General features: G+C 72.6%; 51 protein-coding genes, 1 pseudogene and 1 riboswitch (1 of these 53 running past the window's edge). Of the genes and pseudogenes, 24 read left to right on the top strand and 28 right to left on the bottom strand.

Annotation, left to right across the window (positions count from 1 at the left end; translation table 11 throughout):
• Positions 1 to 386, top strand: the end of a protein-coding gene (locus F6W97_RS16150) for an SDR family oxidoreductase (RefSeq protein WP_155371162.1). It extends 1066 nt beyond the left edge of the window; the window shows 386 of its 1452 coding nt (coding positions 1067-1452); its start codon lies off the left edge, out of view; it ends in the stop codon at positions 384 to 386.
• Here the strand turns inward: F6W97_RS16150 and F6W97_RS16145 are convergent.
• Both F6W97_RS16145 and F6W97_RS16140 read right to left on the bottom strand, forming a co-directional pair.
• Positions 365 to 1081, bottom strand: coding sequence for a 4'-phosphopantetheinyl transferase family protein (locus F6W97_RS16145; RefSeq protein WP_196279180.1), 717 nt, complete (start codon positions 1079 to 1081; stop codon positions 365 to 367). The genes F6W97_RS16150 and F6W97_RS16145 overlap by 22 nt on opposite strands.
• Positions 1078 to 2079 (bottom strand): alpha/beta hydrolase family protein, encoded by a 1002-nt coding sequence (locus F6W97_RS16140; protein WP_230686720.1) that lies wholly within the window; start codon positions 2077 to 2079, stop codon positions 1078 to 1080. The genes F6W97_RS16145 and F6W97_RS16140 overlap by 4 nt, the downstream gene beginning before the upstream one ends.
• A 114-nt stretch (positions 2080 to 2193) precedes the next feature.
• Between F6W97_RS16140 and F6W97_RS16135 the strand changes: the two genes are divergently transcribed.
• Positions 2194 to 2586 (top strand): ATP-binding protein, encoded by a 393-nt coding sequence (locus F6W97_RS16135; RefSeq protein WP_155371160.1) that lies wholly within the window; start codon positions 2194 to 2196, stop codon positions 2584 to 2586.
• A 7-nt stretch (positions 2587 to 2593) separates the two neighbouring features.
• On the opposite strand, the gene F6W97_RS16130 is transcribed toward F6W97_RS16135, so the two are convergent.
• From F6W97_RS16130 to F6W97_RS16110, 4 genes are all read right to left on the bottom strand, one after another.
• Positions 2594 to 2992 (bottom strand): PPOX class F420-dependent oxidoreductase, encoded by a 399-nt coding sequence (locus tag F6W97_RS16130; protein WP_155371159.1) that lies wholly within the window; start codon positions 2990 to 2992, stop codon positions 2594 to 2596.
• A gap of 69 nt (positions 2993 to 3061) precedes the next feature.
• Positions 3062 to 4120 carry an N-acetylmuramoyl-L-alanine amidase gene (locus tag F6W97_RS40730; RefSeq protein ID WP_230686719.1) on the bottom strand — a complete coding sequence of 353 codons (1059 nt, stop codon included), beginning with the start codon at positions 4118 to 4120 and terminating at the stop codon, positions 3062 to 3064.
• A 113-nt stretch (positions 4121 to 4233) separates the two neighbouring features.
• Positions 4234 to 6312: a PQQ-dependent sugar dehydrogenase gene (locus F6W97_RS16115; RefSeq protein ID WP_155371158.1), complete on the bottom strand. Its 2079-nt coding sequence runs from the start codon at positions 6310 to 6312 to the stop codon at positions 4234 to 4236.
• 132 nt (positions 6313 to 6444) lie between these two features.
• Entirely contained in the window at positions 6445 to 6741 is a 297-nt protein-coding gene (locus F6W97_RS16110) for a hypothetical protein (protein ID WP_155371157.1), read from the bottom strand.
• Positions 6742 to 7021: 280 nt separating this feature from the next.
• Between F6W97_RS16110 and F6W97_RS16105 the strand changes: the two genes are divergently transcribed.
• The 6 genes from F6W97_RS16105 (at position 7022) to F6W97_RS16080 (ending at position 12073) form a co-directional block, all read left to right on the top strand.
• Positions 7022 to 7237, top strand: coding sequence for a winged helix-turn-helix domain-containing protein (locus F6W97_RS16105; RefSeq protein WP_155371156.1), 216 nt, complete (start codon positions 7022 to 7024; stop codon positions 7235 to 7237).
• A 114-nt stretch (positions 7238 to 7351) separates the two neighbouring features.
• Positions 7352 to 8143, top strand: coding sequence for a class I SAM-dependent methyltransferase (locus F6W97_RS16100; RefSeq protein WP_155371155.1), 792 nt, complete (start codon positions 7352 to 7354; stop codon positions 8141 to 8143).
• Positions 8144 to 8381: 238 nt separating this feature from the next.
• Positions 8382 to 8720, top strand: a complete 339-nt coding sequence (locus F6W97_RS16095) for an Imm51 family immunity protein (protein ID WP_155371154.1) — start codon at positions 8382 to 8384, stop codon at positions 8718 to 8720.
• Between the two features lie 198 nt (positions 8721 to 8918).
• Complete coding sequence (locus F6W97_RS16090; protein ID WP_155371153.1) at positions 8919 to 10280, top strand: type I glutamate--ammonia ligase; 1362 nt, start codon at positions 8919 to 8921, stop codon at positions 10278 to 10280.
• A 28-nt stretch (positions 10281 to 10308) separates the two neighbouring features.
• Positions 10309 to 11415 (top strand): amidohydrolase family protein, encoded by a 1107-nt coding sequence (locus F6W97_RS16085; protein WP_155371152.1) that lies wholly within the window; start codon positions 10309 to 10311, stop codon positions 11413 to 11415.
• Between the two features lie 193 nt (positions 11416 to 11608).
• A complete protein-coding gene (locus tag F6W97_RS16080; protein WP_196279179.1) occupies positions 11609 to 12073 on the top strand; it encodes an ATP-binding protein in 465 nt (154 codons plus the stop codon).
• 1 nt (position 12074) lies between these two features.
• On the opposite strand, the gene F6W97_RS16075 is transcribed toward F6W97_RS16080, so the two are convergent.
• Both F6W97_RS16075 and F6W97_RS16070 read right to left on the bottom strand, forming a co-directional pair.
• On the bottom strand, positions 12075 to 13310 hold the full coding sequence (locus F6W97_RS16075; RefSeq protein WP_155371150.1) for an SAM-dependent methyltransferase: 1236 nt from the start codon (positions 13308 to 13310) through the stop codon (positions 12075 to 12077).
• A 7-nt stretch (positions 13311 to 13317) separates the two neighbouring features.
• Entirely contained in the window at positions 13318 to 14679 is a 1362-nt protein-coding gene (locus F6W97_RS16070; protein ID WP_196279178.1) for an FAD-binding oxidoreductase, read from the bottom strand.
• 80 nt (positions 14680 to 14759) lie between these two features.
• Between F6W97_RS16070 and F6W97_RS16065 the strand changes: the two genes are divergently transcribed.
• The 3 genes from F6W97_RS16065 (at position 14760) to F6W97_RS16055 (ending at position 17490) form a co-directional block, all read left to right on the top strand.
• The gene (locus F6W97_RS16065) at positions 14760 to 15428 is read left to right on the top strand and encodes an adenylate kinase family protein (protein ID WP_155371149.1); all 669 of its coding nucleotides are present in this window, start codon (positions 14760 to 14762) and stop codon (positions 15426 to 15428) included.
• Between the two features lie 47 nt (positions 15429 to 15475).
• Positions 15476 to 15955 (top strand): MarR family winged helix-turn-helix transcriptional regulator, encoded by a 480-nt coding sequence (locus F6W97_RS16060; protein ID WP_155371148.1) that lies wholly within the window; start codon positions 15476 to 15478, stop codon positions 15953 to 15955.
• 83 nt (positions 15956 to 16038) lie between these two features.
• Positions 16039 to 17490, top strand: a complete 1452-nt coding sequence (locus F6W97_RS16055) for an MFS transporter (protein ID WP_155371147.1) — start codon at positions 16039 to 16041, stop codon at positions 17488 to 17490.
• A 95-nt stretch (positions 17491 to 17585) separates the two neighbouring features.
• Here F6W97_RS16055 and F6W97_RS16050 read toward each other — a convergent pair whose 3' ends face one another.
• Entirely contained in the window at positions 17586 to 18950 is a 1365-nt protein-coding gene (locus tag F6W97_RS16050; protein WP_155371146.1) for an NAD(P)/FAD-dependent oxidoreductase, read from the bottom strand.
• A gap of 212 nt (positions 18951 to 19162) precedes the next feature.
• On the opposite strand from F6W97_RS16050, the gene F6W97_RS16045 reads away from it, so the two are divergent.
• Positions 19163 to 19696: an EF-hand domain-containing protein gene (locus F6W97_RS16045; RefSeq protein ID WP_155371145.1), complete on the top strand. Its 534-nt coding sequence runs from the start codon at positions 19163 to 19165 to the stop codon at positions 19694 to 19696.
• Between the two features lie 121 nt (positions 19697 to 19817).
• Here F6W97_RS16045 and ligD read toward each other — a convergent pair whose 3' ends face one another.
• A complete protein-coding gene (gene ligD, locus F6W97_RS16040) occupies positions 19818 to 21257 on the bottom strand; it encodes a non-homologous end-joining DNA ligase (RefSeq protein WP_155371144.1) in 1440 nt (479 codons plus the stop codon).
• A gap of 124 nt (positions 21258 to 21381) precedes the next feature.
• Complete coding sequence (locus F6W97_RS16035; RefSeq protein ID WP_330164975.1) at positions 21382 to 21663, bottom strand: winged helix-turn-helix domain-containing protein; 282 nt, start codon at positions 21661 to 21663, stop codon at positions 21382 to 21384.
• A gap of 497 nt (positions 21664 to 22160) precedes the next feature.
• Here F6W97_RS16035 and F6W97_RS16030 point away from each other — a divergent pair, with 497 nt between their 5' ends.
• A complete protein-coding gene (locus tag F6W97_RS16030) occupies positions 22161 to 22742 on the top strand; it encodes a DinB family protein (protein WP_155371143.1) in 582 nt (193 codons plus the stop codon).
• A gap of 165 nt (positions 22743 to 22907) precedes the next feature.
• Entirely contained in the window at positions 22908 to 23852 is a 945-nt protein-coding gene (locus F6W97_RS16025) for a zinc metalloprotease (protein WP_155371142.1), read from the top strand.
• A 147-nt stretch (positions 23853 to 23999) separates the two neighbouring features.
• Here F6W97_RS16025 and F6W97_RS16020 read toward each other — a convergent pair whose 3' ends face one another.
• On the bottom strand, positions 24000 to 26132 hold the full coding sequence (locus F6W97_RS16020; RefSeq protein WP_155371141.1) for a bifunctional polysaccharide deacetylase/glycosyltransferase family 2 protein: 2133 nt from the start codon (positions 26130 to 26132) through the stop codon (positions 24000 to 24002).
• Positions 26133 to 26134: 2 nt separating this feature from the next.
• On the bottom strand, positions 26135 to 26518 hold the full coding sequence (locus F6W97_RS16015; protein WP_155371140.1) for a hypothetical protein: 384 nt from the start codon (positions 26516 to 26518) through the stop codon (positions 26135 to 26137).
• 200 nt (positions 26519 to 26718) lie between these two features.
• Here F6W97_RS16015 and F6W97_RS16010 point away from each other — a divergent pair, with 200 nt between their 5' ends.
• The 3 genes from F6W97_RS16010 (at position 26719) to F6W97_RS16000 (ending at position 31080) form a co-directional block, all read left to right on the top strand.
• Positions 26719 to 27333, top strand: a complete 615-nt coding sequence (locus tag F6W97_RS16010) for an RNA polymerase sigma factor (protein ID WP_230686718.1) — start codon at positions 26719 to 26721, stop codon at positions 27331 to 27333.
• Positions 27330 to 28019: a hypothetical protein gene (locus tag F6W97_RS16005; RefSeq protein WP_155371139.1), complete on the top strand. Its 690-nt coding sequence runs from the start codon at positions 27330 to 27332 to the stop codon at positions 28017 to 28019. The genes F6W97_RS16010 and F6W97_RS16005 overlap by 4 nt, the downstream gene beginning before the upstream one ends.
• 286 nt (positions 28020 to 28305) lie before the next feature.
• Positions 28306 to 31080, top strand: coding sequence for a PQQ-dependent sugar dehydrogenase (locus F6W97_RS16000; protein ID WP_155371138.1), 2775 nt, complete (start codon positions 28306 to 28308; stop codon positions 31078 to 31080).
• A 63-nt stretch (positions 31081 to 31143) separates the two neighbouring features.
• On the opposite strand, the gene F6W97_RS15995 is transcribed toward F6W97_RS16000, so the two are convergent.
• From F6W97_RS15995 to F6W97_RS15970, 6 genes are all read right to left on the bottom strand, one after another.
• Positions 31144 to 31536, bottom strand: coding sequence for a hypothetical protein (locus F6W97_RS15995; protein WP_155371137.1), 393 nt, complete (start codon positions 31534 to 31536; stop codon positions 31144 to 31146).
• Between the two features lie 105 nt (positions 31537 to 31641).
• On the bottom strand, positions 31642 to 33084 hold the full coding sequence (locus F6W97_RS15990) for a glycine hydroxymethyltransferase (RefSeq protein WP_155371136.1): 1443 nt from the start codon (positions 33082 to 33084) through the stop codon (positions 31642 to 31644).
• Positions 33085 to 33104: 20 nt separating this feature from the next.
• A riboswitch (ZMP/ZTP riboswitch) is annotated at positions 33105 to 33195 on the bottom strand.
• Positions 33196 to 33256: 61 nt separating this feature from the next.
• Entirely contained in the window at positions 33257 to 35071 is a 1815-nt protein-coding gene (locus F6W97_RS15985) for a glycoside hydrolase family 15 protein (protein WP_269059695.1), read from the bottom strand.
• Positions 35072 to 35115: 44 nt separating this feature from the next.
• A complete protein-coding gene (locus F6W97_RS15980) occupies positions 35116 to 35457 on the bottom strand; it encodes a YciI family protein (RefSeq protein WP_155371135.1) in 342 nt (113 codons plus the stop codon).
• Between the two features lie 22 nt (positions 35458 to 35479).
• The gene (locus tag F6W97_RS15975) at positions 35480 to 35878 is read right to left on the bottom strand and encodes a GntR family transcriptional regulator (protein ID WP_155371134.1); all 399 of its coding nucleotides are present in this window, start codon (positions 35876 to 35878) and stop codon (positions 35480 to 35482) included.
• Between the two features lie 13 nt (positions 35879 to 35891).
• The gene (locus tag F6W97_RS15970) at positions 35892 to 36530 is read right to left on the bottom strand and encodes a maleylpyruvate isomerase N-terminal domain-containing protein (protein WP_155371133.1); all 639 of its coding nucleotides are present in this window, start codon (positions 36528 to 36530) and stop codon (positions 35892 to 35894) included.
• 210 nt (positions 36531 to 36740) lie between these two features.
• On the opposite strand from F6W97_RS15970, the gene F6W97_RS15965 reads away from it, so the two are divergent.
• Positions 36741 to 38156: a hypothetical protein gene (locus F6W97_RS15965; RefSeq protein WP_155371132.1), complete on the top strand. Its 1416-nt coding sequence runs from the start codon at positions 36741 to 36743 to the stop codon at positions 38154 to 38156.
• Positions 38157 to 38205: 49 nt separating this feature from the next.
• Here F6W97_RS15965 and F6W97_RS15960 read toward each other — a convergent pair whose 3' ends face one another.
• Entirely contained in the window at positions 38206 to 39639 is a 1434-nt protein-coding gene (locus F6W97_RS15960; RefSeq protein ID WP_155371131.1) for an outer membrane protein assembly factor BamB family protein, read from the bottom strand.
• The gene (locus F6W97_RS15955; RefSeq protein ID WP_407924580.1) at positions 39629 to 40102 is read right to left on the bottom strand and encodes a sigma-70 family RNA polymerase sigma factor; all 474 of its coding nucleotides are present in this window, start codon (positions 40100 to 40102) and stop codon (positions 39629 to 39631) included. The genes F6W97_RS15960 and F6W97_RS15955 overlap by 11 nt, the downstream gene beginning before the upstream one ends.
• A gap of 86 nt (positions 40103 to 40188) precedes the next feature.
• Between F6W97_RS15955 and hrpB the strand changes: the two genes are divergently transcribed.
• Positions 40189 to 42771, top strand: a complete 2583-nt coding sequence (gene hrpB, locus F6W97_RS15950; protein WP_155371129.1) for an ATP-dependent helicase HrpB — start codon at positions 40189 to 40191, stop codon at positions 42769 to 42771.
• Between the two features lie 6 nt (positions 42772 to 42777).
• On the opposite strand, the gene F6W97_RS15945 is transcribed toward hrpB, so the two are convergent.
• Positions 42778 to 44259, bottom strand: coding sequence for a DUF4153 domain-containing protein (locus F6W97_RS15945; protein ID WP_155371128.1), 1482 nt, complete (start codon positions 44257 to 44259; stop codon positions 42778 to 42780).
• A gap of 108 nt (positions 44260 to 44367) precedes the next feature.
• On the opposite strand from F6W97_RS15945, the gene F6W97_RS15940 reads away from it, so the two are divergent.
• The 4 genes from F6W97_RS15940 to F6W97_RS15925 all read left to right on the top strand — a co-directional run bounded on the left by F6W97_RS15940 (position 44368) and on the right by F6W97_RS15925 (position 48418).
• On the top strand, positions 44368 to 44712 hold the full coding sequence (locus F6W97_RS15940; protein ID WP_155371127.1) for a PadR family transcriptional regulator: 345 nt from the start codon (positions 44368 to 44370) through the stop codon (positions 44710 to 44712).
• On the top strand, positions 44709 to 46184 hold the full coding sequence (locus tag F6W97_RS15935; RefSeq protein ID WP_155371126.1) for a hypothetical protein: 1476 nt from the start codon (positions 44709 to 44711) through the stop codon (positions 46182 to 46184). Before F6W97_RS15940 ends, F6W97_RS15935 begins: the two co-directional genes overlap by 4 nt.
• 9 nt (positions 46185 to 46193) lie before the next feature.
• Complete coding sequence (locus F6W97_RS15930) at positions 46194 to 47093, top strand: NAD(+)/NADH kinase (protein ID WP_230686717.1); 900 nt, start codon at positions 46194 to 46196, stop codon at positions 47091 to 47093.
• A 200-nt stretch (positions 47094 to 47293) separates the two neighbouring features.
• The gene (locus tag F6W97_RS15925) at positions 47294 to 48418 is read left to right on the top strand and encodes a magnesium and cobalt transport protein CorA (RefSeq protein WP_230686716.1); all 1125 of its coding nucleotides are present in this window, start codon (positions 47294 to 47296) and stop codon (positions 48416 to 48418) included.
• A gap of 38 nt (positions 48419 to 48456) precedes the next feature.
• Here the strand turns inward: F6W97_RS15925 and F6W97_RS15920 are convergent, their stop codons facing one another.
• The 4 genes from F6W97_RS15920 to F6W97_RS15905 all read right to left on the bottom strand — a co-directional run bounded on the left by F6W97_RS15920 (position 48457) and on the right by F6W97_RS15905 (position 54261).
• The gene (locus F6W97_RS15920) at positions 48457 to 50361 is read right to left on the bottom strand and encodes a multicopper oxidase family protein (RefSeq protein WP_155371124.1); all 1905 of its coding nucleotides are present in this window, start codon (positions 50359 to 50361) and stop codon (positions 48457 to 48459) included.
• 170 nt (positions 50362 to 50531) lie between these two features.
• Positions 50532 to 52046 (bottom strand): alkaline phosphatase family protein, encoded by a 1515-nt coding sequence (locus F6W97_RS15915; protein ID WP_155371123.1) that lies wholly within the window; start codon positions 52044 to 52046, stop codon positions 50532 to 50534.
• A 125-nt stretch (positions 52047 to 52171) separates the two neighbouring features.
• The gene (locus F6W97_RS15910; protein WP_155371122.1) at positions 52172 to 52819 is read right to left on the bottom strand and encodes an HAD family hydrolase; all 648 of its coding nucleotides are present in this window, start codon (positions 52817 to 52819) and stop codon (positions 52172 to 52174) included.
• A 74-nt stretch (positions 52820 to 52893) separates the two neighbouring features.
• Positions 52894 to 54261, bottom strand: a complete 1368-nt coding sequence (locus F6W97_RS15905; protein WP_155371121.1) for a mannosyltransferase family protein — start codon at positions 54259 to 54261, stop codon at positions 52894 to 52896.
• Between the two features lie 87 nt (positions 54262 to 54348).
• Here F6W97_RS15905 and F6W97_RS15900 point away from each other — a divergent pair, with 87 nt between their 5' ends.
• A complete protein-coding gene (locus tag F6W97_RS15900) occupies positions 54349 to 55809 on the top strand; it encodes a serine/threonine-protein kinase (RefSeq protein ID WP_155371120.1) in 1461 nt (486 codons plus the stop codon).
• A gap of 62 nt (positions 55810 to 55871) precedes the next feature.
• On the opposite strand, the gene F6W97_RS15895 is transcribed toward F6W97_RS15900, so the two are convergent.
• Both F6W97_RS15895 and F6W97_RS40130 read right to left on the bottom strand, forming a co-directional pair.
• Entirely contained in the window at positions 55872 to 56300 is a 429-nt protein-coding gene (locus F6W97_RS15895; RefSeq protein ID WP_155371119.1) for a roadblock/LC7 domain-containing protein, read from the bottom strand.
• Positions 56297 to 56567, bottom strand: a pseudogene (locus F6W97_RS40130) (hypothetical protein); the annotation flags it as partial. The pseudogene F6W97_RS40130 and the gene F6W97_RS15895, both read right to left, overlap by 4 nt.

The following is a 56567-nucleotide window of genomic DNA, read 5'->3' as shown; positions in this document are numbered from 1 at the left end:
CCCGGCTGCGTGCGGCGATGGCCGCGTCACCGGCGCGGCGCAAGTACGTGGTGAACGTGTCGGCGATGGAGGGGCAGTTCAGCCGCAAGTACAAGGGGCCGGGCCACCCGCACACGAACATGGCCAAGGCCGCGCTGAACATGCTGACCCGCACCAGCGCCGGGGAGATGCTCGACGACGGCATCCTGATGACCGCGGTGGACACCGGCTGGATCACCGACGAGCGCCCGCACCCGACCAAGATCCGCCTGGCGGACGCGGGTTTCCACGCCCCGCTGGACCTGGTCGACGGCGCGGCCCGGGTGTACGACCCGATCGTGCGCGGCGAGCTGGGCGAGGACCTGTTCGGCTGCTTCCTGAAGGACTACAAGCCCTCGCCCTGGTGACGTAGCAGCTCGGACGCGTCGTGCTCGGTGACCGCCGACGGCGTGCCGAGCACCGTCAGCGCCCCCTGGTAGCCCGCGCCCGGCGCCAGGGTGAACATGCGGGCGACCTCGACCACGTCGGGCCGCCCGTCGAAGCGGTGCAGGCGCGGGGCCTGCCCCGGAGTCGACACCTCGATCTTGGTCATGGCCACCCGCAGGCCGTCGCCGGTGGCCTTGAGCACCGACTCCTTGCGCGTCCAGTACGTGTAGAAGCCGTCCTGGTCGAGCGGGGCTGACGCGGCCAGCTCGGTCTCGGAGAGCGCCAGCCGGGCCACGCCGAGGATGTCGCGCTGCGGCTGGGCCTGCTCCACGTCGACGCCGACCGGCCCGGCCAGGCTCAGCACGACGGCGATCCGGTCGCCCGAGTGCGACACCGACACCTCCGGTCCCCCGGCAACGGTGGGCCGCCCGTGCGGGACGGCACAGGTGGTGCACGAGCGCTCCACGCGTACCGCCGCGGCTTTCTGCCCGAGGTGGCGGCCGGTCAGCAGGCGCAGCAGCGCCGCGGCCACGGTCTGCCGGGCGCGGTCCTCGGGCCTGCGCAGCGCCTCGCGCCGCGCCCGCTCGCCCTCGCTCAGCAGCCGCTGGTGCCAGGGCTGCTCGTCGGCCGGATCGGCCCAGTAGACGCGGCATTGCCCGGGGTGCAGCGGGTTCACAGTTTCGCCTCGAACTTGGCCACGCCCGCGCGGGTGCCGTCGGCGGACAGTCGGCCCTTGGCGGCGGCGTCGCCCCACAGCGCCCAGCGCAGGAAGTCGGTCATCGTCTTGATGGTCTGGTCGAAGCCCGTCTTGCCGGGTCCGAGGAACGTGCCGTGGTCGCCGCCGAGCAGCGTCAGGAAGGCTCGCGGCCAGGACGTCGCGTTGTACGCGTCCCGCCCGAGCTTGTAGCCGACCACGCCGTCGGCGTCACCGTGCACGAACAGCACGGGGGTACGCGAGCCGCGGAACGCGCCCATCGAGCCGCCCGAGATCACGATCGCCGCGTCGACGCGGGTGTCGCGGCTGTTGGCGAGCATGCCCGCCGAGGTGAACCCGCCCGCGGAGTGGCCCGCGACGCCGATGTGCGCCCCGTCGAGGTGCCCGGCGAGCCGGTCCCCGGCCTTGCCGTCGAGCTTCAGCAGCGACGTCAGCACCGCGGACCCGTCGGCGGGCTGGTTGGCCATGTCGGTCTGCTTGAACGGGTTCGCGTCGTGATTGGTGAACGGGTACGCCGGGGCGGCCACCACGAAGCCCGCGGCGGCCAGCCGGGTGGTGATCTGCTGGTAGTACGCGGGCAGCCCGTGCAGGCCGTGGCTGAACAGCACCACCGGGAACCGCCCGGCGGCGGCCTGGGCGTCCTTGCGGGGTGAGCCGCCGGCCTTGCCCGTCGCCGGATACCAGACGGTCGTCGGCAGCGGGCGGTCGCCGCGGGTGAACTTCAGCGTGCGTACCCCCACCGCGAGCGCGTTCTTCGGCGCGGCCCGCACGACCGGCGACGCGGACGGGCTCGCCACCGCGCTCGCCGACGGGGTCGCCGACGGCGCGCCCGAGGCTGCGGCGGTGCCACTGGGCTGGGCGAACACGGGTGGCGGGGCGGTCGTCGGCGAGGAGCACGCGGCGACGCTCAGCACCAGGGCGAGGGCGAGCAGGCGGGGGGAGGCGCGACGGTCCGGCACGCCGCCGACTCTACCGGCGTACCGTGCCGTTGACGGGCCCCCACCGGCACCCGGGATCCACCCATCCGGATGCCGCCCCGTTCCGAATCCCCACCGAGGACGAGGAGGCGGATCATGGAATCAGGCAAGCGGGGCCACGGGGTGACGGCCGCGTCCATCCGGCTTCCGGGCGGCCGGGCCAGCGGCATCCTCGCCCGGCACTTCGTCAGCACGCAGCTGGGCGCGTGGAACCTGCGCGACCCGTCCGGCGACGCCCTCATCCTCGCCTCCGAGCTGGTCAGCAATGCGGTGCTGCACGGCGGCGGGGCGGTGGCGATCCGGCTGGCGCGCATCGGCGAGGGGCTGCGCATCGAGGTGACCGACCGCAGCCCGCAGCCGCCGGAGCAGCGTCCGGCGGGCGTCGACGGCGGCGTGGGACTGGGCCTCATCGATGGCCTGTCGGCCCGCTGGGGCGTGGTGCCCGGCCGCACCGGCAAGGTCGTCTGGCTGGAGTGCCGCCTGAGCTGACCGGCGCTCAAGCCAGCAGCGTGGAGTCCCCGAGCAGGCGGGTCACCGTGATCTCGATCGCGACCCGGTTCGGATTGACGCGGGGCTCGCGGTAGCGGGCGGTGTAGCGGGCGACGGCGTCGGCGACCCGGTCCGGGTCGGCGGTGACCGTCGCCTCGCCCTGCAGGGTCAGCCAGTACCGGCCTTCGAACTGGCACAGCGCCACGGCCGGGTTACGGCGCGCGTTGGCCGCCTTGCGGCTGGCCCCGTCGCAGATGACCCGGGCCAGGCCGGTCGCCGGGTCGTAGGTGAAGCCGACCGGGGTCACGTGCGGGCTGCCGTCGGGCCGCAGCGTGGTGAACGTGGCCAGCCCGCGCTCGGTCAGGAACGTCAGACCTTCCCCGGTGAGGTTCCTTGTTCCGCCCATCGCCGCCCCCCGCGTCCCCGAAGCTCCGTCCACACCGATCCAACAGCATGGACGGAGCTTCGAGCACCGCTACACGCGGGTGACGCGTACGGCGTCGGCGATGACGTAGCCGGTCGCGCTGGTCCAGCGGCTCACGCCGACCAGGTTGCGGTCGCCCGCGGCGAGGTTGAACGTGCCCAGCGAGCGCCAGCCGCCGCCACCGGTGCGCTGGTCGAGGTTGACGGTCTGGTTGCCGCCCGAGGTGACCACGATGTGCGGCGCGGAGCTGCTGTAGCCGGGGTCGGCGGCGTGCCAGACGTCGACCCGGTAGTTGGCCGTGGCCGGGATGTTCACCTTGAACCAGGCGGCGTCGCTGGCCAGCACCGGGTTCGCGAAGCGGTAGTCGGCGCCGTGCTTCTGGCCGGAGAACGTCGAGGTGCCCCAGTTGGCGCTGGCCGTGAACCGGCCCGCGGTGGTGTTGTCCACGATGGTGCTGAAGCTCGGCGGCGGGGCCGTCAGGCCCAGGTACGCCGCGATGCCGGCGGCGTGGCCCTGCGCGTCGGCGGTGAGGAAGTCGGCCCGCTTGAGCAGGTTGGCGTCGGCGAGCGTGTCGATGAACAGGTTCTCGGTGAGCACGGCGGGCATGTTCGACTCGCGCAGCACGTGGAAGTTCGCCGTCTTCAGGCCGCGGTCGGTGACCGAGCCGACGGTGCGCATGCTCGACAGCGCCCGCGAGTGCAGGGCGTTGTGCAGGTTGACGGTGGCCGCGTCGGCGGTCGGGTAGCGGTAGCTCTCGAAGCCGGTGCCGCCGCCGGAGTTGATGTGGACGCTGACGAAGATGGTCGCGCCCCACGCGTTGGCGTCGCTGGTGCGCTGGGCGAGGCTGACGGTCGCGTCGGTGGTGCGCGACATGCGGATGTCGACCGCGTAGTTTGCCTGCAGGATGTTGCGGATCTGCAGCGCGATGTTGAGGGTGAGCGCCTTCTCCTGCAGTCCGTTGGCGACCGCGCCGGGGTCGGTGCCGCCGTGACCGGGGTCGAGGTAGACCTTGGGGTTGGCGGCGAAGGCCGGGCCGGCGGCGAACGGGGCGGCCGCGATTCCGGCCGCGGCCGCCAGCAGGGTACGGCGGCGCACGGGGTTACCGAGCATGAGCACCTCGCATAAGGGGTGGAGGGGATGCGTCGGCGCACTATAACGACTATCTATAGGTCAATGAAAGATGCCTACCGAATTTTAGGGAAGATTGAAGGTTTCCTACCGCGTCAGTTGAGTTTCACCTTGACGGGGACGCTGCGGTCGGTGCCGACGCGGGCGAACAGCTGGTAGGAGCCCGCCGCCGGCACCGGGCCGGTCGGCACCCGCACCTGGTCCTTGGCACAGGAGCTGCTGGACTTGCCGTTCCAGGGCACGGTGAACACCATCTCCCGGCCCGCGGCCAGGGCGCTGACCTGCTTGCCCTTGGGCGCGCCGCAGTGGTCCGAGGACCAGACCTTGTCCGTGCCGTGCATCAGGAACAGCTCCTGCGCGTCGGCGCCGATGTCACGGTTGCAGCTGTGCTTCGACAGGTTCTTGATCACCAGGGTGAAGGTGATCGGGGTGCCGGCCTTCACATCGGTCTTCGACGCGCGGGCGATCACCTGCATGTCGCCGTCGGTGCAGGACTCCTTCGCCGCCACCGGCTTGGGCTTGGCCCCGGCCGCCTGCGGGGCGTACCGCACGCGGTAGATCTTCGCGGTGGGCAGGATCGGGTTGTAGCCCTGGTCGGGGTACAACCCGGAGAAGTAGAGCCCGTCCGGGCCGGCCGCGATCCCGGCGACCGTCGTCTTGCCGTACCCGTTGTACTCGACCAGGGTCTTCGGCTTGGAGACCGAGCCATCCGCGGCGAAGCCGAACTCGACGATGCGCTTGCCCCGCACCTGCGGGCCGGTGCCGTAGGTAGGGCCGCTCTCCGACACGAACGCCTTGCCGAGCTTGTCCGCCGGGAAACCCGCCGTCTGGTTGCCCTCCTTCTGGATGAAGGTGATGCCCACCGGTGCGTGCGTCGGCGCCCAGTTGTAGAGCGCCTTCTTCTTCAGACTGGAGGTGTTGGAGTTCCAGCCGTAGTCGGCGCCCTTCACGACCCGGGCCAGCCGGTCGTTGTTGGTCGAGCCGTTCTCCACCGAGTAGTGCTGGCCGTCCGCGGCCCGCCACGCCCCGCCGAACGGGTTGCGGAACCCCGACGCCCAGACCAGGTCCTTGACCTTGCTCTTGTCGGCCGGGTCGTAGTACGGGTTGTCCTCCGGGGCGGTGCCGTCCAGATTCACCCGCAGCACCTTGCCCCGGGAGTCGGTGAGATCCCGGGCGCTGGTCGGGACGAACCCGTCACCGATGTGGATGTACAACTTGCCGTCCGGCCCGATGGTCAGGTTCGAGATCTGGTGCGAGGCGACCAGCGGATCGTCCTTCAGGTCCACGACGGTGGTGACCGTCTTGCCGGTCAGGCCGCCGTCCTCGCTGTGGATGCGCACCACCTTGGGGAAGAACTCCGCCCCGGCCTGGTACAGCATGCTGGCGAAGACGTCCCCGCTGGTCGGGTCGACCACGACACCGGTCAGGCCGATCTCCCCGGTGCCGGGGAAGTCGGCATACGGATCCCAGTTGAGCAGGTTCTTGGCGTACACCCCGACCTTCAGGTCGCCGCGCACCACCTTGATCGTGCCGTACAGCTCGGTGACGTAGAACATCGGCTTGTCCGGCGCGATCGCGTGCGAGGGCACCATGGCGAGGTTCACCGGCAGCTCGAACCCGCTCGCCACCTCCTCGACCTTGTACCCGGGCTGGGCCACCACCCACTGCGGCGCGCCGGGCAGCGGCTTGCGCTCCTTGTCGGTCCGGAACGGCCGCGAGGTGTACGGGCTCCACTCCGTGGCCGGGTTGCCGCTGCTGTCCTTGTGCCGCACCCGCAGCTCGTAATCGCGGTCCCCGGGCAGGTCGCGGCGCTGCGCGAAGGCGTTCTCGAAGACGCCGTCACCGAAGTGGGTGTGCGTCTTCTGCACGCCGCCGATGCAGGCGGCGAACCATACCCGCTCGTGCGGCTTGGCCGTCCAGATCTCCCAGTCGGTGCAGACGTGCTCGCTGCCGGCGTCGACGTCCTGCATGGGGCTGGTCTCCATGTGCACGTCCGCACCGCTGAGCAGCTGGCCGTCGACCTCCGGCTCGGTGATGACCGGGCCGAGCGGGGCCGACGAGGCGGGCAGGACCGGCCCGCCGGTGTGCTGGCACGCGGCGACCACCCCCATGACGGCGAGCAGGATCGCGACCAGGATGGACTCGCCGGCGAGCGCGATCTTGCGAGCGTTCATGCGGGCAGTCCCCCGGGTCGTCGTCGTCACCTCACGCAACTCGGGCGAGGCTACAGAGACTTTTGGGGGCTGTTGTGGATTACACGCCCATTATTACAAATTACGACCCATTTGTCCGTTTGTGCAGGTTGCTCAATCCGATCCTTCGCGCAGGACGTCGAGGATGTGCCACAGCTCGGCGTCCGCGATGGGGCCCAGGACGCGTATCCGTTGTAACTCGCGCGCCTCAGCCATCGTCGCGAAGACCTGGACCGCCGCGGCGAACCGCCGTAGCGCCTCCAGGCCGGCGAGTCCCGAACCCTCGTCGAACGACACGGCGAGCCGCACGCCTGACACCCCGACCGCGAGCACGAGCGCAGCGTCGCGACCAGCCTCGACCGACGCGCGGAAGCCCTCCGCGACCCGCAGGTTCACCTGAACGTCAGACATAGCAGGTCCTCGCCTCACGGCAGCCCCTCCCCGGCACACCCCGATCACCGCAGCCAGGCCGGCTGGTGAACCCGCCAGCCGGCCTGGCTGGTCGCTGCGGAAACGGGGTGCGAGCCAGGGAACCGCAGCTGTCTGCCCCTCGGTTGCGGACCAGGGAGGCTTCATCAACCTAGGCCAACCTTATGCATAAGGCAACCTGAGGTAGCCCGAGGGCACCTCATGATGTTGGCAGACGCGCCATGCCCGTGGTCAACTAATGGCTGCGGACCAGGGAGCACAGATGCCGAAGTCAAAAACACAGACGCTGATCGACGACATCAGCGGTCAGATCACCTCGGGCAAACTCAAGCCCGGCGACCAGTTGCCCAGCACCGCCGAGCTGCGTCAGCAGTACGGCGTGTCGATCACCGTCGTTCGCAACGCCATTCAGTGGCTCAAGGCCGTCGGGCTGGTCGAAGGACTCGCGGGAGTCGGCGTCTTCGTCACCGAGAAGTAGGCGTGGGCGCACGGGCCCGTCCCACCCCGACGGGCGGTCTGGCCGGCACACTGCCTCGCGGAACTTGTCGCCTTGCCGGTGGAGGCGGGATCGGCGGTGTCATAGCGTGTCCGGATGACACACGCGACCTTCGCCGACGGTGACGCCTACGAGGCTTACGTGGGCCGGTGGAGCCGTCCCGTCGCACGGGCCTTCGTCCGGCGGCTGGGCGTGCCCGCCGGACGCGAGTGGCTCGACGTGGGCTGCGGCACCGGCGCGCTCAGCGAGACCGTGCTGGCCATGGCCGAACCCGCCTGGATAACCGGGGTGGACAAGTCGGAGGCCTTCGTCGGCCTGGCGCGAGACCGGATCGCCGACGCGCGGGCGACCTTCCAGGTCGGCGACGCCAAGGCGCTGTCACTGCCCGACCACAGCGTCGACGTGGCCGTCAGCGGCCTGGTGCTGAACTTCGTGCCCGATCCGCCGGAGGCCGTCGCCGAGATCGTGCGGGTGCTGCGGCCCGGCGGCCTCGCCGCCGCCTACGTCTGGGACTACGCCGAGGGTATGGCCATGATGCGGCACTTCTGGGACGCCGCCGCCGAACTCGACCCCGCTTCGGCCGCCTGGGACGAGGGCCGCCGCCCGTCGGTGTGCAGCCCGGACGCACTGCGGGCGCTGTGGGCCGAAGCCGGGCTGCAGTCGGTGGCCGTCGAGTCGGTCCAGGTCCCGACGGTGTTCGCCGATCTCGCCGACTACTGGGACCCGTTTCTGGGCGGGCAGGGCTCGGCCCCCGGGTACCTGCGCGGGCTGACCGACGAACACCGCGCTGAGCTGCACGGGCTGCTGCGCTCCCGGCTCCCGGCCGGACCCGACGGCGCCATCCCGCTGACCGCCCGCGCCTGGACCGTCCGGGGCCGAACAACCTGACCGCCCGACCGCGGTGCGCCCGCGCCCTGCCGCATGATCCGTTTTTGTGGACGCTGGACGCCGCTATAGGGACGTCCAGCGTCCACAAAAACGGATCACGGTCGGCACCGCGCCCGTTTTGGGCGGTTCGTGGCGCGCCGGTACGTGCTGGATGCGGGCGCGTCGCCGCTCGGCGTTCCGAAGCCTCGGGTGCCGACCGCCAGCCGGAGATCCACAACGGATGTGCGACGCTTCGCCGATGACGCCGCTGAAGCTCGTCGAAACCGACCCCGGCAAGTTCTCCCTGTTGCTCGGCACGGGCGGCCTGGTGGTCGACGACCTCGTCCAGGAGCTCGGGCACGAACCCAACGGGTACTTCTGGGAGGGCGTCGCCGAGCTGCTCGTCACCCACGAGGCCCCCGCGCTGGCAGGGCGTTTCTCCTACGACCCGGAGGCAGGCATGTTCTGCGCCTACGGCCGGGACCGCGCCGCGCTGGAGGACCTGGGCACGCGGATGAGCGCGGTGGCGACCGACGGGGACCGCGTGCGCCAGCTGGTGGCGCTGGCGGCGGCGACCGGCTTCGAGTTCGACGACTGAAGATCGCCGGTCCACGTTGAAGCCGGTCCACGTTGAAGATCGCTGTTTCAGGTCCAGAACTGCGGTCGGACCCCACTTTCTGACCCGAAACAGCGATCATGCCCCCGAAGCGGCTGTCGGCGGAACGAGCTGGGCGGCGGCGGGTCTGATTCGGCCGTCCACGGCGCGAGGTCCGGGCTGGGCAGCGAGAATTCAGGCATGTGGGAGCCGGTGCTGGACCGCGACGCGCGCGGCGCCGCGGCACGGGCTGCCGCTGCCCGGCTCGCCTCCGCGGGCGTGCACGCCGTAGCCCTCACCTGGGTCGACAACGCGGGCGTGACCCGGGTCAAGGGGGTCCCCACCGAGCGCCTGGACCACGCCGCCGCCTGGGGCGTGGGCATGTCCCCGGTGCACGACGTGTTCTGCGTCGACGACACCGTCACCGCGGGCGACCTGATCGGCGGCCCGGTCGGCGACCTGCGCCTGCACCCGGACCTGGACGCGCTGACAGTGCTGGCCGCGATGCCCGGCTGGGCCTGGGCGCCGGTGGACCGCTGGACCCAGGACGGCGAGCCGTACCCGGTGGACCAGCGGCTGTTCGCCAAGCGCATGGTCGAGCGCGCCCGCGCGGCGGGCCTGCACCTGCGGATGGCCTTCGAGATCGAGTGGTATCTGGCCCGGCCTGACGGCACGCCCGCGGGCGACGGTCCGGCGTACGGCATGGCGCGGCTGGCGGAGCTGTCGGACTTCGGCGGGGAGCTGCTGGCCGCGCTGGCCGCGCAGGGGGTGGCGGTGGAGCAGTTCCATCCCGAGTACGGCCCGGGGCAGCTGGAGGTGTCGGTCGCGCACGCGGACCCGGTGGCCGCCGCCGACCGGGCGGTGCTGGTCCGCGAGACGATCCGGGCGCTGGCGCACCGGCACGGGTACCGTGCCTCGTTCGCCCCGGTGGCCGTCGTGGAGCAGGTCGGCAACGGCATGCATCTGCACTTCTCGGCCTGGGCCGGCGGAGTCAACCTGCTGGCCGGCGGCGAGGGCCCGTACGGCATGACCCGCCGCGGGGAGTCGGTGCTGGCCGGGGTGCTGCAGCGGCTGCCCGCGCTGGCCGGGCTGGGCGCGCCGAGCCCGGCCAGCGCGCTGCGCCAGGCCCCGCAGGGCTGGGCCGGGGCCTACCAGTGCTGGGGTCACGAGAACCGGGAGGCGGCGCTGCGGTTCGTCACCGGGGCGACCGGCCACCGGGACACCGCCGCCAACGCCGAGATCAAGTGCGTGGACGGCTCGGCGAACCCGTACCTGGTGGTGGGGGCGGTCTGCGCGCTGGTCACGGACGCCGCCGGGGCCGGCATGCGGCTGCCCGACGAGGTGCGGGTCGACCCGTTCACGCTGGCCGAGGCGCGCCGCCCGCCCCGCCTGCCGGACTCCCCCGCGCTGGCCGCCGAGCGGCTGCGGGCCGACGCGGGCCTGGTCGCGATGCTGGGCGAGCCGCTGCTCGACGCGTTCGGCGCGGTGCACCGCGCCGAGGCCGACACCCTGGGCCGCCTGACCGCCGCCCAGCTCGTGGAGGCGGTCCGATGGCGCTACTGACCTTGATGCGGCCGACGGTGGCGGTCCGATGGCCGGGTTGACCGAAGACCTGGCGCTGATCGACGGGCACTGCCATGCGGTGACCGTGGCTCCGCTGGACGACGCGGGGTTCGAGATGTGGTGCACCGAGGCGGACGAGCCGCCGCCCGTAGGCACGTCCTACCTGGACAGCCGGTTGGGGCTGGCGCTGCGCCGCTGGTGTGCGCCGGTGCTGGAGCTGCCCGCGCACGCCCCGGTGGAGGAGTACCTGCGGCGGCGGCGCAGGCTCGGGCCGGACGAGGTCACCGGGCGGCTGCTGCGGGCGGCGAACCTGTCCGCGCTGCTGGTCGACACGGGCCCGATCACGGGCGGCCTGGTGGACCGCGGCGTGCTGGGCACGCTGGCCGGGGCGCCGGCCCATGAGGTGGTACGCCTGGAGCTGCTGGCCGAGCAGGTCGCGCCGGGAACCGACGCCGCGGGGTTCGCGGCCGCGTTCGCCGAGGCGCTGGACGAGGCCCTGGCCGGGGCGGTGGCGACGAAGTCGATCGCGGCGTACCGGCACGGTCTGGACCTGGACCCGGCCCGGCCGGACCCGCACGAGGTGAGCGCGGCGGCGGCCCGCTGGTTACGTGACGGCGGGCGCCTGGCCGACCCGGTGCTGCTGCGCCACCTGCTGTGGAGTGCGGTCGACGCCGGGCTGCCGATCCAGCTGCACACCGGTTTCGGCGACCGGGACGTGGCGCTGGCCCGTGCCGACCCGGCGCTGCTGCAGCCGTTCTGCGCGGCCACGCTGCCGTTCGGGGTGCCCCTGGTGCTGCTGCACTGCTACCCGTACCACCGCCAGGCGGGCTGGCTGGCCCAGGTGTATCCGCACGTGCACGCCGACCTCGGGCTGACCGTCGCGCACCTGGGCGCGCGGGCCACGGCGGTGCTCGGCGAGTTTCTGGAGCTGGCCCCGTTCGGCAAGGTGCTCTACTCTTCCGACGCGTACGGCCTGCCGGAGCTGTACCTGATCGCCGCCGCGCAGTTCCGGCACAGCCTGGGCCTGGTGCTGGCCGAGATGGTCGACGACGGGGCGGCGACGGCGGCCGACGCGCGGCGCATCGCCGAGCAGGTCGGTGCGGGCAACGCCGCCCGCGTCTACCGGCTGAGCTGATCACGCCCGGCACACCGGTCGCCGGGTAGACGATCAAAACGTGAGGGAATGGGGTATGGGCCAGAGGTCAGCCGGACCCGACGGATCGAGGTGACGCATGAACCCCGCCGCCAGAACGCGCTACGGCACCCCCGCTGGTACCGCTCCGTACCGTAGGCCCCGGCGGAATCTGCTGCCGCCGCCCGCGCCCCCGGTGCCGGAGCATGAGGAGGCGACCGGGCACGAGCAGGCGACCGGCCCGACCCCGATGACCCGGCATGACCAGGTCCTGGTCGAAGGCCCGTTCACCCGCGCCGACCTGCGCGGGGTCCGGCGGCGCATCAACGAGCTGAGCGAGTCGTGGCGGCTGCCGGAGCCGGTCGCCTCGGCGCTGGAGCTGGTGACGACCGAGCTGGTCGTCAACGTCGTGATGCACGCCGACGGGGCCGGCAGGCTGCGGCTGTCCCGCTACCCGGGATGGGTGTTCTGCCAGGTCAGCGACGTCGGCCCCGGGGTGGCCCGGCCCTACACGGCGGGATGGCAGCCGCCGTCGGGCACGCAGACCTCCGGGCGGGGCCTGTGGATCGCGCGGTGCTTCTCGGATCGGCTGACCATCGACTCCAGCGCGCTGGGCACCACGGTCACCGCGAAGATCTGGGCGCCGTCCGGGCCCCGGTAGGTCAGGGCCAGCTCGGGCGCAGCGGCATGCCGCTGCCGCCGTGCCCGTCGAGGCGTACGCCCAGCACCTGGTGCAGCTGGACCTGGTCGCGTTCGAAGCCGAGCCGGCAGCCGGCCAGGTAGAGCCGCCACACCCGGGACCGGCCGGCGCCGATCTCCTCGACCGCCTCCGCCCAGTGCCGCTCCAGATTCGCCGCCCACTGGGCCAGCGTCAGCGCGTAGTGCTCGCGGAGGTTCTCCTCGTGGCGGATCTCGAACCCGTTGGAGTTCATGACGCCGATCAGGTGGCCGATGCCCTCCAGCTCGCCGTCCGGGAACACGTACTGGTTGATGAACGTGCGCCGGTAGCGGCCGGGATCGCGGTTGTCGGGCCGGGTGATGCAGTGGTTGAGCAGCCGCCCGCCGTAGCGCAGCCGCTGCTGCAGGAACCGGAAGTAGCCAGGGAGCTGGGCCCGCCCGATGTGCTCGGTCAGGCCGATCGAACTGATCGCGTCGTAGTGGTTGACCGGCACGTCGCGGTAGTCCATGTGCCGCACCTCGGCCAGGTCGGACAGGCCAGCCTCGGCGATCGCCTTGGCCGCCCACTCGGCCTGCCGCCGGGACAGGGTCACCCCCAGCGCCTTCACGCCGTACTCGCGGGCGGCGTGCATGACCATCCCGCCCCAGCCGCAGCCGACGTCGAGCAGGCGTTTGCCCGGTTGCAGGTCGAGCTTGCGGGCGACCAGGTCGTGCTTGGCGAACTGCGCCTGCTCCAGGGACGCGGCCGCGTCGGGGAAGACCGCGCAGGTGTACGCCATGGACGGGCCGAGCAGCCACTCGTAGAACCTGTTCGACACGTCGTAGTGGTGCGAGATCGCGGCCTGGTCGCGTTCCTTGGAGTGGCGGCGGCCGCGCAGCCGCGCCTCCATCGGCGGCCGGGGCGGCGGGTTCAGCAGCCGCAGCCCGCCCAGGTCGCGCAGCGCGTGGTAGCGGCCGGACCAGGACTGGTCCAGGCGCAGCCCGTTGACGGCGACGAGCGCGTCGTACATGTCGCCGTGCACCTCCAGGTCGCCGGAGACGTACGCGCGGGCCAGGCCCAGCTCGTTGCGTCCGGTGGCCAGGTAGGACAGCGCGCGCTCGCTGCGCACCTCGAACCCGACGGCGGCGTCGGACGGGCCCGCGACGCTGCCGTCGTAGGCGGAGAACCGCACCGGGACCGGGCCCGTGACGAGCCCTTGGACTACTTTCGCGATAGCCATCTCACCCTCACCGAACGCATTTGTCGTATAGGTCGGGCAGCCGGCCGTCCGGGTCGTACTCGCCCTTCACCGCTGCGTACGCGGGGCCGTTGTAGAGCTCCCAGAACTCCTCGCGCGGGTAGTGCACCGTGGAGTAGAGGGACTTGTGCCCGCCGAGCGCGGCGACGCGGTCCTCGATGAGCCGGTTGTGGAAGTCCTCGGACTGGCCCGGCCGCCGCGCGACGCTGGACCAGAAGCCGAAGTTGACGTAGAGGTCGTCGGGTTTGAGCGGGTAGAGGGGCCACGGCACGGGGTCGCGCAGCCGCAGCGGGCACAGCCAGACCGGGGTGATGCCGACCTCGTCGAGGAAGAAGTCCAGGAACTCCGGGCCCTGGCGCACCGGCACCTCGACGTCCTGCACCACCGCCTCCTGGGACGGGCGGCCGCGCACCCGGTCCAGCCGGGCGCTGAGCCGGTGCCTGCGGTCGAAGCCGACGAGGCGGTGGTAGACGTCCGAGCGCCGGTAGCGGCTCGGCCACAGCCTGCGGACCAGGGGATGCTGCGCGCCGAAGGCCCGTGAGCACCAGAACCAGTCGGTGTCCCAGCGCCACAGGTAGTCGCGCACCCGCAGGTAGTCGATGGGCCGCCGGGCCGGCGACCGGTAGTAGATCTCCTGGCCGGTGTAGTCGCTGGTCCACGGCGCAGTGTCGGTGAACGTGCCGATGGTCAGGTACATCTGCCGGCCGTGGAACACGGTGCCGTCGAGGAAGTCGACCCGGGCGTCGCCGTCGCGGCCGCTGGTGCACAGCTCGTCGAGCGCGGCGAAGCAGGCGGCGGCATTGTCGAAGCGCCGGTGCCGCAGCCGCACATACGGTTGCACCGGCTCCAGCTCGATGGTCAGCCGCAGCGCGTAGCCGAGGGTGCCGTACGAATTGGGGAACGAGCGGAACAGCTCGGCGTGCTCATTGTCGGGCCGGGCGGTGACCACCCGGCCGTCGCCGGTGAGGATCTCCATCTCCAGCACGGACTCGTGCGGCAGCCCGTTGCGGAACGACGACGACTCGATGCCCAGCCCGGCCACCGCCCCGCCGATGGTGATGGTCTTGAGCTGCGGCACGACCAGCGGCATCAGCCCGAAGCGCAGGGTCTCGTCGACCAGCCGCTCGTAGGTGACCATGCCCTGCACCTGGGCGGTGCGCTCGGTCTCGTCCACGTAGATCACCGAGTCGAAGGCGCTGACGTCCAGGCCCGGCCCGGCGTCCGGGCGGCCGAAGCGGAACAGGTTGGACGTGCGCTTGGCCAGCCGTACCGGTTCCGTGCGGGGCAGGGCCTGGTACTGCGCCCGTAAAGCGCGTACCGCACCGGCATGGTCCTCAACGGATGGCCCCACGCTCGCAACGTACCGCCGCGCGGGGTGCCCGGCGTCATAAATCACTCATCACCGATGCCCGCACGTGGTTGGATTCAGGTGTGCGCAAGTACGTGATCATGGGCGTTCAGGGCAGCGGCAAGGGCACCCAGGCCAAGCAGCTGGCCGCCGACTTCGACCTGGTGCACATCAGCGTCGGCGACATCTACCGCTGGCACGTGCAGTACCACACCAAGCTCGGCGCGCAGGTGCGCCGGGCGATGAACGCCGGCGACCTGGTCGACGACGCCACCACCGAGTCCGTGGTGCGCGACCGGCTCGCGGTGCACGACTGGAACTACGGCTTCATCCTCGACGGCTTCCCCCGCAACCGCCGCCAGGCCCAGTTCTTCCTGGAGAGCTACGACGTCGACGCGGTGATCCACCTCGACCTGCCCGACAGCGAGGTGCGCCGCCGCGTGCTGGCCCGGCGGCTGTGCTCGAACTGCGGCATGGACTACAACCTCATCGAGCACCGCCCGGCCCGCGACGGCCGCTGCGACGCCTGCGGCGGCGAGCTGGTCAGCCGCGCCGACGACACCGAGGAGGCGCTCGCCTCCCGGCTGGCCGACTACCACGCCAAGACCGACCCGGCCCTCGACCTGTTCCGCGGCAAGGAGCTGGTGATCAGCGTGGACGCCCGGCCCGCCAAGGGCGCCGTCCAGCGGGCCATCCGCGAGCAGCTCGGGCTGCCCGTGCCCGCCCGCAAGCCGTCGCGCACCGCAGGCTGACCAGCGCAGATAATCTGCTACGGATCGATTTTGCGTACACTGGTGGCATGACCTCTATGGCGCCCACCCGCACCGGCCCCGATCTGTCGTTCCTGCTGGACCACACCAGCCATGTGCTGCGGACCAGGATGGCCGCGGCGCTGGCCGAGATCGGGCTGACCGCGCGCATGCACTGCGTGCTGGTGCACGCGCTGGAGCAGGAGCGGACCCAGATCCAGCTGGCCGCGCTCGGGGACATGGACAAGACCACGATGGTGGTCACCGTCGACGCCCTGGAGAAGGCGGGCCTGGCCGAGCGCCGCCCGTCGAGCACCGACCGGCGGGCCCGGATCATCGCGGTGACCCCGGAGGGCGCGAAGGTCGCCGCCCGCAGCCAGGAGATCGCCGACCGGGTACACGAAGAGGCCCTGTCCTCGCTGCCCGCAGCACAGCGCGAGGCCCTGCTGCGCGCCCTGGAAGGCCTGGTCACTGGACATCTGGCCACCGCCGCGGAGTCCCCCCAGCCGGTGCGGCGCGCGCGCCGGTAGGCAATCTGGTTCCGTAAAATATTGTCTGTAACGGAACTATCCGCTACGGTCTCTCCTAACGGCAACGTCCCCAGGAGGACCGCATGTCCACGCAAGCTCCGTCCCGCTCCCGCTGGATCGCCCTCGGGGTGATCGCGACCGGGCTGCTGATGACCGTCCTCGACGGCAGCATCGTCACCGTCGCGATGCCCGCCATCCAGCAGGACCTGGGCTTCTCCCCCGCCGGCCTGAGCTGGGTGGTCAACGCCTACCTGATCGCCTTCGGCAGCCTGCTGCTGCTGGCCGGGCGGCTCGGCGACCTCATCGGCCGCCGCCGCCTGTTCCTCGCCGGGACCGCGGTGTTCACCGCCGCCTCGCTGCTGGCCGGTCTCGCCGACACTCCGGCACTGCTCATCGCCGCCCGTTTCGGCCAGGGCGTCGGCAGCGCCATGGCCGCCGCGGTCGGCCTGGGCATCCTGGTCAACCTGTTCCCGGAACCCGCCGCGCGGGCCAGGGCGATCGCAGTGTTCAGCTTCACCGGCGCGGCCGGCGCGTCACTCGGCCAGGTGCTCGGCGGCATGCTCACCGACGCGCTCGACTGGCACTGGATCTTCTTCATCAACCTGCCCATCGGCGTGGCCACCCTGGCGGTCGCCGTCGCGGTGCTGCCCGCCGACCGCGGGCTGGGCCTGGCCGCCGGAGCCGACGTGATCGGCGCGCTGCTGGTCACCGCCGGACTGATGCTGGGCATCTATACCGTGATCAAGGTCGAGCAGAACGGCTGGACCTCGGCCCCGACGCTGACCACCGGTGCGGTGGCGCTGCTGCTGCTGGCCGCCTTCGTGATCCGGCAGGCCACCGCGCGGCGGCCGCTGATGCCCCTGCGCATCCTGCGCTCGCGCACCGTCGCCGGGGCGAACCTGGTGCAGATGCTGATGGTCGCGGCGCTCTTCTCCTTCCAGATCATCACCGCGCTGTACCTGCAGAAAGTGCTGGGTTACGGCGCAGCGGAGACCGGGCTGGCGATGCTGCCCGCCGCGCTGGCCATCGGCGCGGTGTCGCTGGGCGTCTCGGCCCGGCTCAACACCCGCTTCGGCGAGCGCCGGGTGCTGCTCACCGGACTCGCGCTGCTGACCGTGCTGCTCGGGCTGCTGGCCCGGATCCCGGTGCACGCGTCCTACGTCACCGACCTGCTGCCGGCGATGCTGCTCGCGGCCGGGTTCGGGCTCGCCCTGCCGGCGCTGACCACGCTCGGCATGTCCGGCGCCGGGCCGGACGACGCCGGGCTCGCGTCCGGGCTGTTCAACACCACGCAGCAGATCGGGATGGCGGTCGGCGTCGCGGTGCTGTCCACCCTGGCCGCCGGGCGCACCGGGCAGGCGCTGGCCGACGGGGCGAGCCAGGCGGCGGCACTGACCGGCGGGTACCGGCTCGCGTACACGGTCGGCGCCGGGCTGATGGTCGTGGCGTTCGCGGTCGCGTACGCGCTGCTGCGCAGGCCCCGCCCCACCACGCAGCCGCAGTCGGAACACCAGGCCATGCCGGCCGCCGCCTGACCCCGCCCACCATCGACGTTGGCCCATCTGATCGAGTTCGATCTCCGAAAACTCGATCAGATAGGCCAACGTCTATGGCGAAACGGGGCAGGCGCTCAGCGCTCCTCGTCGGCAGCGGGGATGAAGCCGGCTGGGACCTGGGGTGACGTGGATACCGCGTGGCGGCCGGACTCGGCGACCGGTTCGCAGGACATCTGCAGGTCGGCGGCTTGGGGCGGGACCAGGCCGAGGCGGACGGACGGGGTCGGCAGGATCGCGTCGAGCAGCCAGTCGGCGGCCACCCGGGCGCGGTTGCCGGGCAGCGAGAGCAGGTGGTAGCCGCGGGTCACCACCGCCGCGGGCAGGCCGGACAGCGGCACGCCGAACGGGTTCGCGGCCGCGTCCAGGCCGCCGAGGTCGACGAGGAAACCCAGGTCGTGGTGGCGGTACGGCTTAGGCTTGCCGATGCCGCAGGAGGCGGCGACGTTGTGCGCGGCGGTCCGGCCCTGGCGCACCGCGTGCTGGGCGGTCATCGGGGTGGGGTGTCCGGGACGGGTCAGGTCGGGCACCGCGGCGGCGTCACCGCAGGAGAAGACCTCGGGGTAGCCGGGCACGTTGAGGTACTCGTCGACCACCAGGCGGCCGTCCACGGACGGCAGCCCGAGCCCGTCCACCAGCGGGTCGGGGCGTACGCCGACACACCAGATCAGCGAGCGCGTCGGCACGTACGAGTCGTCGGTGAGCTGCACGCCCTCGGCCTCGGCCTGGCGCACCGAGGTGCGCATGCGCACGTCGACGCCGCGCCGGGCGAGCACCCGGGCCGCGGTGCGCGACAGCCGCGGGTCCAGCTCGGGCAGCAGCCGCTCGGCGGTGTCCAGCAGCAGCCAGCGCGGCCGTTCCCGCAGCTGCGGCAGCGACTTGGCCAGCGCGTCGGTGAACAGCTGCCCGTGCGCGGCGACCTCGGTGCCGGTGTAGCCCGCGCCGACCACGACGAAGGTGCAGCGGGCCCGCCGCTCCTCCGGGTCGGTCGCCTGGGCGGCCAGCTCCACCTGCAGCGTGATGTGGTCGCGCAGGAACATCGCCTCGGCCATGCCGCGCAGGCCATGGGCGTACATGCCGACGCCCGGGATGGGCAGCAGCCGGTTGACGCTGCCCGGGGTGAGCACGAGCCGGTCGTAATCGAGTTCGTTGTCCGCGCCCTCGGGGCCGGTGTAGGTGATCCGCCGGGTGGCCAGGTCGACGCCGGTGACCATGCCGGGCACCTGGCGCACGTGCCGCAGCGTCCCGGCCAGCGACACCGCGATCCGGCGCGGCTCCAGCAGGCCCGCCATCACCTCGGGCAGCAGCGGCACGTAGAGCAGGTAGTCCGCCGGGTTGATCAGGGTGATGTCGGCGTGGCCGCGCGACGAGCGCGACAGGCTGCGGGCAGCGTGGAAGCCCGCGAATCCCGCTCCGACGATGACGATGCGAGGCCGGGCCATGGCCGTCTCCATTCCCCGGAACGGCTTTCGGCAAACGCGCCGTCACCGGCTCTCGTCAACACTCTGTCACAGAATCGCAACGCTCCGTCGCCAGATCTCCGCGCTTGGTAATGTCCTGTCAGGCCTCGGGGTTCCGCGTGGCTCAACCGGTTCCCCATACGGCCTTCGGTTTCGGATCGGCGTTCGCGCCGGCAGAGCAGGGGGTGCCACACATGTTGGACGTTCGGAGCGAGCGGCTCGCACGGCGGTTCCGGCTGTGGGACACCGACGGCAACGGCCATGTCGACAGGTCGGACTTCGAGGCCGAAGGCCGCCGCATCGTGGCCGCGTTCGGCGAGGAGGAGCAGTCCCCGCGCGGCCGGGCCGTGCTCGACTCGTACCTGGCGATGTGGGAGTACCTGGCCGCCAAGGCGAGCCTGGCGCCCGACGGCGCACTGTCGGCCAAGCAGTTCGACCGCATCGCGCAGACCGAGATCATCCTGATGGGCAACACCGGTTTCAGCGCGGTGCTGCGCCCGACCATCAGCGCCACCCTCGACCTGTGCGACACCGACGGCGACGGCCAGGTCAACCCGGCCGAGTTCCGCCGCTGGATCGAGGCCATCGGCGTCACGAAACCCCATGCCGAAGAGGCCTTCGACCAGATCGACGAGAACCACGACGGCCAGCTCAGCATCGACGAACTCGCCCAGGCCGTCCGCGACTACCACGCCGGCCTCCTCGACATCCCCCTCCTAGGCAGGTAAGGAAGGGCACCTTCTTATCGCTATACGTCATGGAAGGGCACCTTCTTAACATCGCAGGGCTTTGACCTGCGATGACGGACGCTCGACAGCGAGGTCGCCTGCCCCGGACCACGGTGCCCGATCAGGACTCGGGGGCCACGTCGGACGGGGATTTGTCCGGGCGCAGGCCGCGCCAGGCGGGGTGGCGCAGGCGGCCGTCACGGGTCCACTCCGTGAAACGGACCTCCCCGACGAGTTTCGGCGTGACCCAGTGCGCGTCCTTGGCATCGCGGATCGGCAGGGTGTCCGCGAACGGCGCGGTCCGCCGTTCCAGCTTGGACAGCCGCTGCCGCAGGTCGTCGAGCATCTGGCGGGTGAAGCCGGTGCCGACCGAGCCGACGTAGCGCAACCCGTCCGGGCCCGGCAGGCCCAGCAGCAGCGCCCCGACCGTGTCGGCGCGACTGCCCCGGCCCGGCCGCCAGCCCGCGACGACCACCTCCTGCGTACGCAGGTTCTTCACCTTGATCCAGGCCCGTGACCGCCGCCCCGGCTCGTACACCGAGTCCAGGCGTTTCGCGACGACTCCTTCGAGGCCCTGCTCGCGCGAGGTGTCCAGCAACCGCGTCCCGCCCCCCTCGGTGTAGGGCGGCGTGTCCCAGTGCGCCCCCGACAGCCCCAGCCCTTCCAGCAGCTCCCGCCGCTGCCGGTAGGGCAGCTTCACGGTGTCCCGCCCGTCCAGGTGCAGCAGGTCGAAGATGACGTAGGTGACCGGCGTCTGCGCGGCCAGGCGGCGCACCTGGGCCGCGTCCCGCACGTGCATCCGAGGTTGCAGCGCACCGAACGAGATCCGCCCCGAGCGGTCGAACGCCACCAGCTCGCCGTCGAACACCGCCACGGTCGACCCCAGTGCTTCCCCGAAGGCGCGCAGCTCCGGGTAGGCCGCGGTGACGTCCAGGTCGTTGCGGCTCAGCGCGCGGACCCGGCCGCCCTCGGCGTAGACGACGGCGCGCACCCCGTCCCATTTCAGCTCGTAGCCGTACCGGTCGTCCTGGGCCCGCGGGGGCAGTTCCCCCAGCGTCGCCATCATGGGCCGGATCAGGTCCGGTGGTGCGGTGCGGTCGGCCGGGGGCGGGTCCATGCGGTGCATCAGCCACTGCGTGCCCCTGGTGTGGATGAGCACGTAGCGGCCCTGCACCCGCTCCCCGTGCAGGACGACCTTCACCTCGTCGTCGGCCCACTTCTCCAGGTCATAGGTGCCCCGGTCCCAGATGGCGACCTCACCGCCGCCGTACTCGCCCTCGGGGATGTGACCGGCGAAGTCGAAGTACTCCAGCGGATGGTCTTCGGTGTGGACGGCGAGGCGGTTGTCCCTGGGGTCCAGGGGCAGGCCTTTGGGGACGGCCCAGGAGACGAGCACGCCGCCGTGTTCGAGGCGGAAGTCCCAGTGCAGCGCACGGGCGTGGTGCTCCTGGATGACGAAGGTGTCGTCGTGCCCGCGCGGCAGCGGCCCGGCCGCGGGCACCGGCTCGGGCGTGCGCGCCGCCGACCGCTTCCCCCGGTACGGCGCGAGCTTGTCGGCCACAGTGCAGTTCTACCCCGGCTCCAGCTCACGCGGACCTGGTTCGCCGTACGACGGTCCGGCTGACGCCTCAGCCCTTCTCCGGCACCCGGCCTGGTGACCGCGCGGGCCGGGTTTGCTGGCGTGGTCAGTCTTTCTCCGGCACGAAGACACCGCGCCCTTTCGAGGTCACCGTCAGACCCATCATCCGCAGGCGCACCATCACCGAGCCGATGGTGCCGTAGCTGACGGAGTAGATGTCCATCAGCTGCCGGTAGGACGGCAACTGGCTGCCCGGGGCATACTCCCCGGACTTTATGCGCGCGGCGATGTCCTCCGCGATCTCTTCAGAACTCATCGGCAGTGCAGGCATGGCGGTACTCCCCGGTCGGCATACCGATTCGACCACGATCACCAACTCCACCGCCACAGGCACTTAAACGTATCTAACCTATATAGATACCCTAGTTCGACGGCCCCGGTTGGCGCTGGGCTTGTCACCACGGGCGGCATGGCTCGCACCCGACTCCGCCCGTGGTCGAGGGGCACCCCGCCGCACGTGACCACTGGTCCCGTGCGGCGGGGCTGCATTGGTCGCGCACCTAGGAGGCGTCGTGCAGTCCTACACAGAACCGATCTCCGACCGGCGGGCCGCGTTCCTCTATGCGGAGCTGCGCCGCCATCGGAACCGCAGACGAACTGGTCGCTGCCGCATCTGTACACGCGCGAGTTGCCACGCAGCCCGGCAAGCCACGGCAGAGCTGCTCATGGCCGGTCGGCAGCCCACTCCACCCGGTGGACGCCGATGGCGGCCCTTCGGATGAAGCCAGGCCAGGGCCAACCCACCCGCACCACGACGCGCGGATCCATGATCGCGTCACGTCGGCCGGGACACCGCGGCAACCCGGCCCGGTGCATAGTGTCGCGATGAAGGAAGATCTGCGCGATTACCTGCGGGGCGGCCGCGACGCGCTGCTGTGGAAGCTCGACGGGCTCAGCGAGTACGACATCCGGCGGCCGCTGACCCGGACCGGCACCAACCTGCTCGGGCTGGTGAAACACTCGGCGGCCTGCGAGATCCTCTACTTCGGAACCGTGTTCGGGCGGCCGTTCGCGCAGGACCTGCCGTTCGTCGGCGAGGCGGCGGAGACCAACTCCGACATGTGGGCCACCGCGGACGAGACCCGCGAGGAGATCGTCGACCTGTACCGGCGCGCGACCGCCCACGCCGACGCCACCATCGACGCCCTCGGGCTGGACGCCGTCGGCCGCGTGCCGTGGTGGGGAGATGCGACGGTCACGTTGCACCACGTCCTGGTCCACGTCCTCGCCGAGACGCAGCGGCACGCCGGCCACGCCGACATCGTGCGGGAACTCGTCGACGGCACGGCCGGGCTGCTGCCCGGCAACGACAATCTGCCACCCTCGGACGAGGCCTGGTGGTCGGCCTACCGCGGGCGGGTGGAACAGGCCGCCGTCGACGCGGCACAGCGAGCTGAGCAGGGCTGACGCTGCCCACATCGGAGCATCGCCGCGTATCCGTGACACGGACGTGACAGCGACACCATCCGTACACATGATTTCGATGTCCATCGATCGTCCCTAACGTCCCTCCCACATGCATGGGTACGGCGCGGACTACCCCACCGCGCCAGGGGCAGGAGAGGTGATTCGATGAACCTGAGGCGCTCCCTCAGCACACTCGGGCTGACCGCGCTGGTCGCGGCGTCCACGCTCACCGGAGGGGCGGCGGTCGGTGTGGCCGCGGCGCCCGCGCCGGCGTGCGTGGAGCCGGCCGCGGCGGCGAAGGCCAAGCCGGGCGGCTCCGCCAAGCAAGACCCGAACGAGCTCACCACGGAGCAGGTGGCCGCCAACGAGAAGGCCCTCGAAGCCGCACTCAAGGCCAAGGGCAAGGCCCGTGCCGGCGTGTCCGCGCTGGCGGCCACCGTCACCATCCCGGTGGTCGTGCACGTGATCTCCGAGGACGGCACCCGCGCCAACGGCAACATCCCCGACTCGATGATCAACAACCAGATCAGCGTGCTCAACCAGGCGTACGCCGGCAGCACCGGCGGAGCCGCGACCGCGTTCGCGTTCCAGCTCCAGTCGATCAACCGGGTCACCAACGCCGCGTGGTACCCGATCGTCTACAACTCCAACTCGGAGAAGGCGATGAAGGCGGCGCTGCGCGTCGGCGGCGACGGCACCCTGAACATCTACACCGGCCTGCTCAGCCAGGACCTGCTCGGCTGGGCCACGTTCCCCCAGTCGAACATCACCTCGTACGACGGTGCGGTGATCCTTGCCGAGTCGCTGCCGGGCGGCAACGCCAGCCCGTACAACCTGGGCGACACCGCCACCCACGAGATCGGCCACTGGCTGAACCTGTACCACACCTTCCAGGGCGGCTGTAACGGCCAGGGCGACCAGGTCGCCGACACCCCGGCGGAGAAGGCCGCCGCCTTCGGGTGCCCGACCAACCTGGACACCTGCAAGAGCAAGCCGGGCCTGGACCCGATCCACAACTTCATGGACTACACCGACGACGCCTGCATGTACCAGTTCACCGCGGGCCAGGCGACCCGCATGCTCGACGCCTGGAACGCGTACCGCGTGTGACGGCCGGGTGTGCCCGGTGCCTTCGCGCCGGGCCCACCCCTGTTCTCCGGGTCCCGGCAACGCTTGGGGGGATGGCGGGACCCGGTACCAGTCAGCTCTGCCGCAGCGCAGGCATCGACACGGCTTCTCCGCGGCCCAGAACTCAGGTCAGGCGCTGGTGCGGGCGTGGGCGGTGGCAGCGCCGGTGCGGGCCATCCGGTGCCAGCGCAGGCGGTCGCCGACCAGCGCCATGACCGTGGACTGGATCACCACGAGGTACATCAGCTGCCGGTACACGATCTGCTGCAGGGGCAGGCTCCACAGCGGGCCGTAACGTTCCCCGTCGAGCTTGAGGGCGTACGCCGCGGTCAGCACCTGGACTGCGGTGAAGCCGAGCCACACCGCCGCCACCTGTGTCGGCGGCAGGAAGATCGCGCCGTACACGCCGTAGACGTCGACCATCGGCGCGGACAGCGGCAGCAGCACCTGGAACAGCGTCAGGTAGGACAGGCCGCGGCGGCCCAGCCGTCCCGACGCCCCGCCCTCGGCCAGCGCCCGGCGGTGCTTCCACATCGCCTGCATGGTGCCGTAGCACCACCGGTAGCGCTGCCGCCACAGCTGGCGCAGCGAGGCCGGGGCTTCGGTCCAGGCGATCGCGTCGGGCGTGTACACCACGCGCCACCCGGCCCGGATGATCGCCATGGTGAAGTCGGTGTCCTCGGCCAGGGTCTGCGTGGACACGCCGCCGACGTCGACGATCGTCTCGCGGCGGAACGCGCCGATCGCGCCGGGCACGGTCGGCATGCACTGCAGGACGTCGAACATCCGGCGGTCCAGGTTGAAGCCGATCACGTACTCCAGGTGCTGCCAGCGGCCGAGCAGCCCACCGCGGTTGGCCACCTTGGTGTTGCCGGACACCGCGCCGACCTCGGGGTCGGCCAGGGGCTGCACCAGCTCGCCGATCGCGTCGGGTTCGAAGACGGTGTCCCCGTCGACCATCACCAGGATGTCGCCGCGGGCGAACATGACGCCCGTGTTCAGCGCGGTCGGCTTGCCGGCGTTCTCCTGCTCCACCACGTACACGTTCGGCAGGCGCAGGCGGCGGACCAGCTCGGCGGTGCCGTCGGTGGAGCCGTCGTCGACGACGATGACCTCGACGTCCGGGTAGTCGCTGCCGATCAGCGAGCGGACTGTCGCCTCGATGTTGGCCGACTCGTTGTAGGCGGGCACGATCACCGACACCGCGCCGACGTACCGCTTGCGCTTGCCGGACAGCTTGCGCATCCGGCGCACGTGCACCCGCGCGCACCACACCTGCACGATCAGGCGCAGCATGGCGAGCACCACGGCGGCGAGCATGAGCCAGGTCATCGCGCCGGCCAGCCAGCCCGCGCCGAGCTGCGCGAACCGCAGGGCATGTCCGCGCACCCGCTGCCCGGCGGGCGCGGCGGGCGCCGCCGGCAGCTCCATGGCCTGCGACACGGTGGTGAAGCGGTAGCCCTGCTCCTGCAGCCGCGGGATGAGGATCTCCAGGGCGGCGACGGTCTGCGAGCGGTCGCCGCCGGCGTCGTGCATCATCACGATCGCGCCCGTGCCCGCCTCGGGCGTGGCGGCGGTGACGATGGCGTCGACGCCGGGCCGGCTCCAGTCCTTGGTGTCGAGGTCGGCCAGCACGGTGAGGTAGCCCTCGTCGGCAGCCTGCCGCATCGCCTCGTATGCGGGCACGGTCACCGCGTCCGGGGTCGCCGAGTAGGGCGGGCGCAGCAGGGTCGGACGCAGGCCGGTCGCGGCGGCGATGGCGTTGCCGGTCAGCGTCGTCTCGGCGGTGCGCTGCCAGCCGGGCGCGGCGGTCAGGTCGAGGTGGGTGAACGTGTGCGCGGCGACCTCGCTGCCGCTGTCGACGATCTGCCGCGCGATGTCGGGATGCTGGTTGACCTGCGCGCCGACGGTGAAGAAGGTGCCGGCCGCGTCGTGGCGGCGCAGCACGTCGAGGATCGCGGGCGTCCAGCGCGGGTCGGGGCCGTCGTCGAAGGTCAGCGCGATCGTCTTGGCGGGCATCGCGCGCGTGGTGACCGTGCCGTCGGCGGCGAGCCGCTGCACCGGGCCGCCCTCGACCACCTCGTCGGGGGCGGGACGCTCGTCGGCGACCGGGTGCGGGCCGCTGCCCTCCGCGCCGATGTGCTCGACGTAGCCGTTGAGGGACAGCCCGGCCAGGGCGAGCGCCAGGGACAGCGCCAGCAGCAGCCAGTGCGCCTTGGGTTCGCGGCGCTTGGGCACGCTGCGCCTCGTGTGTCGCGCCATCGTCACTTCTTCTTCGACGGGGCCGGGTGCGGCCGGTCGGTGGGCCGGTTGCCGCGGGTGGACGACGAGGAGGTGGGCACGGCACTCGGTTTGCCGGTGGTCTTCGTCGGCGACGCGGAGGGCGCCGTGGCCGGCTGCGGCTGCGGCTCCGGCGTCGAGGTGGCCGGCTCCGGGTCGGCCGACTCCTCGGCCACGGGACGGTCGGGCAGCAACTGGGGCAGGCCGGGCAGGCCCGCCCCCTCCACCCCGAGGAAGCCCGCCACCACGATGCCCAGCATCAGCGTGAGCGCCACCCCGCCACCGGCGGCGAGCACGGTGAACAGGCGCCGCCTGCGGCCCGTGCGGTCCACGAACACCGGCCGGTTCGCGCCTTTTCTTCTGCTCATCCCCTGCTGCCCTGACCTAGCCCTCGCCCCCTCACGGAGGCCTGCCACCGCGCACGACACGCGCCACCGGTAGAGCGCCGGATGCCCGCCGAACGTCACACCGGGTGACGCGCGTCTCCGGATGGGGGGTGGCCGGTTCGCACTCGGGGGTGGGATGTGTGCACAATCAAGCGCTCAGAGACGCGCGAGGGGAGCTGCCGGTGACCGAGCTGCGACCCCGTGCCGCCGACCTGACGGCGGCGGTGGATGCGGCGCGGCACGGCGACGAGGCGGCGTTCAACAGCCTCTACCTGGCGGTTCAGCCCGGTTTGCTGCGTTACTTACGGATGCTCGTCGGCGCGGACGCCGAGGACGTCGCCTCCGAGACCTGGCTGCAGATCGTGCGTGACCTGCATACGTTCCGTGGCGACGAGGGCGGTTTCCGGCGCTGGGCGGCGACCGTGGGCCGGCACCGGGCCATGGACCACCTGCGCCACCATCAGCGCCGCCCGTCGGTGCCGTTTCCCGTCGAGGCGATGGCGGACCTGCCCGCCGCCGACGACACCGCGGCCTCCGCCGAGCAGCTGATGACGACCGACGGCGCGCTCTCGCTCATCGCCTCGCTGCCCGCCGACCAGGCCGAGGCGGTGCTGCTGCGGGCGGTGATGGGCCTGGACGCGCAGTCCGCCGCCGACGTGCTCGGCAAGCGGCCGGGCGCGGTGCGCATGGCCGCGCACCGGGGGCTGCGGCGGCTGGCCGAGGTGCTGGGTGGCGCACGTCACGATGGCGAAACAGTGACACCCGGCGCGGACCCGACGCTCAACGAGGTGACATGAGCGAGTTTTTCACGACCGGCGGGTTCGACCCCGGCACGAGCGAGCGGCTGCTCGACGGCGCCCGTACCCAGGTCGCCGACCAGGGACCGGTCGGCGACCTGCTGGCGCGTGCCGCCGCGCCCGGACGGCCCGACGAGGTCGCCGGGGCCGCCGCGGTGATGGCCGCCTTCCGTGCCGCATATCCGCAGCCGGTGGCGCGCAGGCGCCGCACGCTGCGCCGGGCCCTCGCGCTGAAGGTGGGGGCGATCGCCGCCGCGCTCACGGTCGGGGGTGTCGCGTTCGCGGCCCACTCGGGCGTGCTGCCCAACCCGTTCCCGATCGGCCCGCAGTCTCCGGCGTCGCCGTCGGACTCCGGGCCGGACGGCACCCCGGGCGGCAGCGCCCTGCCGTCGCCGAGCGGCTCGCCCACGCCGCTGCCCTCCACGTCGGCCGAGGTGGTCGCGAATCTGCACGGCCTGTGCCGGTCGTTCCTGGCCACCGCGGACAAGGACAAGCCGAAGGCGACGGACAGCCCGACGTACGCCGCCCTGGTCGCCGCGGCGGCCGGGCAGGATCTGACCGGCTACTGCACCGCGCTGGTCGAGCCGAGCAACAACCGGCCCAGCGCCAATCCCGGCAACGGGCCCTCGCCGAAGCCGAGCAAGGCACATCCCGCGCCGACGGCGAAGAAGACGAAGGACAGCTGACGGCAGCTGTGTGACATACCCTCCACGCCCGGCGCTATCCCAGTGGGACCAGCGGGACGCACCCCTGCTGGTCCCATCGCACGTCCAGAGCGTCGCGGATCTCTCGCGCCCCTGGCGGCCGGGCGCGGCGCGCGGGCACTCCTCCCCGCACGCGCGGCGCGCACCGGTTGACCGCTGAACGTGCGAGACACCTTCCGCACGGCGCGTGCGCTTTCTACCACTCTGCGCTATAGGTAGCCTGACCTGGTTTGTCGCATTTGTTGACATTTCAGGAGGCATATCCAGCATGAATAACGGATTGAGAGCAGGCGCGCTCGGCACTTCACTGCTGTCCGCTGTCCTGATGTTCGGCACCGCGGCCGCGCCGGCCCCGGTCGCCGCCCGCGCCGCGGCCCCCACGGCCCCGGTCATCACCGAGCCGGAGAAGGACAACAGACTGCTCAGCGCCGCCGACGTGCACATGGAGACGCGGGCGATGCAGAACAACGACGCCGGCGACGTCCACCTGTGCACCGACTGGGAGATCTGGCTGGGCGGCGGCCCCGGCTCCGGCGAGCGGGTCTGGTTCGACTCCTGCGCCAGCGGCACCGGCCGGGTGCACGTGCACCTGGGCGACGGGGTGTTCGAGAACTCCTTCACCGGCCGCAAGGACCTGATCGCGGACAAGGCCTACACGCTGCGGGTGCGGCACCGCGACACGAGCGGCGCGTGGAGCTCCTACTCCGCGCGGCCGTTCAAGACCGACGTCGAGCGCAAGCCGCTGCCCGGCGCGGGCGACTGGAAGATCCACCAGCCCGGCTTCGTGGTCGAGGAGGTCACCGGCGACCTGGCGCTGCCGGTGAACATCGCGATGGTGCCGAACTACTCGGGCGATCCGACGAAGCCGCTGTTCTACGTCACTGAGCTGTACGGCCGCATCCGCGTGGTGACCGGCGACTACAAGAAGCACACGTACGCCGACGACCTGCTCGACTTCGACCCGAGCGCCCAGTTCCCGGGCACCGGCGAGATGGGCGTGACCGGCATCGTGGTCGAGCCGAAGACCGGCGACCTGTTCGTGTCGATGCTGTACAAGGACGACGGCGACCTGCTGCCGAAGGTCGTGCGCTTCCACAGCGAGGACGGCGGCCTGACCGCCGCGACCAAGACCACGATCTTCAAGGCGCCGGGCGAGGAGCAGTCGACCTCGCACCAGATCTCGAACCTGAGCCTCGGCCCGGACGGCAAGCTCTACGTGCACATGGGCGACGGCTTCATCGCCGACACCGCCGAGGACATGGACTCGTTCCGCGGCAAGGTGCTGCGGATGAACCTGGACGGCACCGCGCCGAGTGACAACCCGTTCTACCAGGGCACCGGCAAGTTCCAGGCCAAGGACTACATCTACGCGTACGGCCTGCGCAACCCGTTCGGGGGCGCGTGGCGGCAGACCGACGGCCAGCACTACTCGGTGGAGAACGGCCCGTCGGTCAACGACCGGCTGGCCCGGATCACCAAGGGCGGGCGCTACCACTGGACCGGCGGCGCGAGCGGCCTGACCAAGAACGCCCTCTACAACTGGAAGGAGACGCAGGGCCCGGTCAACATCGCGTTCACCGAGCCGAACGTCTACCACGCGGCCGGCTTCCCGCAGGAGAAGTACGGCAACGGCTTCGTCACGCTGAGCGGCCCGACCTACGCCAGCGGCCCGCAGCGGCGCGGCAAGAAGATCGTCGAGTTCTCGTTCAACAAGGACGGCTCGGTCGACGACCCGAAGACCCTGATCGAGTACACCGGCAGCGGCAAGACCAGCGTCGCCGGCCTCGCCCCGGGACCCGACGGGCTCTACTTCACCACGCTCTACACCAAGAGCGGCGACGCCACCGACTCCGGCGCCAAGGTGCTGCGGGTGCGCTACGTGCGCAAGGACACCGGCTCGCCGGTGACGCTGTACTCCGACAGCGGGTTCAAGGGCGAGTCCAAGGGCCTGGGCACCGGGATCTTCGACGCCGCCGCGTTCGGCTCGGTCAAGGACAACACCGCCAGCTCGCTGCGGGTGGCCGGCGGCTACCGGGTGGTCGCCTGCGACAGCCCGGCGACCGCACCCGACCTGGGCAGCTGCCGCTACTTCGGGCCCGGCGAGCACGGCGCGCTCGGCGACTTCAACGACAAGATCTCGTCGCTGGCGGTCTTCGGCGGCCCGGTCGAGGGCAAGGGCGTGACCGGCTACGGCGAGACGGCCTTCAAGGGCGCCGCGCAGCCGCTGGGCGCGGGCATGCACGAGTCGGTCGCGGGTGAGCTCGCCGGTGGCGAGAGCACGTCCATCAGCTCGCTCAAGATCGGCGCGGGATTCCGGCTGATCGCCTGCGACAAGGACCGCTCCGGCAGCGCCGACCTCGGCGTCTGCCGCATCCTCGGCAGCGGCGAGCACGCCACCGTCGGCGCGCTCAACGACAAGATCTCGCTGGTCGGCATCGTCGGACCGCCGCTGACCGTGTTCTCCGAGGCCAAGAGCAAGGGCAAGAGCCAGAGCTTCGAGGCCGGGGTGTACGAGGGCAGCCGCGGCGAACTGTCCGGCGTCGGCGACAACGCGATCAGCTCGCTGCGCCTGGAGCCGGGCTACCGGCTCGTCGCCTGCGCCAACGACGGCAAGACCGGGGCGGGCCTGACCGCGCTCGGGCGCTGCCGGTCCTTCCCCGCCGGGGAGCACACGCTCACCGGCACGGACCTCGACGACGGCATCTCGCTGCTGCTGGTCTCCGGCGACCCGGTCAAGGGCGCGAACGTCACCGCGTACGGCGACCGGGACTTCGAGGGCGGCAAGTCCTCGCTGGGCCTGGGCATCTTCGAGGACTCGCGGGGCGGTCTCGGCGGGGCCGGCAACGACAACATCAGCTCGCTGAAGGTCGCCCCGGGATTCCGGGCGGTCGCCTGCGAGCACGGCACCAAGCCGGCCGTGTTCGACGTCGGCATCTGCCGCTACTACGCGGCGGGCGACGTCGCGTACGTCGGCACGGACCTCAACGACCTGATCACGCTGGTCGCGGTCGACAAGGTGGGGGCGGCGCCCACCAAGCGCTGACCCTCCGCACGGAGAAGGCCCCGTTCCCGCCGCACGGCGGGAACGGGGCCTTTCGTTCACCCCTCAGGAACTGCTGCTACTGCTGCCGGAGTCGCTGCTGCCGCCGCCGGACGACCCGCCGGAGTCCGAACCGCCCCCGGACCAGCCGCCGCCGGAGTCGCTGCTGCCGCCGCCCGACCAGCCGCCGCCCGAATCCGAGCTGCTGCCGGGCTCGACGCCGCTCGCATAGCCGCTGCCGCCGGAGCTGTTGTGCACCCACGTCTGCTCGTCGGTCCAGACCGGGTCACCGGCGGTGGAGCCGCTGTGCACGGGGCCGACGTAACCGCCGGGACGGCGCTTGGCCGCCGGGCCCTGGCCCGTGGTGCGGCGGGACGCGACGATGCTCACCACCACCACGACGATCACGACGAGGAACACGCACGCCGATCCGGCGACGACTAGGACTGTTGATTCCATCGCGCCAATGTAGACGTCTCGTGCCATTCCTTCACATCGCGGGGAACCGCCCGGGCGACAAAAGGTGCGGAGGCGACCCGGTCGCCCCCGCACCTGCGCCGATACTCAGCCGAGGTCGATCGTCGGGTACAGCGGGAAGCCCTTGAGCAGGTCGTCGGTCTGCCCGGCGACCCGGTCGGCGACACCGTCGGCCAGCACGTACGCGGCCTTGGAGGGCTTGCCCTCGGTGGTGCCGGGCGTGGTGCCCGCCAGCACGGTGTGGATCAGGTCGGCGATCTGGTCCATCTCGGCCGTGCCGAGGCCGCGCGTGGTCAGCGCCGGGGTGCCCAGCCGGATGCCGGAGGTGTACCAGGCGCCGTTGCGGTCCTGCGGCACCGCGTTGCGGTTGGTGACGATGTTCGAGTCGAGCAGCGCCGACTCGGCCTGCCGGCCGGTGATGCCGTACGACGACACGTCCAGCAGCACCAGGTGGTTGTCGGTGCCGCCGGTGACCAGCTTCGCGCCGCGCTTGAGCAGGCCCTCGGCCAGCGCGTGCGCGTTGTCGACGATGCGCTGGGCGTAGTCGCGGAACTCCGGCCGGCGGGCCTCGGCCAGCGCGACCGCCTTGGCCGCCATGACGTGCGGCAGCGGGCCGCCGAGCACCATCGGGCAGCCGCGGTCGACCTGGTCGGCCAGCTCGGTCTGGCACAGCACCATGCCGCCGCGCGGGCCGCGCAGCGACTTGTGCGTGGTGGTGGTGACGATCTGCGCGTGCGGGATCGGGTCGAAGTCGCCGGTGAGCACCTTGCCCGCGACCAGGCCCGCGAAGTGCGCCATGTCGACCATCAGGGTCGCGCCGACCTCGTCGGCGATCTCCCGCATGATCCGGAAGTTCACCAGCCGGGGGTACGCCGAGTAGCCCGCCACGATGATCAGCGGCCGGAACTCGCGCGCCGACTTGGCCAGCGCGTCGTAGTCGACCAGTCCCGTCGCCGGGTCGGTGCCGTAGCTGCGCTGCTCGAACATCTTGCCGGAGATGTTCGGGCGGAAGCCGTGCGTGAGGTGACCGCCCGCGTCCAGCGACATGCCGAGCATGCGCTGGTCGCCCAGCTCGCGGCGCAGCGTCGCCCAGTCGGCCTCGTTCAGGTCGTTGACGTGGCGGGCCTGCGCCTTGGCCAGCGCCGGGCTCTCCACCCGCTGGGCGAGCACGGCCCAGAAGGCGACCAGGTTGGCGTCGATGCCCGAGTGCGGCTGGACGTAGGCGTGCTGCGCCCCGAACAGCTCGCGGGCGTGCTGGGCGGCGAGCGCCTCGACGGTGTCGACGTTCTTGCAGCCGGCGTAGAAGCGACGGCCGACGGTGCCCTCGGCGTACTTGTCGCTGAACCAGTTGCCCATGGCCAGCAGCGTCGCGGGTGAGGCGTAGTTCTCGCTGGCGATCAGCTTGAGCGACTCGCGCTGGTCGGCGAGTTCGGCGCCGATCGCGGCGGCGACCGCCGGCTCGACGGCGCGGATGGCGTCCAGCGCGTGGCGGTAGGCCAGGGATTCGCTGGACAGGGACGCGTCGGACATGCGGACCTCCTAGACAGGACGGAAGAGGCCCAGGCGCACGGCACAGCGTCACGATGACGGAGCCGCTCCCCGATGGTGTCCCATCCCAGCGCGCCAGTCACGGCCCACCGCCCAGCCTAACAAGCCCCGGGCCGCCCCGCCCGCCACCGCACCGGCCCGCCCACATCCTGGGTCAGCCGAGGGCGCGGTCGAGGTTGAAGGCGGCGGAGATGAGGGCCAGGTGGGTGAAGGCCTGGGGGAAGTTGCCGAGCTGTTCGCCGGTCGGACCGATCTGCTCGGCGAACAGGCCGACGTGGTTGGCGTAGGTGAGCATCTTCTCGAAGGCCAGGCGGGCCTCGTCGAGGCGGCCGGCCCGGGACAGGGCTTCGACGTACCAGAAGGAGCAGATGGAGAAGGTGCCCTCGGTGCCGCGCAGGCCGTCGGGGCTGACCGTGGGGTCGTAGCGGTAGACGAGGGAGTCCGAGACCAGGTCCCGGCCCAGTGCGTCCAGCGTGGACAGCCATTTCGGATCGGTCGGCGAGATGAACTTCGACAGCGGCATCATCAGCACCGCGGCGTCGAGCACCACGTCGTCCTCGTGCTGGGTGAACGCCTCGCGCTCCGGCGACCAGCCCTTGCGCATGATCTGGTGGTAGACCGCGTCCCGGGTCTCCCGCCAGCGGCGCAGGTCGGCGGGCAGGCCGCGGCGGTTGGCCATGCGGATCGCGCGTTCGATCGCCACCCAGCACATGAGCCGCGAGTACAGGAAGTTCTTGCGACCGCCGCGGGTCTCCCAGATGCCCTCGTCGGGCTGGTCCCAGTGCCCGCACACCCACTCGACCAGCTCCGACACCTCCTCCCAGCGGTCGCTGGAGATGGGCTGCGCCCACTTGTCGTAGAGGTAGATCGAATCGATCAGCGCGCCGTAGATGTCGAGCTGGAGCTGGTCGACCGCGGCGTTGCCGACCCGTACCGGAGCCGAGCCGCGATATCCCTCCAGGTGCGGCAGCTCCCGCTCGTCGAGGTCGGTCCGGCCGTCGATGCCGTACATGATCTGCAGCGGCCCGTCGGGGCCGTCGCCGCGCAGCGCCACGTGGCGCTCCAGGAAGTCCATGAACGCCGAGGCCTCCTCGGTGAAGCCCAGGCGCAGCAGCGCGTACACGCAGAACGCCGCGTCGCGGATCCACACGTAGCGGTAGTCCCAGTTGCGCTCGCCGCCGATCTGCTCCGGCAGGCTGGTCGTGGCGGCCGCGACGATCGCACCGGTCGGGGCGTACGTGAGCAGCTTCAGGGTCAGCGCCGAGCGGTGCACCATCTCGCGCCACCGGCCCCGGTACCGCGACGCGGAAAGCCACCGCCGCCAGTAGCCGACCGTGGCGTTGAACTGCTCCTCCGCCTCGGCCACCGGGCAGGAGCGCGGCCGCACCTCCGCGGTGACCCGGTCCAACGCGAACACGGCCGTCTCGCCCTCACCGAGGGTGAACAGCGCCCGCGCGTCACCGTCGTCGTCGACGACGTCGACGCTGCTGGTCAGTGCCAGCGACAGCACCGGGCACTCGAAGATCACCTGGTCGCCGTCGCGGCGCAGCACATGCTCCTGCCGCCCGTAGTCGAAGCGCGGCGCGACCAGCGCGGCGAAGGGCAGTTTCCCGCGTACGCAGAGCACCCGGCGGATCAGGCGGTGCCGCCCCGCCTCGGTGGGGTCACCGACGATCGGCATGAAGTCCTGGATCTCGCCCACGCCCTCTTCGGCGTAGAACCGGGTGATCAGGACGTTGGTGTCCGGGAAGTAGAACTGCTTGGTCTGCGCGGGGACGGCCGGGGCCAGCTCGAACCGGCCGCCCCGGTCGGCGTCGAGCAGCGAGGCGAACACGCTGGGCGAGTCGAACCGCGGGCAGCAGTACCAGTCGATGGTGCCGTTCACCCCGACCAGTGCCACGCTGCGCATGTCGCCGATCAGCCCGTGATCGGCGATGGCCAGATAGCGTCCCGCCTCCCCGTCCACCACACGGCCAGCATATGACCGAATTGCGAAAATTGGCCGCCTTCGCGTCAGCCGGGCAGGGTGATCGTCTGGCCGGGGGCGGCCATCGTGCCGGGCGGGCACCAGTAGGTCATCACGTCGACGGCCAACCGCCCGGCGCGGACCGCGGGGTCCTGCTCGGCCAGGCGGCGCGCCTCGTCCTGCGAGCCGGTGCGGAAGAAGACCAGGCCGCGCAGCGACTCGTCGGGCCCGTCGAGCACCGGGCCGTTGGTGACCACGTGGCCCGAGGCGCGCAGCCCGGCCAGGTAGGCCAGGTGCTCCGCCTGGATGCGGGCGGATGCGGCGTCGTCGTACTCGACCGGGTTCGCCGGGCGGCGCAGCATCACCAGTTCGAAGGTCTCCAGTTCCATGGCGAACAGTGTGCCCGGCAGGTCAGACACGGGTCCGGCCGGAGGCGGGCTGCTCGGCGTCGACCCGGCGCAGCGCCTGGATCGCGCCGTCGAGGCTTGCCCCGAGCGCGCGGGCCGCCGCCCGGTACGCCCGCGCGGCCTCGTCGAGCCTGGCCATCGCCTCGGCGGGCGGCAGGTCGGGGCGGCGCTCGGCGACCGTGGTGCCATGTCGCACCCGGCTCACCACCAGGCCCGCGGCCTCCAGTTCACGGTAGGAGCGGGCCACCGTGTTCACGGCGAGACCGAGGTCCGCGGCGAGCTGCCGGATCGTGGGCAGGTGCGCGCCGGGGGCCAGCCTGCCGTCGCCGATCATCGCGGCGATCTCCGCCCGCACCTGCTCGTACGGCGGGACGGCGCTGTCGTGATCGAGGTCGAGTCGCATCGGCGTAGCCCTCTCAGAACGCGGTGATGCTCGCCGGGGCGCGTTCGGCCCGGCTCAGCGCGCGGATGACCGCGGCCTGCCCGTGGCGGCGCACGGCGAGCTCGCCGAGCAGCGCCAGCACCGGGTCGAGCACGTCCCGCGGCTGGTCGGGCGTGGGCACGCCGACGCTGTACGCCAGGTCGTCGGAGTGCACGGTGATCTCCATCAGCCGGGTCACCAGGAAGTCGTCCAGCAGCATCGCCCACGGTCCGGCCGGTGGGCTGACCAGGCGGTCGGCGGGCTCCTCGGCCAGCAGCGAGCGCAGCTCGGCCACCGCCAGCCCGGTCTGCGCCACCAGCTCACGCGGACCGGCCTCGGCCAGCGCCTCGCCGCCCTGCCGGATCTGCACGTTGACCTCGGCGTCGAGGTCCGCGCCGAGCCACCGCACCCGGCCGTAGTGGTCGGCGAGGGCGACCGGCGGCCCGTCCGGCGCCGGTGCGCGCAGCACCCGCGGCACGTTCACCACCTGGGCGGCCAGGTGCCCGGCCAGCCCGGCGACCGTGAAGCCGTCCAGCGCGCTCGGCTTCGCCCAGGCCGAGGCGACGGCCGGGTCGCCGACCAGGGCCGCGGCCGACAGCGCGGCCTGCAGGTACGCCTCACGCACCGCGCTCATCCGAGCCTCCCGGTCGTCGCACTCTTCGGCGAACACCCTAACCCGCACCGCCGGCGCGCACCGGCGGCTCGTACCGCCGGGCCGCACGGACTGACCGTGGGGCGTACGCCGCCGTATCCCCCTCCCGCACGGACCGTTCTTGATGATTGACCCGGACCTGCGCCCGCGTGCGCAGGTCCGGAGTCGACCCGCCGTTGAAAGGGATCGAACGTGCACGACGGTTCGCTGCTCACCGCCGAACGGACCCAGCCCGCCACGCCGGGGCCGGTGCCTGTGCCCGCCGCGGGCCGGACCCCGCGCCCGGTCGCGATCGCGGTGCTGGCCGGGGCCGGACTCACCGTCGTCGCCGCGGTGCTGGCGGCCGTGCAACTGCTGCCGGCGGGCTCGCGGGCGGGTGCGTGGCGCTACCGCTACGTGCACACGTTCGCCTGGGAGATGCTGCTGCCGTTCGCGGGCGCCACGGCCGCGGTGCTGGCCCTGCTGTGGCTCACCCACCGACTCGGCGCACGCCACGAGCGGCTCGCGCTGGCCATGTGGCTGTGCGCCGCCGTCCCGCTGCAGCTGGTCGTGCGCGCCGCCGACGAGGTGTCGCTGGGCGCGGTCGTCGGCAGCGACCGGGCGAACTCCTTCTACTCGCCGTCGCTGCGCTTCTCCGCGTACGAGTACCTGACGCGATTCGAGGAGATCGTGCACGCGCTGCCGCAGCACGCCCGCTCGAACATGCCCGGCAAGACGCTGCTCTACCACCTGCTCGGCATGTTCACCACGAACCCGGCCGCGCTCGGCATCCTGATCATGGCGGTGTCCAGCCTGAGCGCCCTGCTGGTCTACCTGGTGGTACGCGAGGTGCTCGGCGACCGTCGGGTGGCGCTGTACGCGCTGATCCTGTGCCTGCTGGTGCCGGGCCGGCTGTACTTCCTGCCCATCCTCAACGCCGTCTCGCCGGTGCCGATCCTGCTGTCGCTGTGGCTGTTCACGCGTTACCTGCGCAGCACGCACTGGGGCTGGGCGGTGGGCGTGGGCGCATCGCTCTACCTGGTGTTCTTCTTCGAGCCGCTGCCGCTGGTGATGGGGCTGACGTTCGCGGCGCTGGCCGCGCTGGCGCTGTACCACCGCCGGCTGGACTGGGTCGGGCTGCTCAAGCTGGTGTCGCTGACCCTGGCCGCCTTCGCCGGGGCGTACCTCGGCACGAAGCTGGTGTTCGGCTACGACCTGTTCGTGAACCTGGCCGAGGTGCTGGCCGACGCGACCGACTTCAACGAGCGCGCACACCGGCCCTACGACGTGTGGGTGGTGCGCAACCTCGGCGACTTCGCGCTCTGCGCCGGGATCGCGGCCACCGTGCTGATCGGATATGCCGCCTGGGACGCGGTGCGGCGCGGGGTGGCCCGGCCCATCGCCGCGCTGACCCTGTCCGGGCTGGCCGTGCTGGCCTTCCTCGACCTGGTCGGCATCAACCGCGGCGAGACCACCCGGCTCTGGATCTTCCTCGCGGTGTTCCTGACGATCCCGGTGGCCTGGGTGTGCGCCCGCTCGTCCCGGTCCTGGCCCTTCGCCGTGGTCGCCGTCGCGATGATCCTGCAGATCGCGGCGACCACGCCGATGATCGGCTTCATCCGTCCCTGAGCCGGGCCCGCGCGGCGCCCCACCCAGGTCGGGTGGGGCGCCGCGCTGTTCACCGGGCGTACCGGTAGACGCCGACCCCGTCCTTGGTCGGGCAGGTCAGCATGGTCGCGTTCGCCGAGCAGTAACCGGTGACCCCCGGCTGCCCGAGGGCGACGTTCTCGCCGGTGGCCAGCTGATGGCCGGAGACGCCCGCCTGGCCGACGACCAGGAGATTGCCGGACTCGACCCACATGGCCTGACCGTCCAGACTCGCCAGCGGCGTGCCGTCGGCGGCGAGGACCACGGACGGCTCGCCCATGACCACCAGCCCGGCCTGTGCCGGGAGCACGCCGCGCACCCTGGCCTTCACCTCGTGCTGCCAGACCGTCGCGCCGGTACGCGGGTCGATCACCGTCAGCGTGGCGCTCTCGCCGGTGTCGCCGGTGACGGCGCAGAAAAGTCCCCCGGCCAGGCACGGCGACGGCCAGGCCCCGTCGAGGTTCGCCTGGACGGCGACGTCCGTCCCGGCGGGCGACCCGTCGAGCGGCAGGGCGCTGACCCTGCCCCCGGCGAACTGGTACAGCACCCCGTCGACCACGGTCTCCTGCCGCAGCCGGTCCCCCTCCGCGGGCAGCACCGGCGCGGTGAGCTCCCGCTCCACCCGGCCGGTCGCCACGTCGCGCAGCTGCGCCCGCCCGTCGGCCAGGTGCAGCACGACACGCCGGTCCGCGGGTGCCCGGCCCGCGAAGCCGCCCACGGCGTACAGCTCGGACATGGTGCGCAGCGCGTTGGTGCCGGACTGCGCCACCCGGTCGGTGACCGTCCAGCGCGCCTTGCCGGTGCGCAGGTCGAGCGCCTCGGTGACGCCGCGCTGCACCCAGGTGATCACGAGCGTGTCGTCGTAGAGGACCCGGTCGGTGTCGTTGAAGGAGTAGGGCAGCGTCCACATGATCTTCCCGGTGGCCGGGTCGACGGCGATGATCGTGTCGCTGCCATCCTTGATCAGCGGGTTGTCGAAGCCCTGCTCGGTGAGCAGCAGGATCGCCCCGGCGGACACCTCCATGCCGTTGGTGTCGCCGAACTTGCCCAGCGACAGCGCCGGCCACAGCGGCTTCGCGGTGGTCAGGTCGACGCCGCCGACCCACTCGGTGCCGTCCTCGGCCATCCACATGGCGTACGAGCGGTCGCCGGCGGTCTCGGTCATGCCGAACCGGACCGGCCCCGTGAAGCGGATGACCGGGTCGGCGGAGCCGTCGAAGGGGAGGAACTCCGTCGCGGCGGGCAGCGCCGGGAGCACCGGCCGCACCGGGGTGGCCGCGGGTGCCAGCACGGCCTGCGCGGCGAACAGCGCGGCGAGCAGGGCAGCCGCGGCGGCGAGCAGGCCGCCGAACGACCGGCGGCGGCGCTGGGCGGCCCGCGCCCGCACCGCGGACAGCTCCGGGGGTGGCGCCGCGTCCACGCGGTCGGCCAGCCTCGCGTAGAGGCGGTCCAGCTCAGTTGACATGGCTGCGCTCCCCCAGGGCTGCGGCGAGGCCGGCCCGACCCCGGGCCAGCCACGACTTGACGGTGTTGACCGGCACCGACAGCTCCACGGCGATCTCCGCCACGGGCTGGTCGAGCAGGTAGTGCATCGCCAGCACCCGGCGCTGGTCGATGGGCAGGGTCTTCAGCGCCGCGACGAGGGTCATCAGCTCGTCGTCGGGGGGCGGCACGTTCGGTGGTTCGGGCAGCCCGGCGGCCCGGCGCACGGTCAGCCGCCGCCACCAGTCGGTGGCCAGCCGGGTCACCACCAGCCGCAGCCACGCCTCGGGGTTGTCGTAGCGCTGCAGCTTCGGCCAGCGCTGCCAGGCACGGGCGTACGCCTCCTGGGTGAAGTCCTGCGCCTCGGCCAGGCCACCCGTGAGGCCGTACGCGAAGCGCATCAGCCGCGGGGCGGTGCCCCGGTAGAACGCCTCGAAATCTGACACTGTCACCTCTGGAACACGGGGCGGGCCGCTGCCAGGTTGCAGCACCGCCGGGGTTGTCGACAAGCGCCGTCCGGCAGACTGGGCGGGTGCTTGCTGACGTGGCTGGAACCGACCTCCCGGTGCGGCAGGCGCTGCCCGCGCTGCTGGCGGCGCTCGCCGGGCACGGCGCGGCCGTGCTGGTCGCGCCGCCGGGCTCGGGCAAGACCACGCTCGCCCCGCTGGCGCTGGCGGGCGAGGTCACCGGCCGGGTGATCGTCGCCGAGCCCCGCCGGGTCGCCGCCCGCGCCGCGGCCCGCCGGATGGCCGAGCTGACCGGCACGCCGCTGGGCGGGCCCGTCGGGTACAGCGTGCGCGGCGACAGCCGCACCAGCGCCGCCACCCGGGTCGAGGTGGTCACCACCGGCCTGCTGGTGCAGCGGCTGCAACACGATCCGGAGCTGGCCGGGGTCGGCGCGATCCTGCTCGACGAGGTGCACGAGCGCCAGCTCGACTCCGACCTGGCGCTGGCCTTCACCACCGACGTGCGCGCCGCGCTGCGCCCCGATCTGCTGCTGGTCGCCGCGTCCGCCACCGCGCAGGCCGAACGGCTCTCCGCGGCGCTGGGCGCGGGCACTCCGGTCGTCACCGCGTCCGGCACGCCGTACCCGATCGAGGTGCGCTGGCGTCCGCCGACCGGCCCGGTGAACGCGCCCTACGGGCTGCGCGTCGACCCGCGGCTGCTCGACCACGTCGCCGCCGTGATCCGGGCGGCGCTGCGCGAGGCCGCCGGCGACCTGCTGGTGTTCCTGCCGGGCGCGGGCGAGATCGAGGGCGTCGCCGGGCGGCTGGCCGGTCTGCGCGCCGAGGTGGACCTGCTCACCCTGCACGGCCGCCAGGCCGCGGGCACCCAGGACGCCGCGCTGCGGCCGGGACCGCGCCGGCGCGTGGTGCTGGCCACCGCGGTCGCCGAGAGCAGCCTGACCGTCCCGGGCGTACGCGTCGTCGTGGACGCCGGGCTGGCCCGGGTGCCGCGTACCGACCTCGGCCGCGGGCTGGGCTCGCTGGTCACCGTGCGGGCCTCACGGGCGTCCGCGCACCAGCGGGCCGGGCGCGCCGGGCGCGAAGGCCCCGGTGTGGTCTACCGCTGCTGGTCGCAGGCCGAGCACGACCGGCTGCCCGAGCACCCCGACCCGGAGATCGCCTCGGCCGACCTGACCGCGTTCGTGTTGCAGCTGGCCTGCTGGTCCAGTGCGGACGGCGCGGGCCTGGCCCTGCTCGACCAGCCGCCGCCCGCCGCCGCGCAGGTGGCCCGCGAGACGCTGACCGCGCTGGGCGCGCTCGACGCCGACGGGCGGGTCACCGGGCGCGGCCGGGCCATCGCGGGGGTCGGCGCGCACCCGCGCCTGGCCCGCGCCCTCCTCGACGCGGCCGGTGAACTCGGCCCGCACCGCGCCGCCGAGGTCGTCGCCCTGCTCGGCTCGGATGTTCCGATCGGGACCGACGACCTGGCCGCGGCCTGGCGACGGCTGCGCGACGGCGCCGACGCGGCCGCGAGCGCCACCTGGCGCACCGAGGTCCGCCGCCTGACCGGCAACCTGCGCACCGGTGGCTCCGCCGCCTCGTCCGGCGAGATCCGAGGCAGAGCCGATGACACGGGCCGGGCCGATCCCGCAGCGGGCACGCGTGCGCGGGACGGCTCGGGGCGGCTGACCGATGACCTGGCCGCCGCCCTGGTCGTGGGGCTCGCCTACCCGGAGCGGGTGGCGCGGGTCCGGGGCGCGGGCAGCCGGGCGTACCTGATGGCCGGGGGCACCGCCGCCGAGCTGCCGCCGGGTTCCCCGCTGACCGGGGTGTCCTGGCTGGCCGTGGCCGCCGCGGACCGGCAGCCGGGCAGCAGCTCGGCCCGGATCCGGCTGGCCGCCGCGACCGACGAGCCGACCGCGCGGCTGGCCGCGGCCCCGCTGCTGGCGACCGGTCCGGAGATCGCCTGGTCCGATGGCGACGTGGTGGCCCGGCAGGTGACCCGGCTGGGCGCGATCGTGCTGACGGAGCGTCCGCTCGACCGCCCCGACCGGGAACTGGTGGCGCAGGCGCTCGCCGAAGGGCTGCGCCGGGAAGGGCTGCGGCTGCTGCGCTGGACCCCGGAGGCGGACGCGCTGCGCGAGCGGATGGCGTTCCTGGCCCACGCGCTGGGCGATCCGTGGCCGCCGGTCGACGACGAATCCCTGCTGGCCGATGCCGGGCAGTGGCTGGGCGGGGCGCTGCACAACGCACGCCGCCGCGCCGACCTGCAGCGCGTCGACGTCGCCGCGGCTCTGCGCGCCCTGCTGCCCTGGGCGCAGGCGGCGCAGCTGGACCAGCTCGCCCCGGAGCGGTTGGAGGTGCCCAGCGGGTCGCGGGTCCGCATCGACTACGCCGATCCGGCCGCCCCGGTGCTGGCGGTGAAGGTGCAGGAGGCGTTCGGCTGGACGCAGACGCCGCGGCTGGCCGGCGGGCGGGTGCCGGTGGTGCTGCACCTGCTCTCCCCCGCCGGGCGGCCCGCCGCGGTCACCGGGGACCTGGTCTCGTTCTGGCGCAACGGATACCCGCAGGTCCGCGCGGAGCTGCGCGGGCGCTACCCGCGCCACCCGTGGCCGGAGGATCCGACGACGGCCGAGCCGACCCGCCGGCTGCAGCCGCGCAACCGCTGAACCCGGTCAGCCGCCGCGCTGCCCGTCGTCGGTCCCGTCGTACGGGGCGGCTGGGCACAGCAGCAGGGAAGACGCCAGCGGGGGGCGCTCGGCCAGCAGCGCGCGGGCCCGCGCCCGGCCCAGGTTGACGGCGTACCAGGGGTCGGGCTCGCGCAGCTCGTCGGCGAGGTGGACGAGGGCGCAGCTGCGGTGCGGCTCCGGCAGCCGGTCCAGCTCCACGGCGGCGTCCGCGGACAGCACCGCCAGATATGCCGCGTCGAGGTGCCCGTCGTGCTCGTACCGGTCGATGACGGTGCGGGCGACCAGCGCGTCCGGGTTGACGGCGACCAGCCCGCACAGGACCAGCACCGCCGAGCCGACGACGACCTGCGGGAGCAGGCGCGAGCGCAGCCGCACCCCGGCCACGAGGATCGCCACGAAGAGCAGGCCGAGCCACAGCACCATGGCGTCGGCCAGCAGCCGGGGCCGGGTGAAGCCGTACGCCTGCACGTACAGCGCCATCCGGGTCACCGCCGACGCCACCACGACCAGCGCGAACAGGCACAGCGCACCGCCGAGCGCGCGCAGCAGCAACCGGCGGCGCGCGGTGTCCCGGGCGGCGCGCGCCGCGACCACCCCGGCCACCCCGAGCGTCAGCAGGGCGACGGCGAGCAGCTGCCCGAACCCGCCCCGGGCGTACTCGGCGTACGTCGGCCCGGCCGGGTCGAGCACGTACTCGTGGCCCCGGAACCAGGTCGTCACCTGCACCACCACGAAGATCCCGAACAGCGCGTCGAGCAGCGCGACGGTCGGCACCCACTCCCCCGGCAGCAGCATCCGCCGCGTCCGCGCCACGGTGGCAGCGGGCTCCCCGGCCGGGACGGCGGGCGCGCCGGGCTCCACAGGCGGGTGAGCGGTGGCCCCGGAGGTGCGGGTGCGGTGCACGAGAGCGGCCGCCAGCAGCGCCGTCACGACGAAACCGGCGGCTGCCCGGCCCAGCTCGCCCGGACCCGGCAGCAGATCGCGGAGCACGTCGGCGAAGATGCCGTCCGCCGCCGCCAGCAGCGTGCCGAAGACCGCCACGGCGACCAGCGCCACCGCCCAGCCGAGCACGGCGGGCCGGGGCAGGCGCGGTCCCCCGTCCGCACCGCGCTCACCTCCGTCGCGCCGTGCACCCAGCTCGGTGAGCAGGCTGTCCCTGGCGGCCGCGGGCAGCACGAGCGGGGACCGCAGCAGCTGCGGCCAGCCGAGCCCGCCACCGGCGGCGAGTGACGCCAGCAGCAGCGCCGCCGCCAGGCAGAGCACCAGCAGCCAGCCCGCCGCCCGCACCGCCCCCGCACCCGCGAGCAGCACGGCGAGCACTCCCACGCCGATCGCGCCGGGCCGCGCCCGCCGGCGGGCTGCCACCACCACCGCCAGCAGCGTCGCCGCCACCACGACCCAGCCGAGGCCGACCCCGGTGAGCGGCAGCGCGAGCGCTCCGGCGAGGCCTCCGATCAGGACCAGCACGATCGCCTCCAATATACAGTCAGCCGTTATATAGCGGCGACCGTAGTCCGCGACACGACGCGCTGTCCAGCGGTTGACGGTATATATCGTTCCTCGTACTATCAGGCGGTGAGCGCACCACTGCAGGAACCGACCTTTCTGATCCTCTCCGCGCTGGCCGAGGGGCCGATGCACGGTTACGGGGTGATCCAGGAGGTGCAGGCGCTCTCCGGCGGCCGGGTGTCACTGCGCCCCGGCACGCTCTACGGCGCGCTGGACCGGCTCAGCGAGCAGGGCCTGGTCGTGCAGGAGGGCGAGGAGGTCGTCGAGGGGCGGCTGCGCCGCTACTACCGCCTCACCGACCCGGGCGCCGAACTGCTCGCCGTCGAGATTCAGCGGATGACCGGCAACGCCAAGGCGGCTGCGGCACGGCTGCGCCGCCGGGCGGGCGGATCCGCCCCGGCGTCCGCATGACCACACTGGAGCGCCGATACCGGCGGCTGCTGCGGTGGTATCCGAAGTCCTATCGCGACAGCCGCGGTGACGAGATCGTCTCCACGCTGCTCGACCTCGCTCCGCCCGGACGGCGGCGACCCACCCCCGCCGAAGCCGCCGACCTGATCGAGGGCGGGCTGCGCTGCCGGCTCGGCGTGGCACGCGTCGACGGGCTCGACGACGGGCTCGCCCACGCGGCCCCGGTGGCGCTGGCGCTGCTCGGCGGCGCCGGCGCGTTCCTGTGGTGGCGCGTCGAACCGCTCGGGCCGCCCACGCTCGGCCCGGTCGCGTACGCCGCCTGGCTGCTGGCCTGCGCCGTGGCGCTGCTGGGCCCCACCCGCCGGCTCCGGCCCGCGCTGGCCGCGGCGCTGGCCGTCACGCTCGCGCTGCCCGCGGTCGCGCCGCTCACGACGTACGCGCGGCCGCCGCTGTGGGTGCTGATGACGCTGACCGTGTTCGGGCTGATCGCGCTCACCGGCACCGCCCCCGCCCACCGCGACCTGGAGCGCCGGACCACCCCCGCGCTCGGCGCGGTAGCCGTCGCCTGCGGCGCGGACCTCGTCTCCCGCGCTTGGCCCGACCCGCTGACCGGCTACTACCAGCCCGCGTTCGCACAGCTCGGCATGGTCGTAGCCGCCGCCGTCGGCGCACTCGCCGTGCTCGCCCTGTCCGCCGTACGCCGCGGCGCCCCGCCCCGCCCCTGGCTCTGGGCCACCCTCCTCATCGGCCTACCCGGCGCCTGGCTCGGCCCCCTGGACACCGACACCTGGCGCACCACCGACCTCCCTCCCTTCGGCCGCCTCGCCCAGGTCCTCCTCGGCACCACCCTGGTCCTCCTCACCATGGCCCGCCTCCACCACCCAAGATCACGTCGATCTTGCGTGAGCGGTGGGTACGACACGCACTCTTCGGACGGATCGGCAACGGTTCACGCAAGATCGTCTGGATCTTGGGCGGCGGCGGGGTTGGCGGGGTTCGGGGTGGGGTTGGCGGGGTTCGTGGTGGGCATCGGGGCGGTGACGGCGCATGGGCTGTCGACCGTCGCGGTGTGCGGCGTCGCGGCGGCGCTGCTCGGGTCGGCGCAGGCCCCGGGAAAGGCGCGGTCGCTCCGGTTCGGGGCGCTGGTCGCGGTGGGGACGCCGGCCGCGGCGTACGCGGTGGGGGTCTACAGCAACGATTGGACCCTGGGCGGGTGGACCGAGCTGACCAGGACCGCCGGGTTGGCCTCGGTGCTGGCCGTGCTGCCGTTGGCGTTCGGGGCGTACACGGCCTACCGGTCGGCGAGGCAGGTCAGGGTGGTGGCCGCCGGGGTGCTGTGTGCGGGGTGGCTGGGCTGGTTGACGCTGCCGGATCTGCCCGCGTGGGGGCCGGTGCTGCCGGTGCTGGTCGCCGTGCCACTGGTGCGTGCCGCGCTGGCGATAGCGCCCTGGAGGGCGCGCACGGGGCCGTAGAGTGGCAGCGTGGGCCTGGTACGCACGGTGGGTCTGGTGCTGCATCCGCAGCGCGACTCCGTGCCCGCGATCGACACCATCATGGATTGGGCCCGCCGCCGCGACGTCACCGTGCTCGGCCTGCCCGACGAGGTGGGCCGCATCGACTGCGGGGCGATCCCGGTCGAGGCGACGGAGCTGGCCGAGCGGTCCAGCCTGCTGGTGAGCCTCGGCGGCGACGGGACGATGCTGCGCACCATGCGCCTGGGCGCGGGCCGGACCACCCCGGTGCTCGGGGTCAACCTCGGCCGGCTCGGCTTCCTGCCGGAGATCGACGTGGACGGGCTGCCCGCGGCGCTGTCCGCGATCGACAACCACCACTACTCGGTGGAGTCGCGGCTGGCGGTGCGCACCACCCTGCCCGGCGGCCACGAGGTCACCGCGTTCAACGACATCGCGCTGTGCCGGATCCCGGGCGACGGCCTGGCCGGGGTCGCCATCACGGTCGAGGACCACGCGTTCGTGCGCTACGCCGCCGACGCCGTCATCGTGGCCACGCCGACCGGGTCCACGGCGTACGCGTTCTCCAGCGGCGGCCCGATCGTCTCGCCGACCGTGCGGGCCGTGCTGGTGACGGCCGCCGCAGCCCACTCCAGCTTCAACCGCGCGCTGGTGCTGTCCGCCGACGAGCAGCTGGCCCTGCAGGTGCTGCCGACCAGCGGTCGGCTCGCGGTCGAGGTCGACGGGCGCGTCGACGGCTACGTGGAGCCGGGCGACCGGCTGCCCATCACCGCGCTCACCGACGCGGCGCGGGTGGTGCGGCTCGGGCTCACCACGTTCTACGAGCGGGCCCGGCGCAAACTCCAGGTGCGCGGCAGCGCCGAGGTCGACGGGCCCGTCGGCGCACCCGTGTCGCGTACGGCACGATGAGCTGTGCTGATCCGCCGCGCACGGTCGTCGAGGCCGCGTTCGCGCCGCGGTACGCGCCTGATCCGGCCCCCGAGCCGAGTGGGGGATCCATTTCCAGGTCCGGCCGCTGACCGGTTACGACCCGGCCGTGCGGGGAGTGTTCACCTATGCGGAGCCGTTCCGCACCCTCTAGCCGACTAAGATCGCCCCGGGAGGTGACCGTGAGCGACGAACAGCACCCGACAGGCGTCGCCTGGGCGTGGACCGCGCCTCTGCGCAAGGCCGCCTCCCGGATCCGCCCGGCGGGCACGGCCGCCACCGACGACGCCGACAGCGGCGGCGGCGAGCCGGACCGGTCCGTCGTCGACTGCGCGGTGTACGTCGACGGCCGGCGCCGGCCCGGCGCGTGCGACTACGACTCCGGCCTGGCGACCGTGCGGCAGACCCCCGGCTCCTTCCTCTGGCTGGGCCTGCACGAGCCGAGCGAGGCGGATTTCGCGCCGATCGCCAAACGGTTCGGCCTGGACGAGCTGGCCGTGGAGGCGGCGACCACCCGCCGTCAGCGTCCCAAGATCGAGCACTTCGCGGACGTGGCCCTGTTCGTGCTGCGCACCACGCGCTACGTCGAGCACTCGACGCTGACCGAGACCTGCGACGTGGTGGAGACCGGCTCCGTCGTGCTGTTCATCGGCGACGGCTTCGTGATCACCGTGCGGCACGGGCCCGCGGGGCCGCTCGGGCCGGTGCGCGCCGACCTGGAGAAGCGCCCCGACCGGCTGGCCCAGGGGCCGTGGGCGGTGGCGCACGCCGTGGCCGACAACATGGTCGACTCGTACCTTGAGGTGGCCGTGGCGTTCGAGAACGACATCGACGAGCTGGAGGACCACGTCTTCGCGCCGCAGTCGCAGAACCGGGCCGCGCAGATCTACCAGCTCAAGCGCGAGCTGATGGAGTTCAAGCGGGCGGTCGCCCCGCTGCAGCACCCGCTGGCGTCGCTGATCGACGACAAGGAAGGGCTGCCCAAGGAGATCCGGCGCTACTTCCGCGACGTCAACGACCACCTGCTGCGTACGGTGGAGCGCATCGTCACGTACGACGACCTGCTCAACTCGATCCTGCAGGCGCGGCTGGCGCAGCTGTCCGTCGACCAGAACAACGACATGCGCAAGATCGCCGCCTGGGCCGCCATCGCCGCCGCGCAGACCGCCATCGCCGGCGTCTACGGCATGAACTTCGAGTACATGCCCGAGCTGCAGTGGAAGTACGGCTACGCGGGCGTGCTGGCGCTGATGTTCGTCGTGGCGGCCGGGCTGTACCGCGCCTTCCGCCGCTCCGGCTGGCTGTGACGAAGGGGCGACGCGGATCGCGCCGCCCCGGCATCCGGTCAGCCGACCCGGTAGGGCCGCATCATCTCGTTGTCCTCGTGCTCCAGCAGGTGGCAGTGCCACACGTAGCGGCCGGCCAGGTCGAACGTGGCCTTCACCCGGGTGATCTCGCCCGGCAGCGCGATCACGGTGTCCTTGGTGCCGCGCTCGCCCGGCTCCGGCGGCTGCTTGCCGTCCACACCCCGGCCGAGGATCTCGAACTGCACCAGGTGCAGGTGGATCGGGTGGGCGTCGACGCTGAAGTTGTGCAGCTCCCAGATCTCGGTGGCGTTGAGCTTCGGGTCCTCGGTGATCGGGTGGTCCCAGTGCATCGGCATCGCGTGGCCGTGCTCGTCGACCGTGCCGAGCAGCAGCTCGATGGACTGCTCGTGGCCCAGCTCCTCGTCGAGCGAGAGCCGCCGGGTGTTGCTCGCCTGGCCGATCGGCTTGATCCAGGGCAGGTCCAGGTCCTCCGGCGGCGTGCTGCGGTCCTTGCCGGTCAGCCGCCCGACGGTGAAGCGCATGACCTGGCCGGTGGTGGCCGGGTCGGCCGGGTTGAAGGTGCCGTTGTACGGCTCGTCCGGGCCCTCGTTGATGAGGTACAGCTCGGTGCCCGCACGCTGGCCGGTGAAGTCCAGGATGACGTCGGCGCGCTCGGCCGGGCCCATCAGCAGCTGCTGGAGCTGCACCGGCTTGGGCAGGAAGCCGCCGTCGTTGCCGATCTGCCAGATGGGCAGGGCCACGGGCGCGGGTCGGACGGCCAGCGGGTCGGTGGTGACCTTCATGATCAGCACGCGGCCGTTGCAGCCGTTGAGGAAGCGCAGCCGGTAGCGGCGCGGCTCGACCTCCAGCTCCGGCCAGGTGTTGCCGTTGACCATGATGGTGTTCGCGAAGAACTCCGGGTTCCAGATCGGCGGGAACGGCCCTTCCGGGATGTACGGTCCGGCGTCGTCGGCGAACGCGCGGCTGGCCGGGTAGAACAGCGAGCCGTCGGCGTTGAACGAGCGGTCCTGCACCACCACCGGGATCTCGTAGTAGCGCGTGCCCGGCTCGTCGCCGAGCTGCGGGGCCGGGCCGGGCAGCACGCCCGGGGGCAGATCGCTCTTGCCACCGCGCAGCAGGTAGAAGCCCGCGAGCCCGGCGTACACGTTGACGCGCGTCACGCCGAGCGTGTGGTCGTGGTACCACAGGGTCGAGGCGCGCTGGTCGTTGGTGTACTGGAAGGTAGCCGTGCCCGGCTTCCACGCCACCCCGTTGCGCTCCTCGAACTCCGCCCCGAACGCGTCGTAGAACGTGCCCACGGTCGCGTACCCGGCCGGGATGTTGCGGGCCTTCGGCAGGTACCACGCCTCCGGGTAGCCGTCGCTCTCCTCGTGCGTGTGGCCGCCGTGCAGGTGCGTGATGAGCGGCACCGGGCCTCGGTACGGCCCCGGGGTCGAGGTGAACGTGGGCCGCGAGTCGCGCCCGGCGTCGCCGCCCGGCGGGTTCGCCCAGTGCAGCGTCGGGTCCACGGGCAGCAGGTGCGGGCGGAAGTCGCCGTAGGAGTCGACCAGGTCGTTGACCCAGGTGACCCGCACCGGCCGGTCCACCCGGGCCTCGATGGTGTCCGACGGGGTCCGGAAGCTGCGCGGCTGGGACACGTCGCCGTAGCCCCAGACCGTGGTCTGCGGCAGGTTCGACGGCAGGATCTGCTGCCGGAACTGGCGCACCCCGACCAGGTAGCGGGCCACGCCGCCCTCGCCGCGGTGGGCGGGCGGCATCACCGACGGCACCGCCAGCGGCGTCACGTACTTGCGGATCGTGCTCGGGTCGAGCGTGCCCGCCCGGCCCTGCCCGACCGCCCACGCCCACCCGGCACGCTGGGAGATCACGGTGGCGGCGCCCGCGGCCGCCGTCGCCTGGAGAATCCGCCTGCGGTCGACCATGTCGCACACCTTCCGCCGCCCCCGCGCGGCGTCACGAAACTGCCGCGGGGCGTCGGGCGCCCCGCGGCGACGCCGCCCCCGCGCGGCGCCTGCCAGGAGGAACGACTCAATCGACCTTGGGAAACGACGACGCCGCCCGGCCTCGTGGGCCGGGCGGCGCAGCTGGACCGTCAGCTGACCCGCAGGTCGTCGATGACCCAGTACCAGTTGTTGCCGGCGTTGTAGTAGCGGAACTTCACCGTCATCGAGGTGGCCCCGGCGGGCACGGTGACGGTCAGCGCCTCGGCCTTGGCGCGGGCGTCCGCGGTGTAGCGCTTGACCAGCTGGTTCGCGCCGCCGTTGAAGGAGACCAGCACGTCCGCGGTCTGCGAGCCCTCCTGGAGGTAGTGCGTGACGTAGCGCAGCGTCTTCACCGTCCCGGCGGTCACCGGGTACGCGGGCGAGACCAGCGTCGAGTCGTAGGACCCGCCGCCGGAGCGGTCGGCGAACTCGTCGGAGTCGGCCACCGCGAACACCCCGCGCAGCCGCAGGCCGTTCTCCCGGTTCTGGGACGACTGGGTACGGCTCCAGAACTCCTCATTGGTGAACGACCAGCCACGCCACTCGTTCACGCCGCCGGTCGGCATCGCCGAGCGGTCCACCGACCAGCCCGCCGGTGCGGTGTGCGTCCAGCCCTTCACCGTGGCCGGGATGCCGGTCTCGTGCGAGCGGGCCTGCAGCGTGGCGTTCAGGCCGTCGAACGGGTCGGTGGCGCGTACGTTCAGCGGCTTGCTGTCGAGATTCCAGGCCGGGTTGACGGTCACGCCGAGGTGCGCGAAGACGGTGCCGGCCACGTCGGACAGCCGGGTGTCGATCGGGCGCAGGCCCGCGGTGTGACCGGTGCCCTTGGCCAGGATCCAGGTGCGCCGCTCGGCGTCGAGGCCACAGCCGCCGTGCCCGCCCGACGGGTTGTTGTGGCCGTGGTCGGTGGTGACCACGATCAGCCAGTCCTCGCTCGGGTAGGTCGGCCGGGCCGCGATGGCGTCGAGCATCCGGTCGAGCTGGGCGTCCTGCGTCTCGATCGCGGTGCGGTACGCCGTGCCGGTGCCGGTCGAGTGCGCCACCACGTCGGTGTTGCCCAGGTAGACGAAGGTCGCGTCCGGGTCGTTGTGCCGCAGGTGGTTCACCGCGTCGTCGGTGACCTTCACGTCCTCGCCGACGTAGCCGTTGGCGTCGCCGTTGTAGGTGATCCGGGTGTCGATCGCCGAGCCGAACGTGCCCTGGGTGTGCAGCACCGCCCAGTCCAGGATGGACAGCGTCGAGTACGCCGGGTCGGCCTGCTCCAGCCGGGTCAGGAAGTCAGGGTACGTGCCGTACTGCTTGCCGCTGAACGTGTTGTCCTTGACGCCGTGCTTGTCCGGCATGACCCCGGTGGCGATGGTGGACCAGCCGGGCCCGCTGGACGAGTTCGCCACCGGGTTGCAGTAGAGCAGGCTCTCGCCGAGCGTGCCGCCGGCGGCCAGCGCGTCGAGCGTCGGCGCGTTCGCATCGACGACCTTGGCCCAGTTCAGCCCGTCCATGCCGACCACGAGCACCTTCGGGGTGAGCGCGGCGGCCTGGGCGGGCGGTGCGGTGAGGGTGAGCGCGGCCGCTGCCGCGAGGGCGGCGGCGGCCGCGACGGCACGCGGACGGGGCAACGGCGACATGGGTCGACCTCCGATCGGGACGGGATGTCCAGATCAGACCGTGCCGCGATGAACGTTGCGCGACAAGGGCCGCGCGTTCGGACGACACCGCCGTGAAAGGCCGACGTCGCCGCGAAATCCGTGCCCTACCGTACGCCGAGCAGGTCAGGAAGCTTGCGCATGTCGTGGAACACCACCGTGTCCGGGCCTTCGAGCCAGTCGGCCGGTGTCACTCCTCCGGCGTACGCCAGCACCCGCATGCCCGCCGCCCGCGCGGCCTGCACACCGGGTCGGCTGTCCTCGACCACCACGCAGCGCGCCGGGTCGGCCCCCATGCTCTTCGCGGCGTGCAGGAACAGGTCCGGCGCGGGCTTGCCGTTGGCGACCTCGGTGGCCGAGAAGATGCGGCCCTCGAAGCGCTGATAGAGCCCGGTGATGCCGAGCGTGTTGCGCATCTTGTCGTGCCGTCCGCTGGAGGCCACGCAGGTCGGCAGCGTGATCGCGTTGAGCGCCTCGACGATGCCGGGCACCGGTACCAGCCCCGCCTCGTGCGCGGCGAGCTGGCGCGCGACGAACATCTCCGGCCACTGCGGCAGCGGGCGGCCCAGCTTCTGCTCGATCACCGGCACCATCGAGGCAGCCGAGCGGCCGACGAAGGTGTCCAGGATCTCGTCGTCGGTGAGCGGCCAGCCCAGCTCGGCCAGCATCTGCGAGGCGACGCGGATGGCGATGGTCTCCGAATCCACCAGCACGCCGTCGCAGTCGAAGATGACAAGGTCCACCGGATTGATCATCGACGCACTATAGACGCCGCGGGTGGATCGCCCGCACGCCCCCGCGCTTCGGATGACCAGGTGGGACACCGGCCTCAGGCGACGAAGTCCTTCTGCACGAACACGACCACCATCGCGCCCTGCAGGGCCAGCATCGACGTGAGGTAGACGCGGTCGAAGGCCGGGCTGCGCCCCATCCGGGCCAGCACCATGAACGCCACCGTGCACTCGAGCGCGAACCGCCACAGCGAGCTGAGCGGGTAGTGCATGCGGATCGGGTTGGACATCGGCATCAGCACGACAATCGCGGCGAAGATCACCAGGTACGCGTGGTCGCCGCCGAGCCGCCACGGGCCCACCAGGGCGAGCACCAGCAGCAACAGCACGGCCAGTGCCGTGGTCAGGTTGGCGATGTTGCGGATCGAATCGGGATGGAAGACCGACTCGCTGCTGTCGACGAGCGCGACGACGTCGCCGACGACCGTCCAGGGCATCGTGAAGCCCTCCCGGGCCCAGAACTTCTGCGACTCCAGGAAGTGCAGCGCGTCGCCGAAGGCCAGGCGGCAGTAGAGCATGTAGCTCGCGAGTCCCGCGGGCACCAGCACCACGGCGAAGGCGTCGCGGTCGACCAGGGCGCGCAGCGCGCCCCACAGGCGGCGCTCCCGGCCCGCCTCGACCAGCCCGCGCACGGAGAAGCCGCGTTGGCGCAGGTACTCGTAGACGAACGCGGCGCCCAGCATGACCCCGGCCATCCGGGTGGCGCCGGCGTAGCCGGCGAACATCCCCGCCCACCACCACCGACCGCGGCGCATGCAGTACAGCGAGGCCAGCGCGAGCGCCACGAACATCGACTCGTTGTAGGCCGCCGTCAGGTAGAACCCGGTCGGGAAGGCCAGCAGGTAGATGATGGTGCGGCGGGCGTCCTCGACGCCGGACAGCTCGGTGACCAGCCGGTGCGCCAGGATCAGCGCGGCGAGGCAGCACAGCGCCGCGACGATGAGGGCCGCCTCGAAGGTGTCGCCCGGCAGCAGCCGGTCGGCCGCCCGCACGACCATCGGGTAGAGCGGGAAGAACGCCGTGCTGTGCTCGTCGTACGCGTACCCCAGGTTCGCGATGTTCACGTACCACTCGGAGTCCCAGCGGTACCAGGACGAGATGAGCTGGCGGAGGGTGCCCGGGACCGGGCCGGCCTTGCTCTCCAGGTTCTCGGTCGGCAGCCAGGCCACCGCCGTGACCAGTAAGTACGCCAGCAGGCTGCTGACCCAGACCGTGCCCCCGGCGACCACCGAGGGCCGCCAGCGCCGCCACGCCGCGCCGGTGCCGTCGGCCGCCGCCTGCCCCGGCACCGCATCGGCAGCCGCCGGTGCGGGCTCCGCGGGTGGTTCGTCGACGGGCAGGTCGGCAGGCGGGTCCGCCGGGCGGCGGCGCACCGGCACGAGCCCTGGTCCGGGGGTGTCAGACATAGGCAGGAATATAGCCGCGGGCGACGGATCTCACGGTGTCCCTCGTTCGGTGTCACCGCTGGCTGAGACACGGTACGGTTGTCCACCATGTCCGCCTTCACCCCCGGTCTGAAGCTGCACGACCGCTACCTGCTGGATCGCCGCATCGGCACCGGCGGCATGGCGGAGGTCTGGCAGGCCCATGACCTGGTGCTGGGCCGCCCCGTCGCGGTGAAGGTGCTCGCCGGTCCGACCGCCGCGGACCCGGCCCTGCGCGCCGGCGCGCTGCGCGAGGCCCGCTCGGCCGCGCAGCTGACCCACCCGCACATCACGGCGGTGCACGACTTCGGCGAGGTCACCTTCCCCGACGGCCACGTCGAGCCGTACCTGGTGATGGAACTGCTCACCGGCGAGTCGCTGGCCGAGCTGATGGCCCGCGGGCCGGTGGGCTGGGCGCGCGCCGCCACGATCGGCGCGCAGGTCGCCGGGGCGCTGGCCGCAGCCCACTCGCGGGACGTGGTGCACCGCGACGTCAAACCGGGCAACATCATGATCACCGCGACCGGCGCGAAGGTGCTCGACTTCGGCATCGCCGCGATGACCGGCCTGCCCGACGCGACCGGCACGCTCATCATCGGCACCCCGGCGTACGCGGCCCCGGAGCGGCTGCGCCAGAAGGCCGCCGACCCGGCTGCCGACGTGTACGCCCTCGGCGTGCTGCTCATCGAGATGGTGACCGGGCGGCGGCGCAACGGCATCGAGAGCTGGGAGCAGTTCGAGTCCGAGCACGCCCGGCCGCGGCCGCTGCCCGCCCTGCCCGGCGTGCCCCCGGCGATCACCGCCCTGATCGCGGCCGCGGTGGACCCCTCCCCCGCGCGCCGCCCGCGCGCCGCCGACCTGGCCCACGCTCTGGGCGGCATGTCGGTGCAGGCCGTGTCCGGCCCCGCGCCGGCCACCACGCCCGCCGGACCGAATCCGACGCTGCTCGCCCCCACCGGCGGCGCGATCGCCGGCGCCGCCCGGGTGCCCGCGCCCGCGACCCGGGTGCAGGCCGCACCGAAGGCCAGGTCCGCGCCCCCGGTGCGGGTCAAGCGCAGTCGCAAGCCGCTGCTGGCCGTCATGCTGGTGATGGCGATCATCCTGATCAGCGGCGTGCTCATGATCATGTCGGCGCTGCGGGAGCCGCTGGACCCCGCCAACGCCACCCCGACCCGGTCGCCGAACCGGCCCGCCCGGACCACGGCGGCGCCCAAGCCCAGCCCCACGCCCGAGCGGGGCGGCCCGTTCCAGGCGCTGGAACTGCTGTCCGACCTCAACGACGCCGTGCAGAAGCTGCGCGACACCGACGTGATCACCCCGAAGCAGCGCACCGAGCTGACCAACGGGCTCAAGAACATCTCCACGAAGATGCTCCAGGGCGACTGGGACGAGGCGCGCAAGCGGGCCGAGAACCTGCAGAAGAAGGTCGAGGGCTGGGCCGCGGACGCCGAGGACGACGCCAAGGACGCCTACGAGCCGGTGCAGAAGCTGCTCGACGAGCTGGAGGAGCTCGCCAAGCGGAACAGCTGAGACTCACCGCGGCGGCGACCGGCGAGCCGGACGCCGCCGAAGACCGGTATCCCGGCCGTCGGTCAGCGCGGCAGCGCGCGCTGCAGCTCGGCCCGCAGCGCCGGGGTGAGGATCTCGCCGGTCTGCTTGGCCAGCCGCGCCATCTCGAAGCCGACCACGCCCAGGTCGGCGTCGGCGTCGGCGACCACCGCCAGCACCGAGCCGTCGCGGACCGCCATGGTGAGGAAGTAGCCCCGGCCCATCTCGATCACCGTCTGGCGCACCTCGTCACCGTCGGACAGCTGCGCCACGCACCCGGCGATGCCGATCAGGCCGGAGGTGACCGCGGCCAGCTGGTCGGCGGTGGCCCGGTCGAGGTTCGCCGAGACCGCGACCACCAGGCCGTCCGAGGACGCCACCACGGCGTGCCGGGCCCCCGGCACCCGGTCGGCGAATCCGGCGACCAGCCAGTTGAGGTCCTGGGCCGGCTTGCTGAGCGTCGCTGTGGTCATGGCTCCCCCTTGATGTCGTCCGGTGCCGTCGCCGACGCCGTCGCGCCGTCGCCGGCCTGGCCCCGCCGTACGCCCTCGTACAGCCGGGTCAGGGTGGCGGCCGTGGCCGCCGGGTCGGGCTCGCGCCGGCGTTGCGGAACGCTCGGCGGTTCGACGGCGCCCGGCATCGGGCGGGCGGATGCGGCGCCCGGCATCGGGCGGGCGGGCGCGGGGCCCGGCATCGGGCGGGCCGGGGCGGCCCCCGGCATCGGGCGGGCCGGGGCGGCC

This window comes from Catellatospora vulcania (assembly GCF_009720385.1).
GTDB lineage: Bacteria > Actinomycetota > Actinomycetes > Mycobacteriales > Micromonosporaceae > Catellatospora > Catellatospora vulcania.
The sequence above is the reverse complement of the archived record's forward strand: the minus strand, read 5'-3'. Positions and strand labels throughout refer to the sequence as shown.

Bases quoted from the DNA above. Each gene is read 5' to 3' on its own strand.
- F6W97_RS16135 (WP_155371160.1), top strand. From the start codon at position 2,194: ATGGAATCAGGCAAGCGGGGCCACGGGGTGACGGCCGCGTCCATCCGG.
- F6W97_RS16130 (WP_155371159.1), bottom strand. From the start codon at position 2,992: ATGGGCGGAACAAGGAACCTCACCGGGGAAGGTCTGACGTTCCTGACC.
- F6W97_RS40730 (WP_230686719.1), bottom strand. From the start codon at position 4,120: ATGCTCGGTAACCCCGTGCGCCGCCGTACCCTGCTGGCGGCCGCGGCC.
- F6W97_RS16115 (WP_155371158.1), bottom strand. From the start codon at position 6,312: ATGAACGCTCGCAAGATCGCGCTCGCCGGCGAGTCCATCCTGGTCGCG.
- F6W97_RS16110 (WP_155371157.1), bottom strand. From the start codon at position 6,741: ATGTCTGACGTTCAGGTGAACCTGCGGGTCGCGGAGGGCTTCCGCGCG.
- F6W97_RS16105 (WP_155371156.1), top strand. From the start codon at position 7,022: ATGCCGAAGTCAAAAACACAGACGCTGATCGACGACATCAGCGGTCAG.
- F6W97_RS16100 (WP_155371155.1), top strand. From the start codon at position 7,352: ATGACACACGCGACCTTCGCCGACGGTGACGCCTACGAGGCTTACGTG.
- F6W97_RS16095 (WP_155371154.1), top strand. From the start codon at position 8,382: ATGACGCCGCTGAAGCTCGTCGAAACCGACCCCGGCAAGTTCTCCCTG.
- F6W97_RS16090 (WP_155371153.1), top strand. From the start codon at position 8,919: ATGTGGGAGCCGGTGCTGGACCGCGACGCGCGCGGCGCCGCGGCACGG.
- F6W97_RS16085 (WP_155371152.1), top strand. From the start codon at position 10,309: ATGGCCGGGTTGACCGAAGACCTGGCGCTGATCGACGGGCACTGCCAT.
- F6W97_RS16075 (WP_155371150.1), bottom strand. From the start codon at position 13,310: ATGGCTATCGCGAAAGTAGTCCAAGGGCTCGTCACGGGCCCGGTCCCG.
- F6W97_RS16060 (WP_155371148.1), top strand. From the start codon at position 15,476: ATGACCTCTATGGCGCCCACCCGCACCGGCCCCGATCTGTCGTTCCTG.
- F6W97_RS16055 (WP_155371147.1), top strand. From the start codon at position 16,039: ATGTCCACGCAAGCTCCGTCCCGCTCCCGCTGGATCGCCCTCGGGGTG.
- F6W97_RS16050 (WP_155371146.1), bottom strand. From the start codon at position 18,950: ATGGCCCGGCCTCGCATCGTCATCGTCGGAGCGGGATTCGCGGGCTTC.
- F6W97_RS16045 (WP_155371145.1), top strand. From the start codon at position 19,163: ATGTTGGACGTTCGGAGCGAGCGGCTCGCACGGCGGTTCCGGCTGTGG.
- F6W97_RS16030 (WP_155371143.1), top strand. From the start codon at position 22,161: ATGAAGGAAGATCTGCGCGATTACCTGCGGGGCGGCCGCGACGCGCTG.
- F6W97_RS16025 (WP_155371142.1), top strand. From the start codon at position 22,908: ATGAACCTGAGGCGCTCCCTCAGCACACTCGGGCTGACCGCGCTGGTC.
- F6W97_RS16020 (WP_155371141.1), bottom strand. From the start codon at position 26,132: ATGGCGCGACACACGAGGCGCAGCGTGCCCAAGCGCCGCGAACCCAAG.
- F6W97_RS16015 (WP_155371140.1), bottom strand. From the start codon at position 26,518: ATGAGCAGAAGAAAAGGCGCGAACCGGCCGGTGTTCGTGGACCGCACG.
- F6W97_RS16005 (WP_155371139.1), top strand. From the start codon at position 27,330: ATGAGCGAGTTTTTCACGACCGGCGGGTTCGACCCCGGCACGAGCGAG.
- F6W97_RS16000 (WP_155371138.1), top strand. From the start codon at position 28,306: ATGAATAACGGATTGAGAGCAGGCGCGCTCGGCACTTCACTGCTGTCC.
- F6W97_RS15995 (WP_155371137.1), bottom strand. From the start codon at position 31,536: ATGGAATCAACAGTCCTAGTCGTCGCCGGATCGGCGTGCGTGTTCCTC.
- F6W97_RS15990 (WP_155371136.1), bottom strand. From the start codon at position 33,084: ATGTCCGACGCGTCCCTGTCCAGCGAATCCCTGGCCTACCGCCACGCG.
- F6W97_RS15980 (WP_155371135.1), bottom strand. From the start codon at position 35,457: ATGGAACTGGAGACCTTCGAACTGGTGATGCTGCGCCGCCCGGCGAAC.
- F6W97_RS15975 (WP_155371134.1), bottom strand. From the start codon at position 35,878: ATGCGACTCGACCTCGATCACGACAGCGCCGTCCCGCCGTACGAGCAG.
- F6W97_RS15970 (WP_155371133.1), bottom strand. From the start codon at position 36,530: ATGAGCGCGGTGCGTGAGGCGTACCTGCAGGCCGCGCTGTCGGCCGCG.
- F6W97_RS15960 (WP_155371131.1), bottom strand. From the start codon at position 39,639: ATGTCAACTGAGCTGGACCGCCTCTACGCGAGGCTGGCCGACCGCGTG.
- F6W97_RS15935 (WP_155371126.1), top strand. From the start codon at position 44,709: ATGACCACACTGGAGCGCCGATACCGGCGGCTGCTGCGGTGGTATCCG.
- F6W97_RS15920 (WP_155371124.1), bottom strand. From the start codon at position 50,361: ATGGTCGACCGCAGGCGGATTCTCCAGGCGACGGCGGCCGCGGGCGCC.
- F6W97_RS15915 (WP_155371123.1), bottom strand. From the start codon at position 52,046: ATGTCGCCGTTGCCCCGTCCGCGTGCCGTCGCGGCCGCCGCCGCCCTC.
- F6W97_RS15910 (WP_155371122.1), bottom strand. From the start codon at position 52,819: ATGATCAATCCGGTGGACCTTGTCATCTTCGACTGCGACGGCGTGCTG.
- F6W97_RS15905 (WP_155371121.1), bottom strand. From the start codon at position 54,261: ATGTCTGACACCCCCGGACCAGGGCTCGTGCCGGTGCGCCGCCGCCCG.
- F6W97_RS15900 (WP_155371120.1), top strand. From the start codon at position 54,349: ATGTCCGCCTTCACCCCCGGTCTGAAGCTGCACGACCGCTACCTGCTG.
- F6W97_RS15895 (WP_155371119.1), bottom strand. From the start codon at position 56,300: ATGACCACAGCGACGCTCAGCAAGCCGGCCCAGGACCTCAACTGGCTG.